Annotated in this window: 57 protein-coding genes, 1 tRNA gene and 1 pseudogene (1 of these 59 only partly in view); 32 read left to right on the plus strand and 27 right to left on the minus strand. The window is 68.7% G+C overall.

Annotated elements, in window-relative coordinates:
* Both K2X73_RS11725 and K2X73_RS11730 read right to left on the minus strand, forming a co-directional pair.
* Nucleotides 1-604, minus strand: partial view of an alpha/beta hydrolase gene (locus tag K2X73_RS11725; protein ID WP_294111089.1) — the 5' portion only. 392 nt of this gene lie to the left of the window's left edge; the window shows 604 of its 996 coding nt (coding positions 1-604); its start codon is at nt 602-604; the stop codon falls past the left edge of the window.
* Between the two features lie 54 nt (nt 605-658).
* Nucleotides 659-1,276, minus strand: coding sequence for a TetR/AcrR family transcriptional regulator (locus K2X73_RS11730; protein ID WP_294111091.1), 618 nt, complete (start codon nt 1,274-1,276; stop codon nt 659-661).
* Nucleotides 1,277-1,356: 80 nt separating this feature from the next.
* Here K2X73_RS11730 and K2X73_RS11735 point away from each other — a divergent pair, with 80 nt between their 5' ends.
* The gene (locus K2X73_RS11735) at nt 1,357-1,791 is read left to right on the plus strand and encodes a PaaI family thioesterase (protein ID WP_294111092.1); all 435 of its coding nucleotides are present in this window, start codon (nt 1,357-1,359) and stop codon (nt 1,789-1,791) included.
* On the plus strand, nt 1,788-2,558 hold the full coding sequence (locus tag K2X73_RS11740) for a crotonase/enoyl-CoA hydratase family protein (protein ID WP_294111094.1): 771 nt from the start codon (nt 1,788-1,790) through the stop codon (nt 2,556-2,558). Before K2X73_RS11735 ends, K2X73_RS11740 begins: the two co-directional genes overlap by 4 nt.
* Nucleotides 2,559-2,578: 20 nt before the next feature.
* Here the strand turns inward: K2X73_RS11740 and accC are convergent, their stop codons facing one another.
* Genes accC through aroQ form a run of 3 tightly spaced genes read right to left on the minus strand, consistent with a single transcriptional unit; the run spans nt 2,579 to nt 4,886 of the window.
* Complete coding sequence (accC, locus tag K2X73_RS11745) at nt 2,579-3,928, minus strand: acetyl-CoA carboxylase biotin carboxylase subunit (protein ID WP_294111096.1); 1,350 nt, start codon at nt 3,926-3,928, stop codon at nt 2,579-2,581.
* Nucleotides 3,928-4,425, minus strand: a complete 498-nt coding sequence (gene accB / locus K2X73_RS11750) for an acetyl-CoA carboxylase biotin carboxyl carrier protein (protein WP_294111098.1) — start codon at nt 4,423-4,425, stop codon at nt 3,928-3,930. The genes accC and accB overlap by 1 nt, the downstream gene beginning before the upstream one ends.
* A 29-nt stretch (nt 4,426-4,454) precedes the next feature.
* Nucleotides 4,455-4,886 carry a type II 3-dehydroquinate dehydratase gene (gene aroQ, locus K2X73_RS11755; RefSeq protein WP_294111099.1) on the minus strand — a complete coding sequence of 144 codons (432 nt, stop codon included), beginning with the start codon at nt 4,884-4,886 and terminating at the stop codon, nt 4,455-4,457.
* Between the two features lie 127 nt (nt 4,887-5,013).
* Here aroQ and K2X73_RS11760 point away from each other — a divergent pair, with 127 nt between their 5' ends.
* The 4 genes from K2X73_RS11760 (at nt 5,014) to K2X73_RS11775 (ending at nt 7,498) form a co-directional block, all read left to right on the plus strand.
* Nucleotides 5,014-5,295 carry a TonB family protein gene (locus tag K2X73_RS11760; protein WP_294111101.1) on the plus strand — a complete coding sequence of 94 codons (282 nt, stop codon included), beginning with the start codon at nt 5,014-5,016 and terminating at the stop codon, nt 5,293-5,295.
* Between the two features lie 110 nt (nt 5,296-5,405).
* Nucleotides 5,406-6,416, plus strand: a complete 1,011-nt coding sequence (gene thiS, locus K2X73_RS11765; protein WP_294111103.1) for a sulfur carrier protein ThiS — start codon at nt 5,406-5,408, stop codon at nt 6,414-6,416.
* Between the two features lie 78 nt (nt 6,417-6,494).
* Nucleotides 6,495-7,277: an alpha/beta hydrolase gene (locus K2X73_RS11770; RefSeq protein WP_294111105.1), complete on the plus strand. Its 783-nt coding sequence runs from the start codon at nt 6,495-6,497 to the stop codon at nt 7,275-7,277.
* Nucleotides 7,278-7,327: 50 nt separating this feature from the next.
* Nucleotides 7,328-7,498: a CsbD family protein gene (locus K2X73_RS11775; protein ID WP_294111106.1), complete on the plus strand. Its 171-nt coding sequence runs from the start codon at nt 7,328-7,330 to the stop codon at nt 7,496-7,498.
* Between the two features lie 84 nt (nt 7,499-7,582).
* On the opposite strand, the gene K2X73_RS11780 is transcribed toward K2X73_RS11775, so the two are convergent.
* Both K2X73_RS11780 and K2X73_RS11785 read right to left on the minus strand, forming a co-directional pair.
* Nucleotides 7,583-8,932, minus strand: a complete 1,350-nt coding sequence (locus K2X73_RS11780; protein WP_294111107.1) for a putative O-glycosylation ligase, exosortase A system-associated — start codon at nt 8,930-8,932, stop codon at nt 7,583-7,585.
* Nucleotides 8,925-9,059, minus strand: a complete 135-nt coding sequence (locus K2X73_RS11785; protein ID WP_294111110.1) for a hypothetical protein — start codon at nt 9,057-9,059, stop codon at nt 8,925-8,927. The genes K2X73_RS11780 and K2X73_RS11785 overlap by 8 nt, the downstream gene beginning before the upstream one ends.
* A gap of 78 nt (nt 9,060-9,137) precedes the next feature.
* Here K2X73_RS11785 and K2X73_RS11790 point away from each other — a divergent pair, with 78 nt between their 5' ends.
* Nucleotides 9,138-10,379, plus strand: a complete 1,242-nt coding sequence (locus tag K2X73_RS11790; RefSeq protein WP_294111112.1) for a TIGR04063 family PEP-CTERM/XrtA system glycosyltransferase — start codon at nt 9,138-9,140, stop codon at nt 10,377-10,379.
* Nucleotides 10,349-11,077, plus strand: a complete 729-nt coding sequence (locus tag K2X73_RS11795; RefSeq protein WP_294111114.1) for a hypothetical protein — start codon at nt 10,349-10,351, stop codon at nt 11,075-11,077. The genes K2X73_RS11790 and K2X73_RS11795 overlap by 31 nt, the downstream gene beginning before the upstream one ends.
* Before the next feature lie 4 nt (nt 11,078-11,081).
* On the opposite strand, the gene K2X73_RS11800 is transcribed toward K2X73_RS11795, so the two are convergent.
* Complete coding sequence (locus tag K2X73_RS11800) at nt 11,082-11,837, minus strand: sulfite exporter TauE/SafE family protein (protein WP_294111115.1); 756 nt, start codon at nt 11,835-11,837, stop codon at nt 11,082-11,084.
* A 143-nt stretch (nt 11,838-11,980) separates the two neighbouring features.
* On the opposite strand from K2X73_RS11800, the gene epsC reads away from it, so the two are divergent.
* Together epsC and K2X73_RS11810 are read left to right on the plus strand one after the other, a co-directional pair.
* Complete coding sequence (gene epsC, locus K2X73_RS11805) at nt 11,981-12,679, plus strand: serine O-acetyltransferase EpsC (protein ID WP_294111117.1); 699 nt, start codon at nt 11,981-11,983, stop codon at nt 12,677-12,679.
* Nucleotides 12,679-13,020 (plus strand): DUF2794 domain-containing protein, encoded by a 342-nt coding sequence (locus K2X73_RS11810; protein ID WP_294111118.1) that lies wholly within the window; start codon nt 12,679-12,681, stop codon nt 13,018-13,020. Before epsC ends, K2X73_RS11810 begins: the two co-directional genes overlap by 1 nt.
* Before the next feature lie 124 nt (nt 13,021-13,144).
* Here K2X73_RS11810 and K2X73_RS11815 read toward each other — a convergent pair whose 3' ends face one another.
* The 10 genes from K2X73_RS11815 to K2X73_RS11860 all read right to left on the minus strand — a co-directional run bounded on the left by K2X73_RS11815 (nt 13,145) and on the right by K2X73_RS11860 (nt 23,191).
* On the minus strand, nt 13,145-14,176 hold the full coding sequence (locus tag K2X73_RS11815) for a hypothetical protein (RefSeq protein ID WP_294111119.1): 1,032 nt from the start codon (nt 14,174-14,176) through the stop codon (nt 13,145-13,147).
* Nucleotides 14,177-14,397: 221 nt separating this feature from the next.
* Nucleotides 14,398-15,297, minus strand: a complete 900-nt coding sequence (locus K2X73_RS11820; RefSeq protein ID WP_294111120.1) for an SDR family NAD(P)-dependent oxidoreductase — start codon at nt 15,295-15,297, stop codon at nt 14,398-14,400.
* 110 nt (nt 15,298-15,407) lie between these two features.
* Entirely contained in the window at nt 15,408-15,857 is a 450-nt protein-coding gene (locus tag K2X73_RS11825) for a hypothetical protein (protein WP_294111121.1), read from the minus strand.
* 88 nt (nt 15,858-15,945) lie between these two features.
* Nucleotides 15,946-16,638 carry a phosphate regulon transcriptional regulator PhoB gene (phoB, locus tag K2X73_RS11830; RefSeq protein ID WP_294111122.1) on the minus strand — a complete coding sequence of 231 codons (693 nt, stop codon included), beginning with the start codon at nt 16,636-16,638 and terminating at the stop codon, nt 15,946-15,948.
* Between the two features lie 12 nt (nt 16,639-16,650).
* A complete protein-coding gene (phoU, locus tag K2X73_RS11835) occupies nt 16,651-17,334 on the minus strand; it encodes a phosphate signaling complex protein PhoU (RefSeq protein ID WP_294111123.1) in 684 nt (227 codons plus the stop codon).
* An 11-nt stretch (nt 17,335-17,345) separates the two neighbouring features.
* Entirely contained in the window at nt 17,346-18,119 is a 774-nt protein-coding gene (gene pstB / locus K2X73_RS11840) for a phosphate ABC transporter ATP-binding protein PstB (RefSeq protein WP_294111124.1), read from the minus strand.
* On the minus strand, nt 18,119-19,333 hold the full coding sequence (pstA, locus tag K2X73_RS11845; RefSeq protein ID WP_294111125.1) for a phosphate ABC transporter permease PstA: 1,215 nt from the start codon (nt 19,331-19,333) through the stop codon (nt 18,119-18,121). The genes pstB and pstA overlap by 1 nt, the downstream gene beginning before the upstream one ends.
* A gap of 34 nt (nt 19,334-19,367) precedes the next feature.
* Nucleotides 19,368-20,744 carry a phosphate ABC transporter permease subunit PstC gene (pstC, locus tag K2X73_RS11850; RefSeq protein WP_294111126.1) on the minus strand — a complete coding sequence of 459 codons (1,377 nt, stop codon included), beginning with the start codon at nt 20,742-20,744 and terminating at the stop codon, nt 19,368-19,370.
* Nucleotides 20,745-20,820: 76 nt separating this feature from the next.
* On the minus strand, nt 20,821-21,870 hold the full coding sequence (locus K2X73_RS11855) for a substrate-binding domain-containing protein (protein WP_294111127.1): 1,050 nt from the start codon (nt 21,868-21,870) through the stop codon (nt 20,821-20,823).
* 37 nt (nt 21,871-21,907) lie between these two features.
* A complete protein-coding gene (locus tag K2X73_RS11860) occupies nt 21,908-23,191 on the minus strand; it encodes an ATP-binding protein (RefSeq protein ID WP_294111128.1) in 1,284 nt (427 codons plus the stop codon).
* Between the two features lie 100 nt (nt 23,192-23,291).
* On the opposite strand from K2X73_RS11860, the gene K2X73_RS11865 reads away from it, so the two are divergent.
* From K2X73_RS11865 to K2X73_RS11890, 6 genes and pseudogenes are all read left to right on the plus strand, one after another.
* Complete coding sequence (locus K2X73_RS11865; RefSeq protein WP_294111130.1) at nt 23,292-23,681, plus strand: hypothetical protein; 390 nt, start codon at nt 23,292-23,294, stop codon at nt 23,679-23,681.
* Nucleotides 23,681-23,944, plus strand: coding sequence for an HPr-rel-A system PqqD family peptide chaperone (locus tag K2X73_RS11870; protein WP_365980628.1), 264 nt, complete (start codon nt 23,681-23,683; stop codon nt 23,942-23,944). The genes K2X73_RS11865 and K2X73_RS11870 overlap by 1 nt, the downstream gene beginning before the upstream one ends.
* A pseudogene (locus K2X73_RS11875) lies at nt 23,941-24,783 on the plus strand (HprK-related kinase A); the annotation flags it as partial. The gene K2X73_RS11870 and the pseudogene K2X73_RS11875, both read left to right, overlap by 4 nt.
* Nucleotides 24,784-24,870: 87 nt before the next feature.
* Nucleotides 24,871-25,902 carry a nucleotidyltransferase family protein gene (locus K2X73_RS11880; RefSeq protein WP_294111192.1) on the plus strand — a complete coding sequence of 344 codons (1,032 nt, stop codon included), beginning with the start codon at nt 24,871-24,873 and terminating at the stop codon, nt 25,900-25,902.
* Between the two features lie 65 nt (nt 25,903-25,967).
* Nucleotides 25,968-27,263, plus strand: coding sequence for an FAD-dependent oxidoreductase (locus tag K2X73_RS11885; protein ID WP_294111132.1), 1,296 nt, complete (start codon nt 25,968-25,970; stop codon nt 27,261-27,263).
* Nucleotides 27,264-27,357: 94 nt separating this feature from the next.
* A tRNA-Pro gene (locus tag K2X73_RS11890) sits at nt 27,358-27,434 on the plus strand.
* 151 nt (nt 27,435-27,585) lie between these two features.
* Here the strand turns inward: K2X73_RS11890 and K2X73_RS11895 are convergent.
* Both K2X73_RS11895 and K2X73_RS11900 read right to left on the minus strand, forming a co-directional pair.
* Nucleotides 27,586-28,311, minus strand: coding sequence for an RNA methyltransferase (locus tag K2X73_RS11895; protein ID WP_294111134.1), 726 nt, complete (start codon nt 28,309-28,311; stop codon nt 27,586-27,588).
* Nucleotides 28,308-29,282, minus strand: coding sequence for an agmatine deiminase family protein (locus K2X73_RS11900; RefSeq protein ID WP_294111135.1), 975 nt, complete (start codon nt 29,280-29,282; stop codon nt 28,308-28,310). The genes K2X73_RS11895 and K2X73_RS11900 overlap by 4 nt, the downstream gene beginning before the upstream one ends.
* 147 nt (nt 29,283-29,429) lie before the next feature.
* Here K2X73_RS11900 and K2X73_RS11905 point away from each other — a divergent pair, with 147 nt between their 5' ends.
* Complete coding sequence (locus tag K2X73_RS11905) at nt 29,430-31,106, plus strand: DUF87 domain-containing protein (protein WP_294111137.1); 1,677 nt, start codon at nt 29,430-29,432, stop codon at nt 31,104-31,106.
* Between the two features lie 7 nt (nt 31,107-31,113).
* On the opposite strand, the gene K2X73_RS11910 is transcribed toward K2X73_RS11905, so the two are convergent.
* Both K2X73_RS11910 and K2X73_RS11915 read right to left on the minus strand, forming a co-directional pair.
* Complete coding sequence (locus K2X73_RS11910) at nt 31,114-32,652, minus strand: hypothetical protein (protein ID WP_294111142.1); 1,539 nt, start codon at nt 32,650-32,652, stop codon at nt 31,114-31,116.
* A 101-nt stretch (nt 32,653-32,753) separates the two neighbouring features.
* Nucleotides 32,754-34,220, minus strand: coding sequence for a M23 family metallopeptidase (locus K2X73_RS11915; protein ID WP_294111143.1), 1,467 nt, complete (start codon nt 34,218-34,220; stop codon nt 32,754-32,756).
* A gap of 284 nt (nt 34,221-34,504) precedes the next feature.
* Between K2X73_RS11915 and K2X73_RS11920 the strand changes: the two genes are divergently transcribed.
* The 7 genes from K2X73_RS11920 (at nt 34,505) to K2X73_RS11950 (ending at nt 40,753) form a co-directional block, all read left to right on the plus strand.
* Nucleotides 34,505-37,000: a helicase-related protein gene (locus tag K2X73_RS11920; RefSeq protein ID WP_294111145.1), complete on the plus strand. Its 2,496-nt coding sequence runs from the start codon at nt 34,505-34,507 to the stop codon at nt 36,998-37,000.
* Nucleotides 36,993-37,283: a S4 domain-containing protein gene (locus tag K2X73_RS11925; protein ID WP_294111147.1), complete on the plus strand. Its 291-nt coding sequence runs from the start codon at nt 36,993-36,995 to the stop codon at nt 37,281-37,283. Before K2X73_RS11920 ends, K2X73_RS11925 begins: the two co-directional genes overlap by 8 nt.
* Nucleotides 37,284-37,319: 36 nt before the next feature.
* Nucleotides 37,320-37,658 (plus strand): ferredoxin FdxA, encoded by a 339-nt coding sequence (fdxA, locus tag K2X73_RS11930; RefSeq protein WP_294111149.1) that lies wholly within the window; start codon nt 37,320-37,322, stop codon nt 37,656-37,658.
* A 332-nt stretch (nt 37,659-37,990) separates the two neighbouring features.
* Nucleotides 37,991-38,527 carry a CarD family transcriptional regulator gene (locus tag K2X73_RS11935; protein WP_294111151.1) on the plus strand — a complete coding sequence of 179 codons (537 nt, stop codon included), beginning with the start codon at nt 37,991-37,993 and terminating at the stop codon, nt 38,525-38,527.
* A 121-nt stretch (nt 38,528-38,648) separates the two neighbouring features.
* Nucleotides 38,649-39,329 carry a head GIN domain-containing protein gene (locus K2X73_RS11940; protein ID WP_294111153.1) on the plus strand — a complete coding sequence of 227 codons (681 nt, stop codon included), beginning with the start codon at nt 38,649-38,651 and terminating at the stop codon, nt 39,327-39,329.
* Nucleotides 39,320-40,027, plus strand: a complete 708-nt coding sequence (locus tag K2X73_RS11945) for a DUF2807 domain-containing protein (protein WP_294111155.1) — start codon at nt 39,320-39,322, stop codon at nt 40,025-40,027. Before K2X73_RS11940 ends, K2X73_RS11945 begins: the two co-directional genes overlap by 10 nt.
* A 39-nt stretch (nt 40,028-40,066) precedes the next feature.
* Nucleotides 40,067-40,753, plus strand: coding sequence for a DUF2807 domain-containing protein (locus K2X73_RS11950; RefSeq protein ID WP_294111158.1), 687 nt, complete (start codon nt 40,067-40,069; stop codon nt 40,751-40,753).
* Nucleotides 40,754-40,763: 10 nt separating this feature from the next.
* Here the strand turns inward: K2X73_RS11950 and K2X73_RS11955 are convergent, their stop codons facing one another.
* The gene (locus tag K2X73_RS11955) at nt 40,764-41,162 is read right to left on the minus strand and encodes a DUF1489 domain-containing protein (RefSeq protein WP_294111160.1); all 399 of its coding nucleotides are present in this window, start codon (nt 41,160-41,162) and stop codon (nt 40,764-40,766) included.
* A gap of 38 nt (nt 41,163-41,200) precedes the next feature.
* Nucleotides 41,201-42,586 carry a magnesium transporter gene (gene mgtE, locus K2X73_RS11960; protein WP_294111161.1) on the minus strand — a complete coding sequence of 462 codons (1,386 nt, stop codon included), beginning with the start codon at nt 42,584-42,586 and terminating at the stop codon, nt 41,201-41,203.
* Nucleotides 42,587-42,700: 114 nt separating this feature from the next.
* On the opposite strand from mgtE, the gene K2X73_RS11965 reads away from it, so the two are divergent.
* A complete protein-coding gene (locus K2X73_RS11965; RefSeq protein ID WP_294111163.1) occupies nt 42,701-43,153 on the plus strand; it encodes a peptidylprolyl isomerase in 453 nt (150 codons plus the stop codon).
* 169 nt (nt 43,154-43,322) lie between these two features.
* Here K2X73_RS11965 and K2X73_RS11970 read toward each other — a convergent pair whose 3' ends face one another.
* Nucleotides 43,323-44,207, minus strand: a complete 885-nt coding sequence (locus K2X73_RS11970; RefSeq protein ID WP_294111166.1) for a LysR substrate-binding domain-containing protein — start codon at nt 44,205-44,207, stop codon at nt 43,323-43,325.
* Nucleotides 44,208-44,511: 304 nt separating this feature from the next.
* Between K2X73_RS11970 and K2X73_RS11975 the strand changes: the two genes are divergently transcribed.
* Nucleotides 44,512-46,797, plus strand: a complete 2,286-nt coding sequence (locus K2X73_RS11975) for a CDC48 family AAA ATPase (RefSeq protein WP_294111168.1) — start codon at nt 44,512-44,514, stop codon at nt 46,795-46,797.
* Nucleotides 46,798-46,889: 92 nt separating this feature from the next.
* Here K2X73_RS11975 and K2X73_RS11980 read toward each other — a convergent pair whose 3' ends face one another.
* Nucleotides 46,890-48,170, minus strand: coding sequence for an MFS transporter (locus K2X73_RS11980; RefSeq protein WP_294111169.1), 1,281 nt, complete (start codon nt 48,168-48,170; stop codon nt 46,890-46,892).
* A complete protein-coding gene (locus K2X73_RS11985; protein ID WP_294111171.1) occupies nt 48,167-48,487 on the minus strand; it encodes an antibiotic biosynthesis monooxygenase in 321 nt (106 codons plus the stop codon). The genes K2X73_RS11980 and K2X73_RS11985 overlap by 4 nt, the downstream gene beginning before the upstream one ends.
* A 98-nt stretch (nt 48,488-48,585) precedes the next feature.
* Here K2X73_RS11985 and rpoZ point away from each other — a divergent pair, with 98 nt between their 5' ends.
* From rpoZ to K2X73_RS12015, 6 genes are all read left to right on the plus strand, one after another.
* Nucleotides 48,586-48,930: a DNA-directed RNA polymerase subunit omega gene (gene rpoZ / locus K2X73_RS11990; protein WP_294111173.1), complete on the plus strand. Its 345-nt coding sequence runs from the start codon at nt 48,586-48,588 to the stop codon at nt 48,928-48,930.
* Nucleotides 48,931-49,140: 210 nt separating this feature from the next.
* On the plus strand, nt 49,141-49,554 hold the full coding sequence (locus K2X73_RS11995; protein ID WP_294111175.1) for a hypothetical protein: 414 nt from the start codon (nt 49,141-49,143) through the stop codon (nt 49,552-49,554).
* On the plus strand, nt 49,551-49,760 hold the full coding sequence (locus K2X73_RS12000; protein WP_294111177.1) for a helix-turn-helix transcriptional regulator: 210 nt from the start codon (nt 49,551-49,553) through the stop codon (nt 49,758-49,760). The genes K2X73_RS11995 and K2X73_RS12000 overlap by 4 nt, the downstream gene beginning before the upstream one ends.
* Nucleotides 49,757-50,650 (plus strand): alpha/beta hydrolase, encoded by an 894-nt coding sequence (locus K2X73_RS12005; RefSeq protein WP_294111178.1) that lies wholly within the window; start codon nt 49,757-49,759, stop codon nt 50,648-50,650. Before K2X73_RS12000 ends, K2X73_RS12005 begins: the two co-directional genes overlap by 4 nt.
* A gap of 33 nt (nt 50,651-50,683) precedes the next feature.
* Complete coding sequence (locus K2X73_RS12010; protein WP_294111180.1) at nt 50,684-51,379, plus strand: alpha/beta hydrolase; 696 nt, start codon at nt 50,684-50,686, stop codon at nt 51,377-51,379.
* Nucleotides 51,376-52,146, plus strand: a complete 771-nt coding sequence (locus tag K2X73_RS12015) for a hypothetical protein (RefSeq protein WP_294111181.1) — start codon at nt 51,376-51,378, stop codon at nt 52,144-52,146. The genes K2X73_RS12010 and K2X73_RS12015 overlap by 4 nt, the downstream gene beginning before the upstream one ends.
* Nucleotides 52,147-52,219 lie beyond the last annotated feature (73 nt).

Genomic DNA, 52,219 nt, shown 5'->3' on the forward strand with positions numbered 1-52,219 from the left:
TGAAACCGCGAGGGGTGATTTCCGCCGCGATCTCGCGCAGCACCGGCGTGCGGGCGACGCGGAAGGCGAACGGAAGCCTGGCGCCCTTGGGCTCGGGCTGGCCTGAGGCGTCGACTAGAACCAGCGCCCGCAATCGCTCAGGATGCCACAGCGCATAATGCCAGGCGACCGAGCCGCCCATCGAATTGCCCGCCAGCACGAACTTGGGGATCTTCAGTTTCAGCCGCAGCCGCTCGACCACATCGGCGAAGGCACGCGGCCCATAAGCATGGCTGGGGCTGGGGCCGGTAAGGCCGTGGCCGGGAAAGTCGAACCGGATCACCCGATAGGCGCCCTGCAACCGCTGCGCCCAGGGTTCCCAGGTGTGCAACGAGGCATTCGAGCCGTGGAGCAGCATCAGCACCGGCGCGTCACGCGGGCCGGTATCGCGCACATGGAGCGTGAGGCCACCGCCCAGATCAACGAATTGCGAAGGCGAGGGCGCATATTTGGCGCGCATTGCCTTGGGATCGGTATCGGGGGTGCGGAACCAGAGGAAGGCAATGAGCAGGCCAACCAAGACCAGCCCCAATCCAATTCCGATGATCCGCCAGAGATTCCGCATGGCGCAACCCTAACGCGGCCGCTTGCCCGAACTCAAGGATTGAGCGGCGAAGCGCTATGGCATGTCGCGATCGCGGGGTGAGGTGGGTGCCGGGGCTTGCGGCCCGGCTGAGAACGGAACGCACGTCATGCTCGCCACCAGCGCGAAGGGGGCGGCGGATTGCTGGATGCGCGCGACGATCCAGGCGCCTTCCAGCGCGATCGCGAGCCGATCGGCGAAGTCCCGCGCCTGATCGGGGCCATGGCCGAAATCTGCAAGATACCGGACGATGATCGCGGCCCAATCCGATAGCGCCGCCTGACCCGCCGCCGTCAGCCGTGCGGACTGCGGCATCGCATCGACCGCGATCGCCGCGATCGGGCAGCCGGCGCTGTAGGCGGACTTTTCAAACAAAGTCGCGAGCGCGGCGGCGAGGTGGTCCACGGCGTCTCGCGCGGAGGATGATCGGGCGAAAGCCTGCTCGATCAGTGCCCCTGTCAGCCGGCGTGACAAGTCGATCGCGGCTTCGCCCAGTTCTTCCTTTCCATCGGGGAAGTGATGGTAGAACGAGCCCTTGGGTGCCTGGCTCACCGCCAGCAGCTCGGTCAAGCCCACGCCATTATAGCCCTTGCTCCGGAACAGCTTCACGGCTGTGCCGATCATCTGGTCGCGAGCGTTGGAACGACGGGGCATGGCGGGACGATAGCGGTTGTATGGCGATTGGTCTAGTGATACGCTGCTATGGCGATCACCATATAACGGAGCCGGATGCGATGAGTGATACTTTGGCCATCGGCCGCGCGATCCTTGATGCGCAGCCCTTCAGCCGCCTGCTGGGCACGGAAATGACGCATTATGCCAATGGCAATGTCGAGCTGCGCCTGCCGATGACCGAGCGGCTACAGCAGCAGCATGGCTTCGCGCATGGCGGGGTGGTTGCCTATCTCGCGGACAATGCGCTGACGTTCGCGGCGGGGCTGGCCATGGGGGGCGGTGTGCTGACCGCGGAAACCAAGGTCAACATGATGCGCCCGGCGATCGGCGAACTGCTGATCGCACGCGCGACTACGCTCAGCTTCGGGCGCACACAGGGCGTCGCGCGCTGCGAAATCTACGCGGTGCGCGACGGGGAGGAAGTGCTGTGTGCCGCCGGCCAGGGCACGGTGCTGCGCGCTCGCCAGCCCTCTGGCGAGGCGTTGACCCAATGAGCACGATTTCGGTCCGTACCCATGCTCGTGTGACGATCGTCACGATCGAGCGGCCCGAGTGTCGCAACGCGGTCGATCTCGCGACCGCGCAAGCCCTGCTCGCCGCGTTCAAGGCGTTCGACGCCGATCCTGAAGCGGATGTTGCCATTTTGGCAGGGGCGGGCGGGGCGTTCTGCGCCGGCGCCGACCTGCGCGCCCTGGCCGAGGGCGAGCGCAAGCCCATCGAGCCGGTCGGCGATTTCGCGCCGATGGGGCCTACCCGACTTCGGCTCGGTAAGCCGGTGATCGCCGCGATCGAGGGGCCGGCGGTCGCGGGCGGGATGGAATTGGCGCTATGGTGTGATCTGCGCATCGCTGGCCGCTCGGCGGTGATGGGTATCTTCAACCGACGATTCGGGGTGCCGCTGGTCGATCTCGGCACGATCCGGCTGCCGCGGATTGTTGGCGAAGGGCGCGCGTTGGAACTGATCCTCACCGGGCGCGCGGTCGCCGCCGACGAAGCGCTGCGCATCGGGCTGGTGAATGAAGTGGTCGATGACGGTGGTGCGCTCGCTCGCGCGACCGCGCTCGCCGCGCAGCTATGCGCCTTTCCGCAGACGGCGCTGCGCAACGATCGCCGATCGCTGATGGAGCAATGGTCGCTTGGCGAGGCCGAGGCGATCGCGCGAGAGATCAAGCTCGGCCGCGCCACGATCGCGAGCGGCGAAACGCTCGCCGGTTCCAAGCGCTTCAGCGATGGCGCTGGACGTCATGGCGCGTTCGGGTAGCGGCGGGAAGGAGTAAGGCTTCACTCCTCGCGCGCGAGCCACGCCTCCAGCCATTTGATCGTATAGTCGCCCTGCTGGAATTGGGGATCGTCGAGCAGCGCCTGATGGAGCGGGATCGTCGTCGTCACGCCCTCCACCACGAATTCCTTCAGCGCCCGCCGCAGCCGCTTGAGCGCGCCCTCGCGGGTGTGACCCCAGACGATCAGCTTGGCGATCATCGAATCGTAATAAGGCGGCACCCGATAGCCGGCGTAGAGCCCTGAATCGACGCGCACATTCATGCCCCCCGGCGCATGATAAGCCTTCACCAGCCCGGGCGAGGGCGCGAAGGTGCGCGGATCCTCGGCGTTGATCCGGCACTCAATGGCGTGGCCGCGAAACTCCACATCCTGCTGGCGCAGCGTCAGTGGATGCCCCTCGGCGATGCGGATTTGCTCGCGCACTAGGTCTAATCCGGTAATCGCCTCGGTGACGGGGTGCTCCACCTGCAGGCGGGTGTTCATCTCGATGAAGTAGAACTCGCCCGCTTCCCATAGGAACTCGATCGTCCCGGCGCCGCGATAGCCCATTTCCGCCATCGCGTTCGCGACGATGCCGCCCATCCGGTCGCGCTCGGCATGGCTCAGCACGGGGGAGGGCGCTTCCTCCAGTACCTTCTGGTGGCGGCGCTGGAGCGAGCAATCGCGCTCGCCCAAGTGAATGGCATTACCCTGGCCGTCGCCGAACACCTGGAATTCGATGTGACGCGGATTGCCCAGGTATTTTTCCATGTAAACGGTCGCGTCGCCGAACGCGGCCTTAGCCTCGTTGCCAGCTTGCGCCATCAGGGTCTCGAGCTGATCCTCGCTCGCGACCACCTTCATCCCGCGGCCGCCGCCCCCCGAGGCGGCCTTGATCAGTACCGGATAGCCGACGCGGGCGGCGATCGCCTTGGCCTCGTCGAGGCTCGCGATCGCCCCGTCCGACCCCGGCACCAGCGGCAGACCGAGCGCGCCGGCGGTTCGCTTGGCCTCCACCTTGTCGCCCATCGTGCGGATATGTTCGGGTTTGGGCCCGACGAAAATAATGTCGTGTGCCTCGACAATCTCGGCGAAGCGCGCATTCTCGCTTAGAAAGCCATAGCCGGGATGGATCGCGTCGGCGCCCGAGATTTCCGCCGCCGAAATAATCGCGGGGATGTTCAGATAGCTTTCGGCGGCGCTCGGCGGCCCAATGCAGATCGCCTGGTCGGCGAGGCGGACATGCATCGCGTCAGCGTCGGCGGTCGAATGCACCGCGACCGTCTCGATCCCCATTTCATGGCAGGCGCGGTGGATGCGCAGCGCGATCTCGCCGCGATTGGCGATCAGAAGCTTCTTGATCTGCGCCATCACTCGATCACGATCAGCGGCTGGTCGAACTCGACCGGACGGCCATTGTCGACCAGCACCGCGGTGACGGTGCCCGCGCGCGGCGCGGCGATCGGGTTCATCACCTTCATCGCCTCGATGATCAGCAGCGTATCGCCCGCCGCGACCTTCTGCCCGGTTGCGACGAACGGCGCCGCGCCCGGTTCGGGCGAGAGATAGACCGTGCCGACCATCGGTGACTTGACCGCGCCCGCCGCCGGCGCCGCAGGATCGGCGAGCAGCGGGGCGGAAGGTGCGGGGGCGGCTGGCGCCGGGGCCATGACCGGCGGCGCGTAGCTCGCCGGCAGCGGGGCGGCGACCGTCACCGCGCGGGCGACGCGCACCCGGCGCTCGCCGTCTTCCACTTCGATCTCGGTCAGCTGGGTTTCGTCAAGCACTGCCGCCAGTTGGCGGACCAGCTCGACATCGATGCGCATCTCGTCGCGCGGGGCGGGCTCGTCTTGGTGGGTTTCGGCCATGGTTAATCCCTGTTGCGCCGGCTTCTGTGTCAGAGCCGGACCGCCGCTTCAAGCGCGAGCAGATAGGAATGCGCACCGAAGCCGGCAATCGTCCCGCGCGCGACCGGGGCGACGTAGCTGGTGTGGCGGAAGGCTTCGCGTGCTTGCGGGTTCGATAAATGCACCTCGATCACCGGGGTTACGACCGCCTTCACCGCGTCGTGCAGCGCGACCGAAGTGTGAGTGAAGCCGCCGGGGTTGAGCAACACCGCCTTTGCCCCCACCGCCTGTGCCTCGTGCAGCCAGTCGATCAGATGCCCTTCATGGTTCGATTGGCGCAGATCGATGCTGACGCCGAGTTCGCGCGCGCGGTCTTCAAGCTGCGCCGCGATCTCGTCGAGCGTCGTACCCCCGTAGATTTGCGGTTCGCGCGTGCCCAAAAGATTGAGGTTGGCCCCGTTGAGCACATAAATCACGCTCATTTCAATGCTCTCCCGGCAAAGCGCTTGTCTAGGCGAAGCGCACGGCGGCGCGAAGCCCGGATTTTCGGCAACGTGCCATTAACGCCTCGCTGTCACAGCGGAGGAAGACACCAACCGGGAGACATTCATGTTCAGCTTCGTCCTCGCGCTTGCCACCGCCGCCCCAGCCGCCCCCGTCGCCGATCAGGCGATCAAGCCCGATCAGGTCGGCGCTACCGTGATCGAACTGTCGATCTCCGCGACCGGCAAGGTCGACAAGTGCAAGGCCGTCGTCTCGAGCGGCGACGCCAAGCTCGACGACAAGGCCTGCAAGCTGTTCCTGGAAACCGAATATCAGCCGAGCAAGGACGCCGCCGGCAAGCCGGTCGCCAGCGTTGAGCGCATCAGCCTCGCCTGGGCGCAAGACTAAGCTTTGCTACGGCCGGCATGCCCCTCCCCAGCGGTGGGAGGGGCATGCCGGCGCGGTAAAACCGCCATTTTGGTTTGAAGCCTGCGGCGGCACGCCCTAGATCGCCCGGCATGGACCAACATGTCGATGGCACGATCAGCCTTACCGTCAATGGCGAGCATCGCCGCGTTCGCGCGGGGCTTAGCCTCGCCGAACTCGCGCAGGAACTGGGCCTCGTGCCCGAAAAGGTCGCGGTCGAGCGCAACCTGGAAGTCGTACCGCGCTCGACTCTGACGGATGTGCGCGTCGCCGATGGCGATGCGATCGAGATCGTCCATTTCGTCGGCGGTGGCGATCATGCCGCGCCGATCGCCGAGGATGGCTGGACCGTAGCCGGCCACCATTTCCGTTCGCGGTTGATCGTCGGGACCGGCAAGTACAAGGATTTCGCCGAGAACGCGGCCGCGGTCGAAGCCTCGGGCGCGGAGATCGTGACCGTCGCGGTGCGGCGGGTGAATGTCAGCGATCCCAAAGCGCCGATGCTCACCGATTTCATCGACCCCAAGAAAATCACCTACCTGCCCAACACCGCCGGCTGCTTCACCGCCGAGGATGCGATCCGCACGCTGCGCCTGGCACGCGAGGCGGGCGGCTGGGAATTGGTGAAGCTGGAAGTGCTGGGTGAGGCGAAGACGCTCTACCCCGACATGGTCGAAACGCTGCGTGCGACCGAGATTCTGGCCAAGGAAGGCTTTAAGCCCATGGTCTATTGCGTCGACGACCCCATCGCCGCCAAGCGGCTGGAGGATGCGGGCGCGGTCGCGATCATGCCCTTGGGTGCGCCGATCGGCTCGGGTCTTGGCATCCAGAACCGGGTGACGATCCGCCTGATCGTCGAAGGCGCGAAGGTGCCGGTGCTGGTCGACGCGGGCGTCGGCACCGCGTCCGACGCGGCGGTCGCGATGGAGCTGGGTTGCGACGGGGTGCTGATGAACACCGCCATCGCCGAGGCGCGCGATCCGGTACGGATGGCGCGGGCGATGCGCCATGCGGTGGAGGCGGGGCGGCTTGCTTATCTTGCGGGGCGCATGGGACAGCGACGCTATGCTGATCCGTCGAGCCCCTTGGCAGGGCTGATCTAGCGACCGCGGCGGCCGCTTTTCGCCGCCGTTTTCGCGCTCTATAGCTGTTCGCCGGGCGGCGTTGACATGGAGCGAAACATGCGTCGATTCGCCGCCTCCCTAGCCTTCACCCTGTTGCTCGCCGGTTGTGACGAGGCACCGACGGCGACACCAAAACCAGCCGCCGCTGAGGAGCCCGCCACCACGCTCGGCCAGCCCAGCGACATCACCTTGAAGGCGGCCGATGGCGCCCGCGTCTTCGCCCGCTACTACCCGGCGGAGCACCCCAAGGCATTGCTGCTGCTGTTTCACCAGGCGGGATCGAGCAAGGACGAATATGCGCCGATCGCCCCCAGCCTCGTCGCCGACGGCTATAGCGCGCTCGCGGTCGATGCCCGCGCGGGGGGCGATCTGTTCGGGCCAAACCAGACGGTGAAGGCTCTGGGCCGCGCCGCCGACTATGTCGCCGCCCGCCAGGACCTGCAGGCGGCGATCGACTGGGCGCAGGACAAGAAATTGCCGATCTTCCTGTGGGGTAGCAGCTATTCCTCCGCGCTCGTCTTCCCGCTGGCGGCGGCGAACAAGGGCAAGATCGCCGGCGTGCTCGCCTTTTCGCCCAACGAGTATCTGGGCGACGGCGATCCGGTGAAGACCGCCGCCGGACAGATCGACGTGCCGGTATTCATCACCGCCGCCAACGACGCCGAGGAGCTGGACGGCGCGCAGGCGATCGCATCGCGGATGGCCGCCGATCATACGACTTTCTACAAGCCGGAGGCGGGCGTCCACGGCGCCTCGACACTGCGCGAGGACCGCAACCCCAAAGGCTGGCGCGCGAATTTTAGCGCCGTCGAGGCGTGGCTGAAGAAGGCGGTTTCATAACGGAACCGCCGGCGCGCTCGCCCGTTCGCCCGATGGAAAGGAGACGTTCCATGGGTGAATTGGGCGACAAGATCAAAGGCAATATCAACGAGGCCATCGGCAAGGCGAAGCAGATGAGCAACGATCCTGAAACCAAGGCCGATGGCGCCGCTCAGGAAGCCAAGGGCAAGGGTGAGCAGGTGAAGGGCAAGGTGAAGGGTCTGCTCGGCGACGATATCTGAGTCGACCTCTGATTCCGACACTTTATCACGCCGTCATCCCGGCCTCGGCGCCGGGGTGACGGTTTTTATGTGATACGCAGCTGGTCAGGCCGCAATGGCGGCTTTGGCTCGGAATGGTTGCCAGGCCGCCTCTTCACGCTTGCGCGCGAGATAGGTGTCGAGCCCGATCTGCGCCCCGATCAGCATATAAACGAAGGGTTGGAAGGCGATCCCGACGAACGCACCGCCGAGCAGATAGATCAGGTGCGCCATCTGGAGCCCGCTCGCAAGCTGGCCCGCCCACAGCGTTTCCTCCGCGCCGCGCAGATAGCGCCAGCGCAGCACTTCCATCCGCACCACGCCGATCAGGTTGAGCAACAGCCACAGCGCCAGCCCGGGATAACCCTGCTCGCCGAGCATCTCGAAATAACTGCTGTGATAGGCGCGGGACTTGTCGACCTCCAGCGCGCGCTTGATCACCTGGTTGTTCTTGTCCCCCTCCACGACGATGATGTCGTAGCGGACATGGTTGCCGCGATACGCCTCGAACCCGCCGCCGAACGGATGGGACTTTGCGTAGTCGATCGTCCATTGCCAAACCGCGACCCGCGTGGAGGCCGAGCTGTCGCCCTTATAGGTGCGGATCGTGTCCATCCGCGCGAGGAAGCTCGGCGGCAGGAATGGATAGGCGACGACCGGCGCGGCCGCCATCAAGGCGAGATACAGGAACCGACGCTTGGCATCGCGTAGCATCAGCAGCGCGAGCAGCCCGATGCACAGCAAGCCGGTGCGCGCCGAAGTGCCGACCGGGATCAGCAGGCAGGCGAACACCAGCGCGTAGCAGAAGATCTTCACCCGCCAGTCGGGCTTGAAGATCGTGCCGTGGCGCGCGAACCACAGGATCAGCGGGATGATGCAGATCGCGACGGTCGAGATGATCGAGCCTTCGTAGAGCCCCGAATTGTTCGAGACCATCAGGTTCAGCTCGCCATAGCCGCCCCCCGAGGCCAGTGTCTTGATCCCGCCGACGATGACGATCGAGCTCGCCGACAGGATCATGAACAGCAGCAGCGCCTCGATCCGGAGCTTGGTGCGCAAGGTGAGCGGCAGGAAGATCGCGAAGGCGAGCGCTTTCCACACCCATTCCCATTTGCCGACAGCATCGACCGGGAAATCGGCGGTAAGCGTCGTCGCGCCGCAATAGATGAGCAGCAGCAGGATCAGCCCCTGGCGCGGCGCGAGGCGCACGTCGCGCTTGTCATCGAACAACAGCCAGCTGCCCACCGCTAGGGCGACCGCGATCAGCGAGATGGGCACCGAATTGAGGAGCAAATAAGTCAGCCGCTGCGGCGAGACGATGTCGATATAGACATAGGTGAGCACGAACAGGAACGGGCGGCGAAAGCCGAGCCCGAACAGCGCGCCCAGAAAGGCGATGAAGGCAAGATCACGCACCGGGATCGCCCCGCTGCTTGCGATCGCGTGGCGAGCGCTCCCGGTCCAGATCGCGGCGGCGGAGCAGCAGGATCGCGGCGAGCACCATCAGCCCGTGCGACAGGCCAAGCGCGAAATTGTCGATCATCTGCCGCTCCCTTCGCGGGAAAGGTGTAAGGCGCGCGCGTTATCGCCGCGTTAAACACGCGCGTGTCAGGACGGCGCCATGCGTATCCTGCACCTGCTCGATCACGGATTGCCGCTGCACAGCGGCTATACCTTCCGTACCCGCGCGATCCTGAAGGCGATGCAGGCGCGCGGCTGGACGGTGGCGGCGGTGACGAGCGCGCGCCAGGGCGAGAGCGCGGCGCCGTTCGAGACGATCGACGGCATCGATTTCTACCGCACCACGCCGCCGCCGCGCCGCCCGAGCCCGCTCGGCGAATGGCAGGAAGTCGCGGCACTCGCCGGCCGCGGGGCAGAGGCGATCGAGGCGTTCCGGCCGGACATTCTCCACGCCCATTCGCCGGTGCTTACCGCGCTTGCCGGCTTGCGCCTGCGCCGCCGGTTCGGGCTGCCGCTCGTCTATGAAATTCGCGCCTTTTGGGAGGATGCGCGCGTCGGCAACGGCCAGGGGCGCGAGGGATCGCTCCACTATCGCCTGACCCGCGCGCTTGAAAGCCATGCGGTCCGCCGCGCCGATGCGGTCGCCGTGATCTGCGAAGGCCTACGCGGCGACCTGATCGCGCGGGGCGTGACGCCGGAGAAAATCATCGTTTCGCCCAACGGGGTCGATCTGTCGCTGTTCGGCGCGCCGCCCCCGCCCGATACGGCGCTCGCCGCCGAGCTTGACCTGGTCGGCGCCGAGACGATCGGCTTTATCGGCAGCTTCTATGATTATGAAGGGCTCGACGATCTGATCGCGGCGATGCCCGCGCTGGTCGCTCGGCGGCCTCAGGCGCGGTTGCTGCTGGTGGGCGGTGGGCCGATGGAGGAGGCGCTTCGGGCGCAGGCAGCGGCATCGGCGGCGGCGCACGCGATCCGCTTCGTCGGTCGAGTGCCGCACAGCGCGGTCGAGCGTTACTATGCGCTGATCGACGTGCTCGCCTATCCGCGCAAGAAGATGCGCCTCACCGATCTCGTCACCCCGTTGAAGCCGCTGGAGGCGATGGCGCAGCGGCGCCTCGTCGCCGCGTCCGACGTTGGCGGCCATCGGGAGCTGATTGCCGATGGCGTGACGGGCACGCTGTTTCCGCCCGACGATCCGGCGGCGATGGCGACGGCGCTCGCGGATCTGCTCGCTGATCGCGCCAATTGGCCGGGACGACGCGACGCTGGGCGCGATTTCGTTGAAAATGAGCGTAATTGGGCGGTAAATGTCGGGCGTTACGCGCCAATTTACCAAAAGCTAAGCGATCGGCGCGATAGGATGGGCGCATGGAAGGGTTTCTCCGCCGCCAACGCCTGAGTTTCGCGCTCGCCCCCGCCGCGGGCCTGGCGCTTGGCGTGCTGACGGCCGCGACGTTCCTGCTGCTGCCGCTCGATCGACTTGAAGGGCTGGTGCTCACAAGCGGTATCCCGGCGGTGATCGCCGCCGCCGAGCCTCCACTGGGCTTCACCGCCCGGCTCGCCATCGCCTTGTTCTCGGGCGTGTTCCTGGGCGGCGTCCTGTGGTTCGCGTTGTTCCTGGCGTTTGGCGGGCGCACGCTCGCCTTTGGTCCGGAGGACGAACTGGTCGATCCCACCATCCCGGTGCTGCGCCGCGCCGACGCCCATCCCGACGCTCCCCCGCGCGCGCCGTTGCTTGCAACGCGGGAGCTGGGCACGCCATTCCTCGAAGTCCGGGCCAAGGCCGCCGAGGTCGCGCAGCCGCCGGTCGAACGGCCGCTGCCCGCCGACCTCGATGTCCCGCTATCGGCTTATGATCCGGGCGCGTTCGCCAGCGTGCAGCCGTTCGGCCCGGGCGAGCGAATCGCGACGTTCGATCTTCCGGTCCCGACCCCGAGCGTGCCCGCGCTGGCGCGCGATCCCGCGCCGCGCGATACCGAAGCGACGATCAGCGCATTGCTGGAACGACTCGAACGCGGCGTGGTCGACCGCCAGCAGCGCGCCGACCGCTTCGACGCGACGCTCACCACGCTACGCAAGCTCGCCCCGCGCGGCTGAGCCGCTACCAGCTCCGCCAGATCGTGTAAGCGCTCGTCGCCGTTAGCAGCAGGCCGACGAGCGCCATCAGCGGCCGTGCCGGCACCCGCTTGGCGAGCACGCCCCCCAGCGGCGCGGCGAGCAGCCCGCCGATCAGCACCCCGATCGCCGCCAGCGTGAACGCGGCCGGCCCCATCGTCACCAGAAAGGTCGCCGAGACAGTCGCCGTCAGGAAGAATTCGGCGGTGTTGACGGTGCCGATCGTCCGCCGTGGGTCCGCGCCTTGCAGCAGTAGGTTGGAGGTCACCACCGGCCCCCAGCCGCCGCCACCCGCCGCATCGAGGAACCCGCCGACCAGACCCAGCGGCGCGATTACGCGTGGCGCGCGCGGCTCGGGCGTGCCTTGCCAGGCGCGGAACAGCAGATACAGCCCGATCGCCGCGAGATAGGCCATCACGAACGGCCGTGCGACCGAGGCGTCGATGCTCACCAGCAGACCCGCGCCCAGCACCCCGCCCAGGATTCCGGGCAGCACCAGCCGGCGCAGCAGCCGCCAGTCGACATTGCGGTGGGCGATATGGCTCGCGCCCGAGGCGGCGGTGGTGAACGCCTCCACCGCATGGATGCTGGCCGAAGCGGCGGCGGGAGACACACCAAGTAGGCTTACCATCAGGGTAGAGTTGATCAGCCCGAACGCCATGCCGAGCGCGCCATCCACCAGCTGCGCCAGAAACCCCACGGCGACGAACGGCAGCACCTGATCCCACGCAAACCCTGCCATCGCCGCATCCTGCCCGCGCCCGCCGCCACGTTAAGGCACGAAAGCTTGGGAGACGGCAAGCCATGCTTGGGCGCGGGCTGGCTTATGGAAGTCGCGCGCCCAATCGCCTAGATAAGCGGCCAGAGCGTTGAAAGGGGTAGTGCATGTTCCGGCGGCTGATCGCCTATCTCGACTCGATCAAGGCGCGCGATCCGGCGCCGCGATCGCGTTGGGAGATTTTATTGTATCCCGGCGTCCACGCGCTTGGCTGGCACCGGCTCGCGCATGCCCTGTTCCGTGCGCGGCTATTCTTCCTTGCCCGCGCGGTGAACCACCTCTCGCGCTTCCTGACGACGATCGACATCCACCCGGGCGCCACGATCGGGCGGAACTTCTTCATCGACCACGGCTTCACCGTGATCGGCGAAACCGCCGAAATCGGGGATAATGTGACGATCTATCAGTGCGTGACCTTGGGCGGCACCAGCCCCGACGACGGCGTGGCAGGCAAGCGCCACCCTACCTTGTCGGACGGGGTGATCATTGGTTCGGGCGCGCAGGTGCTCGGCCCGATCGTGGTCGGTCCCGGCGCGCGGGTCGGTGCCAATGTGGTGGTGACCAAGGACGTACCCGCTGGCGCGGTGATGGTCGGCATCCCCGCGCGGCCAACGATGATCGAGGGCGGCAAGAGCGAGAAGCGCTTCGTCCCCTATGGTACGCCGTGCAGCGACATGTTCGATCCCGAGACCCAGAAGGTGGAGCTGCTGCGCTGCGAGCTGGAGCAGCTGAAGGCGCAGGTCGCGCAATTGCTCGCCGATCAATCGGGCGGTGACGGTTCCAAGGCGCTCAGCGATCGCCATTGATGGGGAGCGTCACGCCCTTTCCGGTGCCGGCGCGCGGCGGCCAGATCGGCTTCGAGCGCGCCGAGCTGATGCGCATCCTCGATCTTTATGGCCGGATGGTCGCCGCCGGCCAGTGGCGCGATTACGCGATCGAGCTGGGACGCGAGGCGGCGGTGTTCGCCGCCTTCCGTCGCGCCGCCGAACGTCCCGAGTTTCGCATCGAAAAGCGCCCCGCCTTGCGCCAGCGCCAGGGGCAATGGGCGCTGATCGGCGAGGGCGGCGCGGTCCTGAAACGCGGGCATGAACTCGGCCCGGTCCTCGCCCCGGTCGAGCGGCGGCTGCTCAAGCTGGTGGCGGAGTAGGGAGCGATATCGGCGCTACGTTGAGCCGCTCTGTGTCAGGGTAGGGGACGGATTACCCGAGACGCGTTCGTTATCGACCCCGCCGCCCAACCTCCTCCCCTGATGGAGAGGAGGAGGAGGTCGCTCACGCCGGCACCACCACCTGCACCGGTGGCAGCCGCCGCTCGAGCCCGCCGAGCAGCGCCACCACCCGCGCGCGCATCGTGTGCCAGAACACCGAGAGCAGCAGCAGCGCGCTGCCAATCACCAGCGCGGTGAGCGCGGCGGAAAGCTCGATCGCGCCCGCCTGGCGGAACAAAGCCGTCATCGCGTAGAGCACATAGACCAGGCTCGACACCAGCAGCGCGCGCCGATCGACCGCGAGCGCGACGAAGGCGAACAGCAGGTATAGCCCCAGTACCAGCAGCGCCTGGCCCATGCCGATTTCCTGGCCGAACACGCCCAGCAGCTGGAACACCGGATGCGCGATCAGCGGTGCGGCGGCAAGGTGCAGCCAGAAGGCGACATCGGCGCGGCGCGTGCGGCGCTCGCGGTCCGACATATCCCACCACATCGCCAGCGCGAAGGTCGCGAGCCCGCCAGACAGCGCGACCGGGTAGAGCAGCCGCTCGGCGTTCGGCATCAGCCAGCCCGCCAGTCCGAGTGCCGCGCCCACGCAGGCGATGGTGCCCGCCGCGACCGTGATCGGCACGCGGAAGCGTCGCCAGTGCAGCCCGGCCGCACCCCCGGCGAGCAGGGCAATGCCCATGCCGACGAGCGCGGCGGTGCTCTGCGGCCAATCAGGCTCGATCCGGGCGATGACCCCGATCGGCACCGCCGCTACACCGCCGACGAAGGCGAGCAGCAGCAGGATGCTCGGCAGCGCCATGCGCCGGCGGCGGGTGAAGAACTCGGCCGCGCCCCAGCTCGCCGCCGCGACGCCCGCCCCACCGAGCCAGGGCGCCGCCTGCCAGCCGATCTGGGCGATCGCGCCGATCGCGAGCGCCAGCGCGACGCTCACGAAGATATCGTTGAAGCCGGTGAGCAGCCGGAACTGCTCTTCATCGACCGCGGGGGCGGCGCGCTGGGCCGCGATATAGTTGCGTAGCGCCGCGGCGGCGTCGGGGCTGATCACCCCCGCGCCTACCGCGGCTTCGATTTCGCCCTCGCTGTACATCGGCCTGCTCCCACTGTGTTGGGCAGGTATAGCACGACTGTGTTAGCGAAACAATACGCGGGGGTCAGAGGCCGTTTGGAAATGCGCTAGAGGCGCATTTCGCGGTTCCGGCCCGCACCCCCACCCGGCCACCCATAGAATACTACCGTTGGGTGGCCGGGTGGGGGTGCGGGCCGGAACCGCCGTGAAAAAGGCGCAGCGCGCCTTTTTCAAACGGACTCTCAGCCCCCCTGGAGGTGCTTCAGAATGATCATCGACTGCTCGGCACCCGAATTGGGGACGATCTCGCCCGTTCGGTCGGTGATCGCCGCCCAATTGGCGGCGACACCCTCCGGCGACAGGTCATCGCCGGTCAGCAGCTTGCCCTGGGTGAGGGTGACGTAGGACGCCTGGAACACCCCCGCGCCCGCGCCGACGATCGCATTGGCGGGCGCATCCTCGCTCACCAGATAGAGCGCGGCCGGCACCACCTTTTCGGGGGCGAAGGCGGCGAAAGCCTCGGCGGGGAACAGGTCCTCGGTCATCCGCGTGCCCGCGACCGGAGCGATCGTGTTGACGCGGACATTATACTTCGCGCCCTCCAGATAAAGCGTCTTGGTGAGTCCCGCGAGGCCGAGCTTGGCGGCGCCGTAATTGGCCTGGCCGAAATTGCCGAACAGCCCGGTCGAGCTCGCGGTCATCAGGATGCGGCCATAGGCCTGGTCGCGCATCGTATCCCACACCGCCTTGGTGCAATTGGCCGAGCCGTTGAGATGCACGTCGATCACGAAGCGGAAATCGGCGGGCTCCATCTTGGTGAAGCTCTTGTCGCGCAGCACGCCCGCATTGTTGATCAGGATATGGACGCCGCCCCAGCGCTCCTTGGCCTTGGCGACCATCTCGACCATCTGGTCATAGTCGGTCACCGAGCCACCGTTCGACATCGCCTCGCCGCCGAGCGCCTCGATTTCCTCGACCACTTTCAACGCGGCGTCCGAATGGCCGGTGCCGTCGCGCGCGCCGCCGAGGTCGTTGACCACCACCTTCGCGCCGCGCCGGGCAAGTTCGAGCGCATAAGCGCGCCCGAGCCCGCCGCCGGCGCCGGTGACGATGGCGACGCGGTTGTCGAAACGAATGGTCATGGCGATCCTCCAAGAATTGGCTGGCGCCGTTCCTAGAGGATCATCACGGGAGAGCAAGGGGAGGGGCGGCGCGGGGTCCAACGCGGCTCATGCCCTGCCCAGGCCACGCGCTATCGCCGTTTGCGGCGGCGCTCGCCGGTCGCGGCGCTGCCGGGTTCGCGGCACTTGTCATATTGGCCCTTCTTGCACACCGGATAGCTGTCGAGCGGGGCAGGGGCGGGGAAGGCCTGCGCCGGCGGCGGTGCCGGCACGAACTGAATCTGTGCGCCCGGTTGCGGCGTTCCCTGCAAGGCCGGCTGGGACGGCGCGAGGCCGCCCCCGAGCTGCGCGGCGGCGTTGTTGCCCTGCGCGGCACGGGCGCGGCGCGCGCGCGGACCGTTCGAGGGCGCGCTGGAAGTGGACAAAGTGGTCGGTTCGGTCGTCTGGCTCGACTGGCCGGTCTGGTCAGCCTGACCCGCGCCCATCTGCCCTTGTTGCTCGGGCGGCGGGGTCTGCTGGCCGGCGGTCTGGGCCAGCGCGGGGGTGGCGATCAGCGCGATCGCGGCGGCGATGATCTTCATGGGGCAAGCCTCCTATAGCCCACGCGCCCCAGCGGCGCGCTCGCGCGCAACAACGCCCGCGCGCTGCGCCGGGTCCGTCGCCCTGGCCTCAGGTCCCCGCGTCCAGCGCATAGCCCGCCGAGCGGACGGTGCGGATGATGTCGGGGCGGTCGCCCACGTTGATCGCCTTGCGCAGGCGGCGAATATGCACGTCGACGGTGCGGCTCTCGATGTCGCTATCGTGCCCCCACACCGCGTCGAGCAGGCGCTCGCGGCTGAACACCCAGCCCGGATGTTCCAGGAAGTGCTTGAGAAGGCGGAACTCCGTGGGGCCGAGGGGGATCACCTCGCCACCCCGGCGCACCTTATGGCCGACCGTGTCCATCTCGATATCGGCATAAGTGAGCTGCTCGCCGGCGAGCGCGGGGCGTACGCGCCGCAGAACCGCGCCGACCCGCGCAACCAGCTCGCGCGGGGAGAAAGGCTTGGTGACGTAATCGTCCGCCCCGGTCTCGAGACCGCGCACCCGGTCTTCCTCTTCGCCCCGCGCGGTGAGCATGATGATCGGGACATTGGCCGTCTCGGGCATTCGCCGCAGCCGACGGCAGACTTCGATGCCCGACAGCCCTTCCACCATCCAGTCGAGCAAAACGATGTCGGGGGTCGCTTCCTTCGCTAGCAGCAGCGCCTCCTCGCCATCGGGGGTCTGCTTTACGTCGAAATCCTCGCGCTTGAAGTGCCAGACGAGCAGTTCGGCAAGCGAGGCATCGTCCTCCACCAGTAACATTTTCGCGCGTGCCATCCTAGCCTCCCGTCAGACGATCGGTGCGGTGCCGCGCTCGCGCTCGCCCATGTGGACGCCGGTCGCGGCGTAATAAACCATTTCGGCCACGTTGGTGGCATGGTCGCCAACGCGTTCCAGATTCTTGGCGACGAACAGCAGATGCGCGACCTGGCCGATGCTGGCCGGGTTTTCCATCATGTAGGTGACGAGCACCCGGAACAGGCTGTTGTAGAAATCGTCGAGCGCCCGGTCGCTTTCGCTCACCCGAATCGCCGCGTCGGGATCGCGCGCCGCGAAGGCGTCGAGCACGTCATGCACCATCTGGCTCGCCATGTGCGCCATCGCCGGGAGCACCGACAAAGGCTCGATATCGCCATGATCCTCGATCGCGGCGACCCGACGGGCGATGTTCTTGGCATAATCGCCGATCCGCTCGACCACGCTCGCGATCTTAAGCGCGGCGACCACCTCGCGCAGATCGTCGGCGAGCGGGGCGCGCAGCGCGATGATCTGCACCGCCAGCCGTTCGACTTCCTGCTCGAACGCGTCGATCCGCTTGTCGCCAGCGACGATCGCGGCCGCGCCCTCCAGATCGTGGCGCTGCAGCGCCTGCATCGAGCCGATAATGGCCTGTTCGGCGAGGCCCCCCATCTGCGCGATCAGGCCGCGCAGCCGGGTGATGTCGTCGTCGAACGCCTTGACGGTATGCTCCACCGAAACTCCCCTCAGCCGTAGCGGCCGGTGATATAGTCCTTGGTCCGTTCCTGGCGCGGGTTGGTGAAGATGTCGCTGGTCGCGCCATATTCGATCAACTGCCCCAGGTGAAAAAACGCGGTGCGCTGCGAAACGCGCGCCGCCTGCTGCATGTTGTGCGTGACGATCACGACCGCATAGCGGCCCTTGAACTCATGGATCAGTTCTTCGATCTTCGCGGTCGCGATCGGATCGAGCGCCGAGCAGGGCTCGTCCATCAGGATGACTTCGGGGTCGACCGCGATCGCGCGGGCGATGCACAACCGCTGCTGCTGGCCGCCGGAAAGGGTGGTACCGCTGTCCGAGAGCCGGTCCTTTACCTCGTCCCAAAGCCCGGCGCGGCGCAGCGATTGCTCGACGATCGCGTCCATTTGCCCGCGCCCGGCGGCGAGGCCGTGGATGCGCGGGCCATAGGCCACGTTCTCATAGATACTCTTGGGGAAGGGGTTGGGCTTCTGGAACACCATGCCGACACGCGCGCGCAACTGCACCACGTCCATTTCGGGCGCGTAGATATTCTCGCCGTCGAGCTGGATGTCGCCTGCCACCCGCGCGCTGGGAATGGTGTCGTTCATCCGGTTGAGCGTGCGCAGGAAGGTCGATTTGCCGCAGCCCGAAGGCCCGATCAGCGCGGTGACATGATCGAGCTCGACGTCGATCGAGACGTCGTTGATCGCTTGCTTGTCGCCATAATGGACGTTGACGTAGCGCGCCGTCATCTTCGCGCGGCGGGGGGAGGGGGTCATCACCAGCGGGTCTCGAACTTGTTGCGCAGATAAACGGCGACGCTGTTCATCGCGAGGAGGAAAACCAGGAGCACGATGATCGCCGCGCTCGTCTTCTCGATGAAGGCGCGGTCGATCTCATCGGACCAGAGGAAAATCTGCACGGGCAGCACCGTGGCGGGATCGGTGAGCTTGTCGGGTGGGGTGGCGATGAAGGCGCGCATCCCGATCATCAGCAGCGGCGCGGTCTCGCCGAGGGCGCGGGCCATGCCGATGATCGTGCCGGTGAGGATGCCGGGCAGCGCGAGCGGCAAGACATGGTGGAACACCACCTGGATCGGGCTCGCGCCGACGCCCAGCGCCGCATCCCGGATCGAGGGCGGCACGCCGCGGATCGCGTTGCGGCCGGCGATCACGATCACCGGCATCGTCATCAGGGCGAGCGTCATCCCGCCGACGATCGAGGCTGAGCGCGGCAGATCGAACAGGTTGAGGAACACCGCCAGCCCCAACAGCCCGAAGATGATCGAGGGCACCGCCGCCAGATTGTTGATCGACACCTCGATGAAGTCGGTCAGCGCGTTGCGGGGGGCGTATTCCTCCAGATACAAGGCGGCGAGCACGCCCACCGGGAAGGCGAGCAGCAGCGTTACCGCCATCGTGAAGAGCGAGCCCTTCAGCGCACCCCAGATGCCGGCCTGCACCGGATCGGTCGAATCCGAGCCGAACAGGAAGGGCAGGCTCACCCCTGTCTCGACCCGGCCTCTGGCGCGGAGTCGGTCGATCAGCGCGCGGTCCGCGGGGGCGCCGCGGCCCTTCGCGGCCTGGTCAAAGGCGGCGGCGGCGGGAATCGCGATCATCACCCGGCGCGAAAGCAGGCCCGGATCGCGCTTCAGCGCGTCGCGCAGCACGGTCCAGCCGCTGTCGGCGATCATCGCCGCGCCGCGCTCGCCATAGGCCTCGGTGGCCGCGCGTGTGGCAAGCTCGGGCAGTCCCGCGCCCGCCAAAGCCAGTTCCGCGCCCGGTCCGCGCAGCCTCGCGCCATCGAGGGGCAACGCCGCGCGCGCAAAATCCACTGGAATGACGAGTCGCGTTTGCACGAAGCCCTGCGCGCCGTTCATCACCATGTTGGCGAGCAGGAACGCCAGAAACCCGGCCGAGGCGACCACCGCGAACAGCCCGAGCAGGCGGAAGCGCCGCTCGGCGGCGTAGCGCCGCTTCACCCGTCGGGCCATCGCCGGCGCGCGCCAATCGGTGCGGGGGGCGGGGCTATTCATAGGCTTCCCGGTAGCGCTTCACGACCGTGAGCGCGACGATGTTGAGCAGCAGGGTGATCACGAACAGCGTGAGGCCCAGCGCGAAGGCGGCGAGCGTCTTGGGGCTGTCGAATTCGGCCTCGCCGGTCAGCAGGTCGACGATCTGCTTGGTGACGGTGGTCGCGCTCTGGAACGGGTTGAGGCTGATCGTCGCCGCGCCCGAGGCGGCCATCACCACGATCATCGTTTCGCCGATCGCCCGGCTCACCGCGAGCAGCACCCCGCCGACCACGCCGGGCAACGCGGCGGGGATCAGCACCCGGCTGATCGTTTCCGAAACCGTCGCGCCCATCGCCAGCGATCCGTCGCGCATGGATTGCGGGACCGCGGCGATCGAATCATCGGCCATCGAGGAGACGAAGGGAATGATCATCACCCCCATCACCACGCCGGCCGCGAGCGCGCTTTCCGAACTGGCGAAGCGAAAGCCGAGCGCGACCGCCAGATCGCGCACCGCCGGCGCCACGGTCAAGGCGGCGAAATAACCATAGACCACGGTCGGCACGCCGGCGAGGATCTCCAGGATCGGCTTCATCCAGCGTCGCACCGCCGGCTCCGCATATTGCGAGAGATAGACGGCGCTCATCAGCCCCAGCGGGATCGCGACCACCATCGCGATCACCGCGCCGATGAAGAAGGTGCCCCAGAACAGCGGCACCGCCCCCAGCGCCGCGCCGGGATGGGCGGGATCGATCACCTGCGGCGCCCAGTGGGTGCCGAACAGGAAGTCGGTCGCTGGCACCATCTGGAAGAAGCGCGCCGATTCGAACAGCAGCGAGCCGACGATGCCGAGCGTCGTCAGCACCGCGATCAGCGAGGCGGCGAGCAGGATCGCCATCACCACCCGCTCGATCCGGGTGCGCGCGCTGAAGTCTGGCTTCACCCGCAGATAAGCGAAGGCGCCGGTCGCGAGCGTCAGCAGCAGCGCGAGCGCGGTCGCCATCCAGTCATAGCGCGCCTGCACCGCGGCATAAGCGGGGGCGAGCCGCAGCGCGAGCGGGTTCGCCCCGGCGATCGCCTGACCCTGGGCGATGGCGCGTGCCTGGCCGAGCACCGCGCCGCGTTCGAACCCCGGCGGCGGCAGATCATGCGCGAGCGGCGAGGCGATCACCATGTCGGTCACCAGCCCGGGCGTCACGCTCGACCAGACGATCAGGAACAGCAGGGCCGGCAGCAGCGTCCACAGCGCCACATAGGTCGCGTGATGCGACGGCAGCGAGCTGAAGCGCCGGCTCGATCCCCGCCGGAACGCGACCGCGCGCACGCGCGCGGTGAGCGCGCCGATCAGCGCGAGGCCGGTCACCAGGAACAGAAGGGCGAAAGTCGACAAGGGCAATCCGTATCAGCAAATAAGCGGCGGGAGAGCAGGCCGCCGCCCGCTCTCCCGCGTCCTTCTTCAAGGCGGTTCAGTTCAGAGTCGAGCCATCGAGCGTGGTGCCATCCTCGATGATCTTCTTCGACGCCGCGCGCGCCGCGGCCGACCCCGCGATCAGGCCACGGCGCGTGAGCGGCCCGTTCGGATTCCACAGCGTCGCGTAAAGCTCGACGAATTTGCGCAGCCCCGGCACCGCGTCGAGATGCGCCTTCTTCACATAGATGAACAAGGGGCGCGATCCCGGATAATGGCCGTTGGCGATGGTTTCGTATGTGGGGGAGACCCCGCCCACCGGCACCCCGACCAAGGTGGTGGGGTTCTGTTCGAGATAGCTATAGCCGAACACCCCCACCGCATCGGGGTTGGACTTCAGCTTCTGCACGATCAGATTGTCATTCTCGCCGGCATCGACCCAGGGGCCGTCGCTGCGGATTTCGTGGCACAGCTTCTTGAACTTGTCCGGCTCCTTTTCGCGCATCTTGAGCGAATCGGGGAAGATCGCCAGGCAGCCGCGCTCCATCAGGATTTCGGCGAAGGCATCGCGCGTACCGCTGGTCGAAGGCGGGCCATAGACCTGGATGGGAATCGCCGGCAGCGCCGGGTTCACTTCGTTCCACGACTTGGCGGTATTCGTCTTGCCCATCGGGTTGGCGGCGAGCGCCAGATAGATGTCGGACGGGTTCAGTCGCAGCTTGGGGCCGTTGGTCGATTCGGCGAGCGAGATGCCGTCGAGGCCGATCTGCACCTCGATCACCCGATCGACGCCATTGTCGGTGCAGTTTTTATACTCGCTCGCAGTCAGCCGGCGCGAAGCGTCGAGAATGTCGGGATGCGCCGCGCCCACGCCCGCGCAGAACAGCTTGGCGCCCGCGCCCGTGCCGCCCTGTTCGACCACCGGCGCCTTGAAAGCGGTGTTCTGGGTGCGGAACTGTTCGGCGACCAGAGTGGAAAAGGGATAGACGGTGGATGAGCCGACGATGCGAATCTGATCGCGCGACCCCGCGCCGCCGCTCGCCGCCTGATCGTTGCACCCCGCCAGCACCGCCAGCCCCAGGGTGATGAACCCGAGCTTCAGCCGCATGACCGTTCTCCCATCCGGAACCCCGCTCGCGGCGCTATCACCCCGAAGCACGCGCCTTTGTGACGTTTATGTTTCCTTTTGATGACGTGGCTTCCGGGGTGGAGAGATTGGCGATCGGCGGCAGCGCGATGCTTGCCGTGGTGCCCTTGCCGACGACGCTGTGCAGATCGAGCCGCCCGCGGTGGCGCTCGACGATGTGCTTGACTATCGACAGGCCGAGCCCGGTGCCGCCCAGGCCCCGGCTGCGCCCGGCGCCGACGCGGTAGAAACGCTCGGTCAGCCGCGGCAGATGTTCGGGCGGGATGCCTTCGCCTTCGTCCGCCACCGTGATCCGCACCATGCCGGTGGTATCGCGCCACAGCCGGGTGACGACCGGGGTGCCGGCGCGGCCATATTTCATCGCGTTGCCCACCAGATTGTGGAGCAACTGGCTCAGCTGCGCGCGATCCCCCGCGACCGGGGGCACGCCCGCGTCGATCTCGCCGATCAGATTTTCGGTGCGCGGGTCGCGCCCATCGGCGAGTTCGGCGTGAACCTCCTCGACCAGCAGCGCGAGATCGACCGGGGTGGCGGGCAGGCGGTATTTGTCCGCTTCGATCCGCGACAGCGAGATCAGATCCTCGACCAGCCGCTGCATCCGCCGCGCCTCGCCCAGCAGCACGTTCAGGAAGCGCGCGCGCACCTGCGGATCGGCGCCCGCCTTGTCATCCGACAGCGTCTCGACGAACCCCAGGATCGAGGCGAGCGGGGTGCGCAGCTCGTGGCTCGCATTGGCGACGAAATCGACGCGCATCCGCTCGGCCGCGTCGCGCGCGGTCTGGTCGATCAGATGCACCACCCGCCGCCCGTCGCTGAGCGCGGTGAGCCGCATCTCCCAGCGCTGGTCGATCGTGCCGAGCCCGACCAGGCTGACCGGATCGGGGGCGCCGCGTTCGGGGAGCGCCGCCGCGGTCAGCGCCTCGGCGGCGGCGGGGTGGCGGATGGCGAGCCGCGCGTCCTGACCGATGATGTGCCCGCCGAGCAGCGCGCGCGCGCCGCTGTTCGCCTGCGCGACACGGCCTTCCTCGATCAGCAGGATCGGCTCGCCGATCGCCTCGAGCAGCTCGCGGACATCGGGTGGTGGCGCGAGCGGTTCGGGGGCGGGGGCCGGGGGAGGTGCGTCCGATTCGCCGGTGCCCGCCGCGGTCAGCACCGCGGCGACGGTGCCGACGAGCATCACCGTCACCCCTTCCACACCGCCGCCGAACATCGTGCCGGCGACGATCGCGACCACCGCCACGCCGAGCGCGACCAGGGTGCGAAGGGTGAAGGGATGCGGCATGGGCGAACAGTCTAGCCTAAATCGGGACGGTGCAAGCCTCGCCCGTGGCTTGCGAAGGTTTCACGATTGTGAAAGGGCTTGTCGCCGACAAGGGTGGGCGATGCAGGACGACGAACAGCCGGGCAAGACCACGCGGCGCGCGCTGATGCTGGGCGCGGTGAGCGCGTCCGCCATCGTCTCGATCCGCCCCGCGCTCGCGCAGACCGCCGCCTCGGTGCTCACCTGCGAGATTCCGGTGCCCGATCCGGCACGCGCCGGCCAGTATATCGCCGCCGATGGCCAGCTGGTGCCGGCGGGCACCGCGGGCGCCTTTCCCGGCGCGGGCACGCCGTTCAAGGGCGAGGATGTGAAGAAGGCGCTCGCCGGCCAAGCCAATCTGCCGGGCACCGATTACGAGCGCAGCCAGGCCTATCTGCAATATATCCGCCGCCTGCAGCAGGGGACGAGCGGCTTCACCTGCTTCGCCTCGCTGCAGATGCCGCGCGGCTGATGTACCGCGCGGCGGCGCCCGCGGCGCTGCGGACGGTGGCGCTCGACGGGTTGGCGCTCGTCTATCACCGCGCCTCGGGCATCACCCATCTGCTGAGCGCCCCCGCGCCCGAAATCCTGGAGACGCTCGCCGAGCCGATGGACCTGGCGACGCTCCACGCGCGGCTGGGCGAACGGTTCGAGCTGGCGGGCGGGGTGGAGGCGCTTGAGGCGCGGCTCGCCGAGCTGGTCGCGGCGGGGCTGGTCGAGGTGATCGCCGGGTGAGGCACGCGGTCACGCTGCGCGTCGGGCCGGTGCGGTTCCGGGTCGGCGCCGATTGGGCCGCGCCGATCGCGACGCTGCGGGGGCTCTATCGCGATTACCCCGCGCCCGAGGACGGTTTCGCCGATTACAGCGTGCGGCTGGCGGCGCCGCGCCCGTGGCGGCGCTGGTTGCGCCCGGCGGTGACGATCGGCGGCGACTATTGGCTCGCCGATGCCGCGCCGCTGCCGCTCGCCCAGGCGCTGCTGGCGGCGGAGATGGGGATGAACCTGCAGCTCGCGCTCGGCGAGCGGCGCTATCTGCTGCTCCACGCCGGCGTCGTCGAGCGCGACGGGCGCGCGCTGATCCTGACGGGCGAGTCGGGCGCGGGCAAATCGACGCTCGCCGCTTTGCTGTCGCTGGGCGGCTGGCGGCTGCTGGGGGACGAGTTCGCGCTGCTGGGCCTGGACGACGGGCTGCTCTGGCCCTTCCCGCGCCCGGTGAGCCTGAAGAACGCGGCGATCGACCTGCTCGCCGCCGAGGTTCCGGCCGCGCGCTGGGGGCCGCTGCTGACCGGCACCCCCAAGGGCACGATCCGCCACTTGCTGCCCGACGCGGCGGCGCTCGCGGCGATGGACGTACCCGCGCGCCCGGCGGCGATCCTGTTCCCGCGCTTCGGCGCCGCCGCCGCCCGCCGCCCGGTGCCGGCGAGCGAGGCGTTCGTGCGGCTGACGCAAGCCTCGACCAACTATGTCGCGCTCGGCGAGCGCGGCTTCGCGGCGCTGACCGGGTTGGTGCAAGGCGTGCCGGCGATCGCGATCGACTATCCCGACACCGCGACCGCGATCGCCCAGGTGACGGCGCTGGCGGAAGCGCTGCCGTTGAACCAAGCCACCGTCCCCGGCGAAGGCCGGGGTCCAGCATCCCGGCCCGCGCCCGCCGGTAGCGCGATGACGAAACCGCCCGCGACTGGGCCCCGGCCTTCGCCGGGGAAGAGTGGGGGTGGGGCAATCGCTCCCGACGCCCGCCTGCTCGTCCAGGCCCTGCGCGACCCCGGCGGCACCGCCACCCTCACCGGCGCCGACTGGACCGCGCTGCTCGCCACCGCCCGCGCCGAGCAGCTGATCGGCACGCTCGCTCACCGCCTCCATGGCCTCGATCTGCCGCCGCGCGTCGCGACCCTGCTCGCCGCCGCGCGTGCCTCGGGCGAGGAGCAGCGCCGCGCCGCGCTGTGGGAGGCGGAGATGGCGCGCCGCGCGCTCGCCCCGCTTGGGGTGCCGGTGGTGCTGTTGAAGGGCACCGCGTTCGTCGCCGCCGGGCTCGCCGCCGGGGTGGGGCGCTCGATCGGCGATCTCGACATCCTCGTGCCCCGCGCCGCGCTCGACCGGGTGGAAGCGGCTTTGCTCGGCGCGGGGTGGGAATGGGTGAAGCCCGATCCCTATGACGATGCCTATTACCGCACCCACATGCACGAGCTGCCGCCGCTGATCCACCAGACCCGCGACCGGATGATCGACGTTCACCACACCATCCTGCCGCTCACCGCGCGGCCGACCCCCGATGCCGACGCCCTGATCGCCGACAGCGTGCCGCTCGCCAACGGGCTCCGCGTGCTCGCCCCCAACGACATGATCTGCCACGCCGCCGCGCATCTGCTCGCCGATGGCGACCTGGCGGGCGGCCTGCGCAACCTGTGGGACATCCACTGCCTGCTCGCCGAGTTCGGCGGCGACGGGCTCGCCGAGCGCGCCGCGCATCATCAGCTGAGCCTGCCGGTCGCGCGCGCGCTGCGGCTGGCGCGCGCGCTGTTCGGCGAAGAACAGGGCGGTGGCTCGCTGTTCAGCGCACGCCTCACCGCGCGCGATGGCTGGGGACGGCCGACCCGCCCGCTGCTGCGCTTGGGCTTCTATATCCGCTCGCACCTGCTGCGGATGCCACCGCTGATGCTCGCCCGGCACCTGCTGGTGAAGGCGCGGCGCTAGAACAAGCCCTGGGAGCCATTGCGCCCGCCGCCCGGGGCGCTACGCTCCGTCCAAGGGAGAGACCTATGCGCCACATCGCCATCATCGGCTCGGGGCCGGCCGGCTATTACACCGCCGAGGCCTGCCAGAAGCAGTTTGGCGAGGGCGTGCGGGTGGACGTGATCGATCAGCTTCCGGTACCCTATGGGCTGATCCGCTCGGGCGTCGCCCCCGATCACCAATCGATCAAGGGCGTCGCCCGCCGCTATGAGGCGGTGGCGCTGAGCGACACGGTGCGCTTCGTCGGCAATGTCCGGCTGGGGCGCGACGTGAGCCTGGCTGAACTCCTCACGCTCTACGACGCGGTGGTGCTGGCGACCGGGGCGCCGGCCGACCGCGCGCTCGGCGTGCCCGGTGACGATCTGCCGGGGGTGTTCGGCTCGGCGGCGTTCGTCGGCTGGTATAATGGCCATCCCGATTTCGAAGCGCTCGATCCACCGCTCGCCGGGGGCGAGGTGGTGGTGATCGGCATGGGCAATGTCGCGCTCGACGTGTCCCGCATCCTCGCCAAGACGCCGGAGGAGCTGGCGGGGTCCGACATCGCCAGCCATGCGCTCGCCGCGCTTGAACGTGCCGGCACGCGTCGCATCACGATCCTCGGGCGGCGCGGGCCGCACCAGATCGCGATGACGCCCAAGGAACTCGCCGAGCTGGGCGAACTCGCCCGCGCGGTGCCCCGCGTCGATCCCGCCGATCTGCCGCCGTGCGAGGCCGACGCCGCGCTCGAACCCGGGCAGCGCAAATCGGTCGCGCTGCTGCGCGGCTTCGCCGAGGGGCGCGCGGCCAAGCCGATCGAGATCGCCTTCGATTTCTTCGCCGCCCCGCGCGCGATCGAGGGCGCGGGCCGGGTCGAGCGGGTGATCGTGGAGCGTACCCGGCTGGAGGGCGCGGCGGTGGTCGGCACCGGCGAGACCTATGCCATCCCCGCGAGCCTGGTGGTCGCCGCGATCGGCTATCGCACCCCGGCGATCGAGGGCGTGCCCTATGACGCGCGCGCCGGGCGCTTCGCCAATCACGACGGGCGGGTGGCGCCGGGTCTCTACGCGGTCGGCTGGGCGCGGCGCGGGCCGACGGGGACGATCGGCACCAACCGTCCCGATGGTTTCCTGATCGCCGATCACATCGCCGCCGATGTGGCCGACGACAGCGGCAAGCCGGGCCGCCCCGGGCTCGACGCGCTGCTTTCGGCGCGCGGCGTGGACGTGGTGACGTTCCGCGACTGGAAGCGGATCGAGGCCGCCGAAATCGCCCGCGCCCGCGCCGGCGCCCCGCGCGAGAAGTTCACCAGCATCGCCGCTTTGCTCGCCGCGCTGGCCGACTGATTGTCGCTTGCACGGGCGCGCGGTGCTGGCTATAGGCCCGCCTCCAAGCTCAAGCCGGACCGCTTCCCGAAGCGCAACGTGGTCCGGACTCCGTCGGGGAGTAGCTCAGCCTGGTAGAGCACTGTCTTCGGGAGGCAGGGGCCGGAGGTTCGAATCCTCTCTCCCCGACCATTTTTTCAACGACCTAGCCGCGAAACGCACAGGGGCTAGCGCTCCATATCGAACCTCGGTCACTCGCTCGGCGGGGCACCGTGGTCGCGGCACCGGTCGCGGTCCATGAGCAAGGCGCGGGCAGCCCAGAACAACCCGCGAGCCCGCGCGCCTACCGCTCGCGCGGGCGCTCCAGCGCGGAGAGGACGCCGCGCAGCGTGCGCACTTCCTGGCTCGACCAGCCGGGCTTGGTGAGCAACGTGCGCAGCGTCCGCTTAGTCGTCGCGACCCGGTCGGGCGGGTAATAGAAGCCGGCGCGCTCCAGCATCGTGTCGAGCTGGCCGATCATCCCTTCCAGCTCCTCATGCGGGGCAGGCGGGGCGAGGTCGGTCTCGGTCGGGATGGCAAGGCTTGCCCCCTTCGACCATTCATAGGCGACCAAAATCACCGCCTGCGCCAGGTTGAGCGAGCCGAATTCGGGGTTGATCGGCGCGGTGATGATCGTGCGGGCGAGCGCGACGTCGTCGGTCTCAAGCCCCGATCGCTCGGCGCCGAACAGCACCGCCGCCCGGCCCGGCGCGCCCCACATCTCGCGCGCCGCCGCTTCTGGCGTCAGCACCGGCTTGGTCACGCCGCGCTTGCGCACCGTCGTCGCATAGACATGCGCGCAATCGGCGACCGCCTCGGCGACCGTGTCGAACACCCGCGCGCGTTCGAGCACCACGTCCGCGCCCGAGGCGGCGGGGCCGGCGGCGGGGTTGGGCCAGCCGTCGCGCGGCGCGACGAGCCGCAGATCGGTGAGCGCGAAGTTGAGCATCGCGCGCGCCGCCTTGCCGATATTCTCGCCCAGCTGCGGGCGGACGAGCACGATCGCGGGCGGGGGCGCGGGCGGCGTCATGCCGGGATTTGCTGGCTGATGCAGTGGAAGCTGCCGCCGCCGGTCAGGATATGGTCGGCGCGCAGGCCCACCACCTTGCGGTCCGGGAACAGCGCCTGGAACGCCGCCACCGCCGCCGCGTCGTTCGGCGCGCCATATTGCGGCACCACTACCGCCGCGTTGCCGATATAGAAGTTCATATAGCTCGCTGGCACGATCTCCTCATCGTGCAGGATGCGTCCGGGCGAGGGGACGCGGACGACCTCGAGCGTCGGGTCGGCACGGCGCGCGGCCTCGGCGGCGGCCTGATAGACGCGCCAGTTCGGGTCGTTATCGGTCCCCTCGGGAATGGCGAGCCGGCCGGGGGCGACGAAGCGCGCCAGATTGTCGACATGGCCATCGGTATGATCGTTGAGCAGCCCGTCGCCCAGCCAGATCACCTGGGTGAAGCCCAGATCCTCGTACAGCCGCGCCTCGATCGCGGTGCGGCCGGCGCCTGGATTGCGATTGGGGTTGAGCAGGCACTGCTCGGTGGTGACGACCCGGCCGGTGCCGTCGCCATCAATCGCGCCGCCTTCCAAAATCCAGTCGGCGGGCAGCGCCTCGATCCCGGCATCCATCGCCAGCCGCGCGCCGATATCGTCGTCGCCGGGCAGATCATATTTGCCGCCCCAGCCGTTGAAGCCGAAGCGCCGCGCCTCGCGCCGGCTGAGCAGGATCGGCCCGGTATCGCGCAGCCAGATATCGCCAAAGGGCTGTTGCACGATCTTGGCGAACGGGCAGGCGGCGCGCGCGGCGGCGACGGCCTCGGCATCGGCGGCGACGAGCAGCACGCGCTCGCCGCGCCCCTCGGCATCGACCGCGGCGGCGAAGGCCGCGACTTCGGCGCGGGCGGGGGCGAGATCGTCCTCCCACAATTCGGGATGGCTCGGAAAGCCGATCCACACGGCTTCGTGAGCGCTCCATTCGGCAGGTGGCACGCGCGGTTCCATCGTCACTCCCAAGAAAGGCCGGCGTCCCGCGCTTAAAGCGAATGGCGCACCTGCTCAACCGGCGAGCGCACCGCGACCCAACGCATCCTTAACCATTCGCGCCTAGCCCGTGGGGCACCAACATCATCATCAGAAGCGGGGCGGGCGATGGACGGCAGTTTCAGGGTTGGAGCCCATAGCGGCAGCACCGCCGCCGCCAACAACAGCGAATTGTCCACGCTGCGCGGCATCGGCATCGTCAGCGAGGTGGCGGGCGCGGCCAGCCAGATCCTGCTCGACGCGCGCGCGATGGACGCGCTTGCCGCGTCCGCCGATCCGCTCGTCGCTCAGGCCGGCCAGGCCGGCAGCCAGGTGAAGATGCGCATGGCCGGGCTGTGGCTGATCGCCAATGTCCGCACGCTGCGCCTGGCCGAGGGGCACGGCGACCGCGTCTTCGCCGCGATCGACTTTCTGGGCGAGGGCGAGGAGGACAAGGTGACCGGCCGGATCACCCGCTTCCGGCGGGGCGTGACGCGCTATCCGGTGCCCGGCACGCCGGTTTTCCCGATCTCCAGCGCCGATGCGCGCCAGATCTATTCGGCGGCCGATCGCCCGCATATCGACATCGGCACCGTCTATCCCACGAAGGACACGCGCGCGGCGCTTTATGTCGACGCACTGCTCGGCAAGCATTTCGCGCTGCTGGGATCGACCGGCACCGGCAAATCGACCTCGGCCGCGCTGCTCCTTCACCGCATCTGCGAGATGGCGCCCCAGGGCCATATCGTGATGATCGACCCGCACGGCGAATACAGCGCGGCGTTCCGCGGCACGGGCGCGCTCTACGACGCCAGCAATCTGCAGATGCCCTATTGGCTGATGAATTTCGAGGAGCATTGCGAGGTGCTGCTCACCGCCACCGGGCATGATCGGCACATCGACGCCGACATTCTGGCGAAATGCCTCCACGCCGCGCGCGCCAAGAGCCGGATGGGGCAGGAGATGCAGCGCATCACCGTCGATGCGCCGGTGCCCTATCTGCTGAGCGATCTCGCCGCGATCCTGAGTGCGGAAATGGGCAAGCTCGATCGCGCCGGCGATGTCGCGCCCTATCTGCGGCTCAAGACCAAGCTGGAGGAGTTGAAGGCCGATCCGCGCTATGCCTTCATGTTTTCCGGGATGCTCGTCGCCGACACGATGGCGGCGTTCATCGAGCGCGTGTTCCGCCTGCCGGGCCAGGGCAAGCCAATCTCGATCATCGACGTGTCCGGCGTGCCGAGCGAGATCACGTCGGTGGTGGTCGCGGTGCTGGCGCGGATGGTGTTCGATTTCGCGATCTGGTCGCGCGGCGAGCCGCAGCGCCCGATCCTGCTGGTGTGCGAGGAAGCCCATCGCTACATCCCGAGCGGCGCGGCGGCGGAGGAGCATTCGGTCGGCCGCATCCTGTCGCGCATCGCCAAGGAAGGCCGCAAATACGGCGTCTCGCTGGGGCTGATCACCCAGCGCCCGTCGGATCTGGCCGAGGGCGTGCTGTCGCAGTGCGGCACGATCATCTCGATGCGCCTGAACAACGATCGCGACCAGGCGTTCGTCCGGGCGGCGATGCCCGAGGGCGCGCGTGGTTTCCTCGATTCGATCCCCGCCTTGCGCAACCGCGAGTGCATCATCTGCGGCGAGGGCGTCGCGGTGCCGATCCGCGTCGCGTTCGACGATCTGGAGGAAGCGAAGCGTCCGGCCTCCGAAGACCCGGTGTTCACCGATCTGTGGCGCGAAGTGGGCGGCGAGGACGCGATCATCGCCCGCACCCTGAAGCGCTGGCGCGACCAGCGCCGCGAGCGGGGGTGACCCCCGCTTATTCCCGCGCGGCCTTGCCGTCCTTCTTGGCATCGTCGCTCAACAGGCCGACACGGTCCTGCAAGGCCTTCGCGTCGGCGCCGTCGTCGATCATCGCAAGCAGCACCGACGCTGGATTGTCGCGCGGCGCATGCGGATCGAACGCCAGCGGCGCGAGCGCGCGGCGCGCATCGGGCAAATTGCCTTCGCGGATCATCTCTTCGGCTAGTTTCAGCAGGATCGCGCGGGCTTGCGGCACCAGCTTCGATGCGCGGCGCAGCCCGGCGATCGCGGCGGGTGTCGGCGTTTCGCCGGCGGCGCGATAGCTGTCGAAGCGTAGCACCATCGGCCAAGCATAGCCCGAATCGATCACGCTCGCGCGGTCGATCAACGCGCGGGCGGCGGAGAATTTGGCCATGTCCTTGTCCGCCGCCGCGTCGGCGAGCAGAAGCTGGGCTTTCACCAGCACCGCGTCCATCTGATCCTTGTCCAGCGCGAGCGCGCGATCGGCGGCGGCAAGGGCGGCATCGCGCTGCTTGGCCGCCAGCGCGGCCGAAGCATAGGTCGCCTGGGCGAACGCATTTGCGGGAAAGCGCGCCGCCGCTTTGCTGGCATCGCTCGCGATATCGGCGAGGTTTTGGCCGCGCCCGGCCACCAGCCGCGTATAAGCGGGCATCGCGGCCGCTTCCGCCGGATCGAGCACGCGCACCACCACCGGCGCAGGGGTGAGCGCCGATGCGGCGAGCGGCAAATAGCGAAACTTGCCCGAGCGGTAGCGATCCAACTCGTTATCCAGTTGGTTGAGATCGCCAAAGGCTTGTTCGCCCGCCTTTAGGCTCGGTACCCCTTGGTTCACCAGGCGCATATAGGCGTCGAACTGCCCGTCGCGCTTGTCGCCCAGGATTAGATAATGCGTGAGCAGCCAACCGCGCGCGTAGAGCTGAAACACACCGCGTTCTGCCGGCTTCTGGGCCGATACTTCGAGCAGCTTGCGCACCGGGTAATTGGAGTAGAGCACCTCTTTCGCCCGCACATTATTCGCCCAGGCGAGATCGACGCTGCCATCGGCGTTGACGCGGGCATTGCCGAACAATTCGGCCAGACCCTCGCTCACCCAGGCCGGGTAAATGCCGCCGGTCGTGCCGAGGATCAGATGATGGACATATTCATGATAAAGTACATAGCGGGCGTCGAACCCGTTCACCGCGCCGGTCACCAGCTGGGGCACGACCGCGATCGAAGCGCGCGGCGACGCTCGGTAGAAGCCGCCGACGCCGCCGGCATTCGGGCCAAAAAGATCCTGCACCGCTCCGTCGCCGCGCACTAGGAAGATGCGCACCCGGTTGCGGGCGCTGAACTCCACGTCATTCGCACCGGTCGCCTTGCGCACCGCCGAATCGAAGCGGGCGAGTTCTTCGGCGAATTGCTGAATCTGAGCGCGCGGGGCGTCGCCGATCACGACGAAATGCTTGCTGCTCGCTTCGATCCATTCTGCTTTCAGCGGCGGCGCGGACAATGCCAAGCCGATCGATAGTAGAATTTTGACGATGAACCGCATCGGCGCCCCCTGGAGCTTTCGCGGGTAATGATGCTCGATCGCAGCAACAAGACAAGCGATGTGCAGGATCGTCCGGGAACGGTCCGCTCGCGTCCCGCAGATTAGGCCCCCGTCTTCACCGCAAGCAATTGCGCCACCTTCGCCTTGAAGCGGCGCAGCGCCTCGCCCGACAGGCGTTGCAGCTCGCTATAGCTCACCGAGCGCGGGTTGACCGCGACGCCGCCGCGCCAGAGTTCGTAATGAAGGTGTGGGCCGGTCGAGAGCCCGGTCGAGCCGACATAGCCGATCACCTGGCCCTGGCTCACCCGCGTGCCGGGGTTGACCGCGATCCGGCTCATATGGCCATAGCCGCTCGCATAGCCGCCGCCATGGACGAGCTTCACGAAATTGCCATAGCCGCCGCTGCGCCCGGCGAAGGCGACCACCCCGTCCATCGCCGCGCGGATCGGCGCGCCATAGGGGGCGCCGATGTCGAGCCCCTTGTGCATCTTCATGATGCCGAGGATCGGGTGGAAGCGCACGCCGTAGTTGGAGGTGAGGCGGCCATCGACCGGCATCGCCATCTGGCCGCGACGCTCGCCGGTGCCCGTCGCGTCATACCAGCTCGCGCGGCCATCCTCGTCCCAGCGGACGAGCTGCACCTTGCGCCCGTCGCGCTCGAGCCCGGCATAGAGTAACTGGCCGAGCTGCACCTCGCCGGTCGCGGCGCGGGCGCGCTCGATGATGATGTCGAACACATTGTCCGAGCGCACATCGCTGCCGATCGACAGCCTGGTGGCGAGCGCGCGGAGATAAGTCTCGACCGCCTTGGCCGGCGCCCCGGCGGCGCGCGCCGAGCGATAGAGGCTCTGGCCCACGATCCCGCGCAGGCGCAGCGGGGTGTTGTCGATCGCGATCGGCTGCGGCGTGACGACCAGCGCCCCGCCGACGCGGCTGACCGCGACGTTCAGATCGAAGCGCGCGCGGAACGTCATCGCGTCGAGCGGACGCGGCACCTGCTTGTTGGGTCGGCGGCCCAGCGTGAGGTCGAGCTGGGTGCCGGGCTTCAGGCTCGAAAGCGGCACCGCGCGGGCGATGAGCGCGGTGACGTTCACCGCTTCCGCCCCGCCCACGCCGGCGCGTTGCAGCACGCGGGCGAAATCGTCGCCGGCGCCGAAGGTCGCGGTGCGTTCCTCGATCGGGCGCTCGGGGGTCTCGGCGAGCGGGCGGACGAGATCGTTCGCCGCCATCCGCCGGCCGCTGGTCGCGCCCCAGGCGAGCGGGGCGATGGCCTGGCTGCGCGCCTCCTCCCAGTCGCTGCCGGCGAGCGGCGCGGGGGCGAGGCCGGGCATCGGCTCGAACCGCGGCATCAGGGTGTAAAGTCCGCCGATCAGCGCGGTGCAGGTGATGAGCCCGCGCCACCAATCACGCGTGCCGATGCGGCTGCCGAGATCGGGTGTCCAGTCGACATCGTGGAGCGCCGCGCGCAGTCGCTCGATCGGGGCCGGCGCCGCGACGGGCGCGCGCGCGAACGACAATGCCGCGGCGCCGCCGGCTGCCTGCAAGTCATGATCGCTGCGCAGGAACAAAATTCGCCCCCGATTGTCGGCGCTGCCATGCGCCTGCTCCCGGAGCGGACGGTATTGGAGGCCAAAGACTAAAGTCAAATTAACCGGACGAAGCGAGCGACTCGGCTGCGACGAGTGGTGGCGTGGAGAGGACGAAGCGCGTCAAGTGCCGCGTCGATGCTCGGGAAATCGCGCTTTTCAGCACCTTAAGGAGTCTTACGGGGCAGGTTCGCGAACTTATCCCCGAACTTTTCGCCTCGAGCCCCGTTGCCATCGCGGGGCGCCGGGGCGACATTAGGGGCATCATGCGTGCTTCCTCGCCGGTGACCGCCGTTCTGGGGCCGACCAACACCGGCAAGACCCATCTCGCCATCGAACGCCTGACCGGCCATTCGAGCGGGATGATCGGCTTCCCGCTGCGGCTGCTCGCGCGCGAGGTCTATGATCGCGTCGTGAAAGTGAAGGGCGCGAAGGAAGTCGCGCTGATCACCGGCGAGGAGCGCATCTGCCCGCCGGGCGCGCGCTGGTTCCTGTGTACCGCGGAATCTATGCCCCTCGACCGCGAGCTGGCGTTCGTCGCACTCGACGAGGCGCAACTGGGCGCGGACGCCGAGCGCGGCCATGTCTTCACCGATCGCCTGCTGCGCGCGCGGGGGCGGGAAGAGACGATGCTGCTCGGCTCGGAAAGCCTGCGCCCGATGGTCAAGGCTTTGCTGCCCAAGGCGGAGATCATCGGCCGACCGCGTTTTTCGACGCTCAGCTATGCCGGCGCGCGCAAGCTGTCGCGGCTGCCCAAGCGATCGGTGGTCGTCGCCTTCTCCGCCGAGGAGGTTTACGCCGTCGCCGAGATGCTGCGGCGGCTGCGCGGCGGGGCGGCGGTGGTGATGGGCGCGCTCTCGCCGCGCACGCGCAACGCCCAGGTCGCGATGTTCCAGGCGGGCGAGGTCGATTATCTGGTCGCGACCGATGCGATCGGCATGGGCCTCAACATGGATGTCGCCCATGTCGCCTTCGCCAGCTTGCGCAAGTTCGATGGCCGGCGCCAGCGTCGGCTGACCGTGGCGGAGATGGCGCAGATCGCCGGTCGCGCCGGGCGCCACCAGCGCGACGGCACGTTCGGCGCGCTGCACGAAGAAGGCCCGGGGGCGTTCAGGCCCGAGGAAGTGCTCGCGATCGAGCAGCACCGCTTCGCGCCGCTGGAGACACTTTACTGGCGCGAGGGCGACCCGAGCCTTGCCAGCATCGACGCGCTGATCGCCGATCTGGAGGCGCGCCCCGCCGATCCGGTGCTGCGCGCGGCGCCCGAGGCGATCGATCTCGCGGTGCTCAAGCGCTTGGCCGAAGAGGATTGGGTGCGCCAGCGCGCGCGGGGGCCGGCGATGGTAGCCCGGCTGTGGGCGGCGTGCGGGGTGCCCGATTTCAGGAAGCTCGGCGTCGAGCCGCATGGCCGCTTCGTCGCGCGGCTGTTCCAGCATCTGTCCGAGGGGCAGGGGCATATCCCGGCCGATTGGTTCGCGGGCGAGGTCGCGCGGCTCGACAATGTCGCTGGCGATGTCGAGACGATCGCCGGTCGGATCGCGGCGGCGCGCAGCTGGGCCTATATCGCCCACCGCGCCGATTGGCTCGCCGACCCCGCGCACTGGGCCGAGCGCACCCGCGCGCTGGAGGAGCGGCTGTCCGACGCGCTGCACGACCGCCTGCGCCAGCGCTTCGTCGACAAGCGCACGACGCTGCTGCTGCGCCAGATCGGCGCGGATGCGAATGCCTTGCCGGTGGTGATCGGGGAGCAGGGCGAAGTGCTGGTCGAGGAGCATGAGCTCGGCCGGCTGGAGGGGTTCCGCTTCACCGTCGCCGCCGATGCGCGCGCGGCGGACAAGCGCCTGCTGCTCGCCGCCGCCGAAAAACGCCTGGGGGCCGAGCGCGCGCGGCGCGGCGCGGCGCTCGCCGAGGCGGGGGATGACGCGGTCACGCTGCTCGCCGAGCCCGGCGCATCGCCCCGGCTGGGCTGGCAGGGGATCGAGGTGGCGCGGCTGCGCCCCGGCCCGGCGCTCACCCGGCCGCGCGTCGATCTCGACCGTGCGCTCGATTGCCTTGACCGGCCGTTGCGCGACCGGGTGCGCGCGCGGCTGGAGGAATGGCTCACGGCGCAACTCGCGCGCCACGCGCCGCCGCTCGCCGGGATCGCCGCGATCGCGCGCGATCCCGCCGCGCCCGCGCCGCTCCGGGTGGTGGCGGCGGCGCTCGATGGGGGCGCCGGCATCGCCGCGCGCGCGCCACTCGCCGAAAGCGTCGATGCGCTGAGCCCCGAGGATCGCAAGCGGCTGCGCGATGCGGGGGTGACGATCGGCGCGCTAGACTTGTTCGCGGGCGCGCTGCTCCGCCCCGGCCCGGCGCGCTGGCGTGCTGCGCTGATCGCCGCGCGCCACGACGCGCCGGTCGCCGAGACGCCGCCCTTGTCGGCGAGTGTCCTCCCGCGCGGCCAGCCGGTCGGCTCGCCGTGGCGCGATATCGGTGGCCAGTCGGTGCGGATTGATTTGGTCGAGCGCATCGCCCGCGCGGCGCATGACGCGCGGCGGGGGCGCACACCTTTCGCGCCCGATCCCGCGCTCGCCACGTCGATCGGACTCAAGCCCGAAACCCTCGCCAAGCTGATGGCGCAGCTGGGCTTCAGCCCCGCGCCGCCCGACGAAGGGCAGCCACGCTGGCGCTGGCGTGGCCGGGCGCCTCGGGTCAAGGCACCTCCCGCCGTGCCGAGCGGCGCATTTGCCGGGCTCGCCGAGCTGGTCGCGCGCCGTGGCTGAGGCGAGCCTCAGGATCGACAAGTTCCTGTGGTTCGCCCGCCTCGCCAAGACGCGCGACGCGGCGCAAGCGGCGGCGGAGGCAGGGCAGATCCGGCTCGACGGGCGCCGGGTCGATCGTGCCCATGCACCCGTGCGGGTCGGCTCGGTGATCGCGCTGGTCCGTGGCGGCGCGGTGCGCGTGTTGCGGGTGGAGGCGCTTCCCACCCGGCGCGGCCCGCCCGCCGAGGCGGCCGCGCTCTACACCGATCTCGCCGGGATTGACGCCGCCCCGGGGCCGCAATAGCAGGCATCGAATTGCTTTTTTCGGGGGGAGCCACCCATGACCTATGTCGTCACCGATGCCTGCATCCGCTGTAAGTTCATGGACTGTGTGGAAGTGTGCCCGGTCGATTGCTTCTATGAAGGCGAGAATATGCTCGTCATCAATCCGAACGAGTGCATTGATTGCGGCGTGTGCGAGCCCGAATGCCCCGCCGAGGCGATCCTGCCCGACACCGAGAGCGGCCTCGAAAAATGGCTGGAACTCAACAACACCTATTCGGCGCAGTGGCCGAACATCACCCGCAAGCGCGAAGCCCCGGCCGACGCCGACGAGCATAAGGGCGAAAGCGGCAAGTTCGACAAATATTTCTCGGCAGAGCCCGGCCAGGGCGACTGAGCGCCCTTGAGAATGGAGCAGGAGGCCTCGGCGCGAGCTGGGGCCTTTTTGCGATCCAGGCATGCTGGCGAAGCCCATCCACCGTTGGTCGCGCGCACGGCGTCGCCCGGGAAACAACGTCGCGTTTTGAGCAATGTTGTGCCAAAATAAGCGTCACAACACTGGTAATTTTATTACGAGCGTGTTAAATGGGACTCGGACGGACCGGCGTTGCGATGCGCCGGCCGCGCGGAGACACGAAGCCACTTAACCCCCGAGCAGCGGTGCCCCGTTTTCGAACAGGAGCGCGCTTATCCCCGTCGGGGGCTCAGACCACGGAAAGGCTCTCAAGAATGGCTGCCAAGGCGCTGTCCTTTGATGTCGGTGATTATGTCGTATACCCCAAGCATGGCGTTGGTCGCGTAATCGAGTTGCAGCGGCAGGAAATCGCCGGGATGCAACTGGAACTCTATGTGCTGCGCTTCGAAAAAGAGCGCATGACGTTGCGTGTGCCGACGAACAAGGCCGAAAGCGTCGGGATGCGCAAATTGTCCAGCGACAAGACGCTGAAGGAAGCGCTCGACACGCTCACTGGCAAGCCGAAAATCAAGCGCACGATGTGGTCGCGCCGCGCCCAGGAATATGAGGCGAAGATCAACTCGGGAGACTTGGTCTCGATCGCCGAGGTGGTGCGCGATCTGTTCCGCGCCGACGATCAGCCCGAGCAGAGCTATTCCGAACGGCAGATTTTCGAAGCCGCGACCAGCCGCCTCGCGCGCGAACTGGCGGCGATGGAGCAGGTGGACGAGCGCACCGCGCAGGCGAAGATCCTCGAAATCCTGCGCAAGGCCGCGGCGGTGCACAACAAGGACAAGGAAGCCGTCGCCTAACCGCGACTCGGCTTGATCCGGCGATAACGGCGGTGCCAGGCTTGGCGCCGCCGTTTTTGCGCTTGGCGCCGGGGCGACGTGTGTGTTAGCTAATCAATACACGATCTTTCGGGAGAAACCGATGCGACTCGCCTTGTTCGCCCCCCTCGCGCTGCTGGCCGCGACTCCGGCGCTCGCCCAGACCAGCCGCGACTATCCGGTCGACGGGTTCCGCGCGGTCGAGTTGCGCGGGCCGCAGCGGGTGACCGTGCGCGTCGGCGGCGCCTTCGCGGTGCGGGCGAGCGGCACGGCGGCCGCGCTCGCCGATCTCGACATTCGGCGCGATGGCGACCGGCTGGTGATTCGCCGTACCCGCCAGGGCTGGGTGGACAAGCGCGACATCGCCCAGGTCGAGGTGACGCTCCCGGCGATCGAGCGTGCGAGCGTCAGCGGTTCGGGCGACATGACGGTCGACCGGGTGACCACCCCGCGCTTCGCCGCCGCCGTCGCCGGCTCGGGCGATCTGCGCATTGGCAGCCTCGCCACCCGCGACGCCGCGCTCTCGGTGAGTGGTTCGGGCGATCTGTGGGTCAGCGGTCGTGCCGACGCGGCGCAATTGAGCGTTACCGGATCGGGTGACTTGCACGGCGAACAGCTGACGCTCGCCCGCGCTCAGGCCTCGGTAACCGGCTCGGGCGATGTTCGCGCGCAGGTGCAGGGCAATGCGCAGGTCTCGCTGATCGGTTCGGGCGACATCGATCTCGGCGCGGGCGCGCGGTGCACCATCAGCAAGATGGGTAGCGGTTCGGTGCGATGCGGTTGATCGCGGGCGCGGCGCTCGCGCTGGCGCTTGGCGGCTGTGGGTCGTCGGTGGATCGCAATTTCGCGGTGAGCGGGTTCGACAGGGTACGCGTTATCGGCGGCGACCGGGTTGACGTGACGACAAGCGACTCCTTCGCCGTCGTCGCCCGTGGCCAGCGCGACGTGCTCGACCAGATCGAGGTGCGGCGCGACGGCGGCACCTTGGTGATCCAGCGCCGGCGCGCGCCGCAGATGCATTGGAGCGGCTGGGGGTGGTGGCGCGCCTTCACCAGCGATCGGGCGCGGATCAAGGTAGCGCTGCCGCATCTCGCGGGCATCGCGACGCTCGGCGCGCCGCGCGTCGACGTTGACAAGGTAAGCGGCGATGCGTTCGAGGCGAAGATGGAAGGCGCCGGCCGGATCGATATCGACACGCTGGCGGTGCAGCGCGCGCGGTTCGACCTGGCGGGCGCGGGCGAGGTGCGTGCCGAGGGCCATGTCGCGCAGCTTGTCGGCCGACTGAAGGGCGCCGGCGAGTTGCAGATGAAGCGGTTGCACGCCGATGCGGCCGATATCGAGGTCGCCGGTGCCGGCCGGGTACGGGCGGCGGTCGATGGGCCGGCGCGGGTGGCGACGCTGGGCGCGGGCAGGGTCGATCTGGGCTCGAAGGCGCGCTGCACCATCACACGCGAGGGGATTGGCAAGGTGCGCTGCGGCTGAGGCGCTTGCGCCGAGCGGCGAGGCCAGCGACAAGGCCCTATGCGCGCTCTGCTTCTCGCCCTGCTCCTCCCGCTCGCGCCCGCCCAGGCCGCCGAGCGCAGCTTCAGCGTCACCAGTTTCGAGCGGCTCCGGCTGGAAGGCCCGTTCGAGCTGCGGGTGAGCGTTGGCGGCCCGCCCAGCGCGCGCGCCGAAGCTGATCCCGCCACGCTCGAACGGCTGGTGTTGCAGCAGGACGGCACCACGCTGACGGTGCGGCTCGGCACCACGGGCTCGGCCGAGCGCTTCACCGCGCCGCGCCAGCCCCCTGTGATCACGCTGACGACCCCGGTACTACGGACGGCGACGGTGCTCGCCGGCGGGCGGCTCCGCGTCGGCGGGATGCGTGGTCAACGCCTCGATCTGGCGGTGAACGGCGCGGGGGCGCTGATCGCCGAGGGGGTGAGCACCGACATGCTCAACGCGGTACTGATCGGCAATGGCACGCTGACGGTGGCCGGCGACGGCGCGCGAACGACTCTGCTGGTCAACGGCAGCGGCACGCTCGACGCGGCGGCGCTGCGGGTCAGCGACCTGACCGTGCGGCTCGATGGCAATGGCGAGGTCCGCGCCGCCGCCCGCTATACCGCGCGGATCGCCTCGGGCGGGCTGGGGCGGGTGAGTGTCAGCGGCAACCCCGCCTGTAAGGTAAGCCCGCCCGATAGCGCGCTGGTCCGCTGCGGGCGTTAAGCTCCGGACCCTAAAGCAGCGCCAGCGACGCCAGTTCGCGCGCGAGCGCTGGTGGCAGGATCCCCTGCGCCGCGCCTTGCGCCAAATCGGCGGGGGCGTCGGCCGCCTCCAGATAGCGCCAGCCCTGATGCGCGCGCTTGGGCGCCGGGTGGACGATCCGCGTCTCGGCTCCAAGCAGGATCGCGACCCGGCCGCCCTCGGCCTCGCCAAAGCCCAGGATCGGGGTGCGCGCGACGAGCTGGTGCTTCATGATCCAAAAGAGCGAGCCCTTGCCGGCGATTTCGGCGTGGCGCTTGGGCAGATTGCGCGTGGTGAGCGCGATGCCGCCGCTTGCCGCGCGCTCGGCGAGCCGTTCCAGCAGATAGTCAAGGCTCGGCGCGCCGAACGCGACTTTGGTCAAATGGAGCATAGCGGGGATTTAGGCGCGCGCGGTGCCCGGTTGAAGCCTCAGCCGACCAGCCCCGTCACCGTCGCCAGGCCCAGAAAAGCGAAGAAGCCCATCGAATCGGTCGTCATCGTCACGAAGATCGACGAGGCGACCGCCGGGTCCGCCCCGGCGCGTTCCAGGGTGAGCGGCACCGCCACGCCCGCCAGCCCGGCGACGACGATGTTGGTGAGCATCGCCGCCGCGATCACCGCGCCCAGTTGCGGGTTTTGGAACACCAGCGCGACGCCGATGCCGATCACCACCCCCACCGTGCCGCCGTTCAGCACCGCGACGCGCAGCTCGCGCAGGATAGAGCGCATGGTGTTCGATTGCGTCAGCTGGTTGGTGGCGAGCGCGCGCACCGTGACGGCCATCGTCTGGGTGCCGGCATTGCCACCGACGCCCGCGACGATCGGCATCAGTGTCGCGAGCGCCACGAACCTGGCGATCGTCCCCTCGAACACCGCGATGATCGAGGAGGCGACCAAGGCGGTCAGCAGGTTCGACAGCAGCCAGCGCACGCGGGCACGGTAGCTGTCGAGCACCGGCTCGTTGATGTCGCCGTCACCGGCGCCCGAAAGCCGCAGAATGTCTTCGCCGGCTTCCTGGCTGATGATGTGGACGATGTCGTCCACCGTGATCATCCCGACAAGCCGGCCATTGCCATCGACCACCGCGGCCGAGATCAGCGCGTATTTCTGGAAGCGCAATGCGACTTCCTCCTGGTCCATATCGACCGGGATCAGCGTCTGTTCGCGCTGCATCACGTCGCCGATGCTCACCTGGCGCGGGGTGCGCATGATCCAGCTAAGGTGGCAGGCGCCGATCGGCTTGTGTGCCGGATCGACGACATAGACTTCCCAGAAATCGGTCGTCAGCGCGTCGTCCTGACGCAGATAGTCGAGCACGTCGCCCACCGTCCAGTGTTCGGGGACGGCGATCAACTCGCGCTGCATCAGGCGGCCGGCGGATTCCTCGGGGTAGCTGAGCGCTTCCTCGATCGCGGCGCGGTCGTCGGGATCGAGCGCGCGGAGCACGGCGCGCTGTTCGCTTTCCTCCAGATCCTGGATGATCGCCACCGCGTCGTCGGTGTCGAGCTCGGCGGCGATGTCGGCGACTTCCTTCGGATCGAGCGCGTCGATCAGCGCCTCGCGCACCCAGTCGTTCATCTCGGCGAGCACGTCGCCGTCGAGCAGGTCCTTGGCCGCGCTCGCCAGCTGCGCGCGCTCATCGGCGGGGAGCAGCTCGAACAGGTCGGCGAGATCGGCGGGGTGGAGCGGTTCGACCAGCGCGCGCGCGCCCTCGGCATCGCCGCCTTCGAGCGCGCCCAGCACCTCGCGGACGAATTCGGGCCGCAGCCGGTCGTCGGCGTCGAGTTGGGTCTCCTCGCGCTCGGCCTCGCTCATCGCCTGTCCCCTTGGCTGCCCCCCGCCTGTTACCCGCGCCGGCTCAAGATGCCAATGATTTGCGCGGGCGCGAGCGGGCGGCTAGGGCGGGGCCACTTCAGCGAAAGGACCGCCATGACCGAGTTTTCCACGCTCACCCTCACGCTCGAAACGGGCGATGTGGTGATCAAGCTGCGCCCCGATCTCGCGCCCAACCACGTCACGCAGATCGGCGAGCTGGCCAATGAGGGGTTTTATGACGGCGTGGTGTTCCACCGCGTGATCGACGGCTTCATGGCGCAGGGCGGCGATCCCAGCGGGCGCGGCATTGGTGGCTCGAAGCGCCCCAATCTGAAGGCAGAGTTCAACGACGCGCCGCATGTCCGCGGCACCTGCTCGATGGCGCGCACGCAAGACCCGAACAGCGCCAACAGCCAGTTCTTCATCTGCTTCGACGATGCGCGCTTCCTCGATCGCCAGTACACGGTGTGGGGCGAGGTGACCGAGGGCATGGAGCATGTCGATGCGCTTCCCAAGGGCGAACCGCCGCGGAATCCGGGCAAGATCGTGCGGGCGCGGGCAGAATAGCGCGCGTTTCGGTTCACGCGGAGGCTCTTGGTTCGCGCCGAAGCCGGGGAGGCGGCATCGGGCGCGCGGCCCCTCCACCGACCCGGATTTAGAGCGCATGGTCTCCGCGTGAACCGCAATTCCTCTGCCTGAGCCGCGCCCCGGCATCTTCGCGCGCGCCGAGCCGACCTCAGCCCACCTCCAGCGCTTCCAGCAGCCAGTCGTGGAACAGCTTCACCGGGCGCTGGATCAGCGCGCGCGGGCGGCACACGAACCAATAGCTATAGGGGCTGTCGACCTCGATATCGAACAGCCGCACCAGTCGGTCGTCATGCGCGTCTTCCAAATGGCTTTCGTGCATGAACGCGACGCCCAGCCCGCGCGCGACCGCCTCCAGGATCAAAGCGCCCGAATCGAACAGGTCGATCGCCGCCGGCTCGAGCGCGCCGAGCCCCGCCGCCTGCCGCCAATGCGCGAAGGTTTCGGGCATGTCGCGGTGGACGAGCGCGGTCAGCCGGCTGAGCTGCGCCGGCTCCGTCACCGGCTCGGGGCCGTCCAGCAACGCGCGGTGGCCGATCACCAGGATCTTGTTGCGATCGAGCCGGCGGGCATAGAGCGCGGGCTCGATCTCGCGCGCGAGCACGATCGCCGCGTCCAGCCCTTCGCCCAGCCGGCTGATGCCGTGGCTGCCGGTGTCGATGTCGAGGTGCAGCTCGGGGTGGCGCGCGCGCAGCGCCGGCAGATGCGGGAACAGCCGCTGCGAGGCGTAGAGCGGCAGTACCCCCAGCCGCAGCCGCAGCACTTCGGTGCCGCTCGTCATCGCCTCGACCGCGTCGGAAAGGATGTCGAGCGCGGGAGCGATGTGCGCGATCAGCCGCTCGCCATCGGCATTCAGTTGCATCGCCTGGTGGCGGCGATCGAACAGTGGGCGACCGATGAAGCGCTCCAATGCCTGCACCCGCCGGCTGAGCGCGGGGGCGGAGAGAGCGAGTTCCTGCGCGGCGGCCTTGACCGAGCCTAGCCGCGCGACCTGCACCACGGCCTCGATCGCGGTCAGCGGGGGCAATCGCCGCACCAGTTCCTCTCCCTGCCTGTCGGCACCTTGTTGCGTCGCCGCATGAATGTGCCCGAGCGAGCCGTGAATGCAAGTCACGCGTGCGCCGCCGAGGAGAACGATTGCATGAATTGCACGCCTACTTGGTTATTTCGCACTTGCACAAAAATTGCCGCAGCCGCACATAGGGCAGGCCTTTCAGGCATCCTCTCCTAAAAACTTTCATGAGCCGGCCAGCCTTGGCCGGCTCTTTTTTTGCCCCTCTCCCCGAATCGGAACTGCTTTCCTATGTCGCGCGCTGATCGCGCACCTTGAGGAGAGCCGAATGGCCGATGCCGAACAGCCCAGCCGCAAATTGCAGGTCGCCAATGCCCGGCCCGAGGATAGCGGGCGTGGGCTGGCGCATGTGCCGCGCGCGCTGATGGCGGCGCTGGCGATTGGCGAGGGCGACGTGATCGAGATCGTCGGCAAGCGCACCACGCCCGCGCGCGTCGTCGCGCCTTATCCGGAAGATGAGGGGCTGGAGATTATCCGCATCGATGGCTTGCAGCGCGCCAATGCCGGGGTCGGCTCCGGCGAGTTCGTCGCCGTGCGCAAGGCCGAATCGAAGCCCGCGACGCGCGTCGTCTTCGCACCCGCGCAAGAGAATTTGCGGCTACAGGGTTCGGCCCAGGCGCTGAAGCGCACGTTCTTCGGCCGGCCGCTCTGCCAGGGCGATGTCGTCGCGACCGCCGGGCAGCAGCGCGTCGCCAATATCCCGCCGGAGGTGCAGCAGTTCCTGCGCGCGCCGGCCTATGCGCTCCAGGAAGTCCGCCTCGCGGTCGTCGCCTCCACGCCCAAGGGCGTGGTCCATATCGACGAGAATACCGAGGTCGAGCTGCGCGCCGAGTATCAGGAGCCGGTCGACGCCCGCCGCGCGGATGTGACCTATGATGACATTGGCGGCATGGCGAGCACGATCGACCAGTTGCGCGAAATGGTCGAGCTGCCGCTGCGTTACCCCGAGCTGTTCCAGCGGCTGGGGGTCGATCCGCCCAAGGGCGTGCTGCTCCACGGCCCGCCGGGCACCGGCAAGACACGGCTCGCGCGCGCGGTCGCCAATGAGAGCGACGCCAATTTCTTCCTCATCAACGGCCCCGAGATCATGGGATCGGGCTATGGCGAGAGCGAGAAGCGGCTGCGCGACGTGTTCGAGCAGGCGACCAAGAACGCGCCGGCGATCGTCTTTATCGACGAGATCGATTCGATCGCCCCCAAGCGCGGCCAGGTGACGGGCGAGGCCGAAAAGCGCCTCGTCGCGCAGTTGCTGACGCTGATGGATGGGCTCGAGGCGCGCGCGAATCTCGTGGTGATCGCCGCGACCAATCGCCCCGAGGCGATCGACGAGGCGCTCCGCCGCCCCGGCCGGTTCGATCGCGAAATCGTGGTCGGCGTGCCCGACGAGCGCGGGCGGCGCGAGATTCTCGGCATCCACACCCGCGGGATGCCGCTCGCCGAGGCGGTCGATCTCGAGGAATTGGCGCGCACCACTTATGGCTTTGTCGGCGCCGATCTCGCCGCGCTCACCCGCGAGGCGGCGATCGAGGCGGTGCGTCGGATCATGCCCCGGCTCAACCTGGGCGAAACGACGATCCCGCCCGAGGTGCTCGATACCCTTGCGGTGACGCGCGACGATTTCCTGGGAGCGCTCAAGCGCGTCCAGCCGAGCGCGATGCGCGAGGTGATGGTGCAGGCGCCGCAGGTCCGCTGGGACGATGTCGGCGGACAGGATGAGGCGCGCGAACGACTGCGCGAAGGCGTGGAGCTGCCGCTGAAAGACCCGGATGCGTTTCGCCGCCTGGGGATTCGCCCCGCCAAGGGCTTTCTGCTCTATGGCCCGCCCGGCACCGGCAAGACTTTGCTCGCCAAGGCGGTCGCGCGCGAGGCGCAGGCCAATTTCATCGCCACCAAATCGAGCGACCTGCTGAGCAAATGGTATGGCGAAAGCGAGCAGCAGATTGCCCGCCTGTTCGCCCGCGCGCGCCAGGTGGCGCCATGCGTGATCTTCATCGACGAGCTCGACAGTCTGGTGCCCGCGCGCGGTGGTGGGCTTGGCGAGCCGCAGGTGACCGAGCGGGTGGTGAACACCATCCTCGCCGAGATGGACGGGCTGGAGGAGCTGCAATCGGTGGTCGTGATTGGCGCCACCAACCGGCCGAACCTGATCGACCCCGCGCTGCTCCGCCCCGGACGATTCGACGAGCTGATCTATGTCTCGGTGCCCGACGAGGCCGGGCGGCGGCGCATCCTGCGCATCCAGACGGCGAAGATGCCGCTCGCCGAGGATGTCGATCTCGATACGATCGCGCGGCGGACCGATCGCTATTCTGGCGCCGATCTGGAGGATCTGGTGCGGCGCGCGGGCCTCACCGCGCTGCGCCAGTCGCTCACCACGCCGCGGGTGACGATGGCACATTTCGAGGCGGCGCTCGCCGAGTCGCGGGCTTCGGTGACGCCCGAGATGGAGGCCGATTACGCCCAGATCGCTGCCCGGCTGAAGCAGGATGCCGCCGCGCTACAACCGATCGGCTTCATATCACCGGGTCAATTGCGGCCACGCTCGGGCGAATAGGGCCGGATGCCGCCCGGAGATCGGACCCACCCCGACCCCTACCTTCCAGGGAGGGGTCGGGGTGGGTAGAGGCTCCGGGCTCCACCCGCCCGTCAGCTTGCCCCCGCCTTCAGCACCCGCAGCGCATAGCCGATCGTCACGATCAGCGCGGCGGCGGCGAGCAGATAGGGCAGGGGGTGGACGAACTCGTATAACCCCACCCCGATCGAGGGACCGAGCACGAAGCTCGCCCCATTGATCGACGTCACCTTGCCCGCGACCGAGCCCTGTCCGCCCGGCCCCACCGCGAGCGAGGCGCCGGCGGTGAAGCCTGGCCGGGCGAAGCCGAACCCCGCCGCTGCCAGCGCATAAGCGAGCGCGATCCCGTAGAGCGAGGTCGCAAGGCCTGTCAGCGCGCAGCCGAGCGCCGCGGTCGCGCAGCCGGTCAGCACCAGCCGGCGCGGGGTGAGATTGAGCAGCGGGATCACGCCCCATTGCACCAGCAGCGCCGCGCCCGCGCCCATGATGAGGACGAGGCCGGTCGGCTGAAGCGCATCGGCGGGGGCAAGGTTCAGCCGGTCGATCACCAGGAAGCCGATCGCCTGCCCCGTCATCGCCTGGGCATGGCCCGCGATCAGGCCGATCAGCAGCCAGCCGCGCACGCGCGGATCGAGATAGCCGATCTGTTCGATGCGGGGGGCGGTGGCGGCGGTGACGCTCGCGCCGGTCGATTGCCCGCCGATCGAGGGGTAAGCGGTCGCTGCGCCCTGCGTCACCATGCCGTGGTCGGCGGGCAGTAGCCGCGCGACGATGATCAGCATGACGAGGCCGAGCAGCGCCCCGACCAGCGCCGGCCCGGCAAGCCCGATCGTCACCCCGGCAATGCTGCCGAGCACCAGATAGGGCGCGACCGCCGGGCCGATGATCGTCCCCAGCCCGAACGCCGAGCCGAGCAGCGTCAGCGCCCGGGTCCGCTCCTCGCGCGTTGTGTTGCCCGCGACCAGCGCCTGCACGGCGGGCGGCGCCGCGCTCCCCAGCCCGCCATAGATCATGCGTCCGGCGATGAAGAGGAAGAAGGTCGTGGCCCCGCCGATCCAGCCGTTGATCCCGGCGGCGAGGAACAGCCCGCAGAGCCCGAGCGAGGCGACCAGCCCGCTCAACCCCAGCAGCACCATGGCCCGCCGCCCTTGCCGGTCCGAACGGTTCGCCCAATAAGGCGCCGCCACCACCCACAGCAACGCCGAGACCGAAAAGGCCGCCGCGACCCAGGCGTCGCGCACATGCAGTTCGCGCCCGATCGCGGGCAGCACCGATTGCAGCGCGGTGTTGCCGGCGGCGATGGTGAACATCACCATGAACAGCAACACGAAACGGCGATCGGGCGCGGCGTTCATCCCCGCGTCCAGCTATAGTTGCGGAAGATGTCGGCGACCGAGAGGTCATAATCCTCGTACCAGCGCGCCCGCCCCGCTTCGCGGATCGCGCGGTGTTCGGGATGGTCGCGCCACGCCTTGGCGCTCGCGTCGTCGGCCCAGTAGCTGACGGTGATGCCAAGGCCATCGGGGCCGCGCGCGCTCTCGATGCCGCGATAGCCGGGCTGGGCGGCGGCGAGCGCGTCCATCGCCTGCGCGGCTTCGGCATAGCCGGCCGCGTCGTGCTCGGTCCGCCGCGAGACGAAGATGACGGCAATCTGTCCGACGCGGGGGCCCATGGTTGCGGCTTTAGGCCCGCTCGCGCGGGGCGCCAAGATTGACTCTTCAGCCGCCGCCGCCTAAACGCGCGCACTTTCCCAAAGCATAGGTGTCCGAAATGGCGCGCGTTACCGTCGAAGATTGCGTCGACAAGGTTTCCAACCGGTTCGATCTGGTGCTGCTCGCGGCGCAGCGGGCGCGTCAGATTTCGGGCGGTGCCGACCTGACGATCGACCGCGACCGCGATAAAAACCCGGTGGTCGCGCTGCGCGAGATCGCCGAGGAAACCGTTCGCCCCGATCATCTGCAGGAAGCGCTGGTGCAGAGCCTGCAGCGGGTGCAGGTGGATGATGACGACGCGCCCGATGAACTCGCCTCGCTCTCGGCTTCGGCGGAGGCGCTGCGCCTCACCGCCGCCGCGCCGCCGCGCAACCAGAATCTGGGCGGCGATTACGAAGGCTGAGCACAAGCCCCGGGATTAGCGCCGCTGATCCCGGCGCCCGCAAAGGGCGCGGGCGCGTGCCGACTGGTCGTGCCGTTAGCTCCAACCGACGCCGTGGCTTCGCCGCGGCGTTTTTTGTTGCCTGGCATCATCGTGTGGAAAGGTTACTTGACTCCGTTGCGCGCACTTGAGTAAAGCTTCCTTGTCTTAATCACAAGGACGCTTGTCATCATGTTCGATCCCAGCGGGGCGGTACGCCGCTATACCCGGCGGCTCGCGCTGACCATGATCGTGTACGCGGCGCTTACGGTCGCGGTGCCGGTCTTGATCCGCGCGACCGATGTACGTGGCCCGCTTCTGTGGATCCTCGCATTGCTGCCGGCGCTCCCGCTCTCGGCGGTGTTCTGGCTGATCGGGCGGTATCTGGTCGAGCTGACCGATGAATATCGACGTTTGCTCGAGGTGCGGAAAGCGCTGGTCGCGACGGGGTTCGCGATGGCGGCGGCGAGCGCGTGGGGGTTCCTGGAGGTTTACGCCCATGCGCCGCATGTGCCGCTATTCACCGTGCCGATCCTTTGGTTCGCCGGACTTGGCCTTGGCTCGCTGGTCAACTTCGTGCTCGAACGGGGTGGGGAAGCCGCGTGAAGAACCGGCTGCGCGTGTTGCGCGCCGAACGCGGCTGGAGCCAGGGCGATCTCGCCGATCGGCTCCAGGTATCGCGCCAGAGCGTCAACGCGATCGAGACCGGCCGCTACGATCCCTCGCTACCGCTCGCCTTCCGCATCGCCGAACTGTTCCAACTGACAATCGAAGACGTTTTCATCAGCCCCAGCCGGGAGAATGACGCATGATCCGCCTTGCCCTGTTGCTGTCGCTCGCGTTGCCCGCGCCGCTCGCCGCCCAAACCCCGCCGGCGCAGATCACCCCCAGCGCCGCCGAACAGCGCTTTACCGTCACGGTCGAAGGTGCGGGGCCGGACGTGATCCTGATCCCCGGCCTTGGCAGCCCGCGCGCGGTGTGGGACGGCACGCGCGCCGCGCTCAAGGGGCGCTACCGGCTTCACCTCATCGAGCTGAAGGGCTTTGGCGGCGGCGATCCGGGGCCGAACCTCAGCGGGCCGATCCTGCCGGCGCTTGTCGAGCAGCTGAACGCCTATATCGTCGCGAACAGGCTGAAGGCGCCGGCAGTGGTCGGCCACTCGCTCGGCGGGCTCACCGCGCTGCTGCTCGCCAAGGCGCATCCCGAAAGCGTGGGCAAGGTGATGGTGGTCGATGCGCTGCCGTGGATCGGCACGATCTTCGCCCCGCCGGGGGCGACGCTCGCGCAGGTCGAACCCTTCGTCGCGCAGCAGCGTGCGGCGTTCGCCGCCCGGTACGGCCAGCCCGCGGACAAGGCGGCGAGCGCGGCCAACGCGGCGCGGCTCGCGCTTACCCCGGCGGCGCAGGCACAGGTCGCCGCCTGGAGCGACGCCGCCGATCCGCGCGTCGTCGGGCAAGCGCTCTATGAGGATTTCATGACCGATCTGCGCGGCGATCTGGGCGCGATCAAGACGCCGATCACGATCGTCTATCCCTACTCGCCGGCGGTCCCGCGCGAGCGCGCCGACGCGCTCTACCGAGGCGAATATGCGAAGGCGCCCAAGATAAGCTTCGTCGCGGTGGAGGGCGCTTATCATTTCGTGATGCTTGATCAGCCAGAGGTGTTCGCGAAGGCGCTCGTCGACTTCCTCGCCGCCCCCTAGCGGGCGGGCGGAGCGGCGGCTACGCCCGTTCGCATGACCGACCTCGCCCATCACCACACCCCCGGCCGCGGGCCGACGCTGATCTTCCTGCCCGGCTATGCGAGCGACATGCAGGGCACCAAGGCGCTCGCGCTGGAAGCCTGGGCGCGCGGGCAGGGGCGGGCGTTCCTGCGCTTCGATTATCGTGGCTGCGGCCAAACCCCCGGCGCGTTCGAGGACTTCACCCTCGCCGATTGGCGCGATGATGTGCTGGCGATGATCGACATAGTCCAAGGGCCGGTGGTACTGGTCGGCTCGTCGATGGGCGGTTGGCTGATGCTGCTCGCGGCGAAGGCGCGGCCGGAACGGATCGCTGGGCTGGTCGGCATCGCCGCCGCGCCCGATTTCACGGATTGGGGCTTCACCACCGAGGAGAAGCTCGCGCTGCTCAACGAAGGCCGGCTGGAGCGGCCCTCGCCCTATGGCCCGGCGCCCACCGTCTATACCCGCGCCTTCTGGATGGCGGGTGAGGCGAACCGGGTGATGCACGGCGCCATTCCGATCGACGCGCCGGTGCGGCTGCTCCACGGCATGGCTGACGCGGACGTGCCCTATATGCGCTCGATCCATCTCGCGCAGCAGCTGCGTTCAGCCGATGTGCAGCTGTCGCTCGTCAAGGATGGCGACCACCGGCTGTCGCGCGAGGGCGATCTCGCGCGGCTGATCGGCGCGATCGAGGATATTGCGTGATCCTGTTCCTGCTCGCTCAAGCCGCCGCGCCGGCGCTCGCCCCGCCCGCCGATCCGGGGCTTGCCGCGCGCTACGAGAAATGCCTCGATCTCGCGACCGACGCGCCCGATCAGGCGATCGCGGAGGCGGGGGCGTGGAGCAATGGCGGCTATTTCGCGCGGCAATGCCGGGGCATGGCCTATGCCAATCTCGAGCGCTGGGCGGCGGCGGCGAGCGAGTTCACCGCCGCCGCGCAGGAGGCGGAGGTGGCGCGCGACGCCCGTGCCGCGCGTTACTGGGCGCAGGCGGGCAACGCCTGGATCGCCGGGAGCGAACCCGCCAAGGCGCGCGCCGCGCTCGATGCGGCGCTCGCGAGCGGCGCGCTTGACGGCTTGTCGCTGGGGGAGGCGCGGTTCGATCGGGCGCGGGCGCTGGTGCTGCTTGGTGACCAGAAGGCCGCGCGGCTCGACATCGATGCCGCGCTCAAGACCGCGAGCGCGGACCCGCTGCTGTGGCTCGCCTCGGCGACGCTCGCGCGGCGCACGGGCGATCTGGTGCGCGCGAAGGCCGATGCGATCGAGGCTTACAAGCGATCGAGCGATGATCCGGCGGTGCTGCTGGAAATCGGCAACATCGCCTATGCCGCCGGCGACCGCGCGGGCGCGGCGAGCGCTTGGCGCGAGACGATCAGTCGCCGCCCGGGCAGCGATCAGGCCCGGCTCGCCGAGGAACGGTTGCAGGCGCTGGGAGAGGCGGGGGACAAGCCCAAGCCGCCGGAAGAGCGCTAGGTCCGGGACCCATAAACAGGGTTTCTATGGCGGCGGGAATGTGATTCAGCCTCCCGATTGATCGGGAGTGAGC

Origin of the sequence: Sphingomonas sp. (genome assembly GCF_019746665.1) — a bacterium.
Lineage (GTDB): Bacteria > Pseudomonadota > Alphaproteobacteria > Sphingomonadales > Sphingomonadaceae > Sphingomonas.

Bases quoted from the DNA above. Each gene is read 5' to 3' on its own strand.
- K2X73_RS11730 (WP_294111091.1), bottom strand. From the start codon at position 1,276: ATGCCCCGTCGTTCCAACGCTCGCGACCAGATGATCGGCACAGCCGTG.
- K2X73_RS11735 (WP_294111092.1), top strand. From the start codon at position 1,357: ATGAGTGATACTTTGGCCATCGGCCGCGCGATCCTTGATGCGCAGCCC.
- K2X73_RS11740 (WP_294111094.1), top strand. From the start codon at position 1,788: ATGAGCACGATTTCGGTCCGTACCCATGCTCGTGTGACGATCGTCACG.
- accC (WP_294111096.1), bottom strand. From the start codon at position 3,928: ATGGCGCAGATCAAGAAGCTTCTGATCGCCAATCGCGGCGAGATCGCG.
- accB (WP_294111098.1), bottom strand. From the start codon at position 4,425: ATGGCCGAAACCCACCAAGACGAGCCCGCCCCGCGCGACGAGATGCGC.
- aroQ (WP_294111099.1), bottom strand. From the start codon at position 4,886: ATGAGCGTGATTTATGTGCTCAACGGGGCCAACCTCAATCTTTTGGGC.
- K2X73_RS11760 (WP_294111101.1), top strand. From the start codon at position 5,014: ATGTTCAGCTTCGTCCTCGCGCTTGCCACCGCCGCCCCAGCCGCCCCC.
- thiS (WP_294111103.1), top strand. From the start codon at position 5,406: ATGGACCAACATGTCGATGGCACGATCAGCCTTACCGTCAATGGCGAG.
- K2X73_RS11770 (WP_294111105.1), top strand. From the start codon at position 6,495: ATGCGTCGATTCGCCGCCTCCCTAGCCTTCACCCTGTTGCTCGCCGGT.
- K2X73_RS11775 (WP_294111106.1), top strand. From the start codon at position 7,328: ATGGGTGAATTGGGCGACAAGATCAAAGGCAATATCAACGAGGCCATC.
- K2X73_RS11785 (WP_294111110.1), bottom strand. From the start codon at position 9,059: ATGATCGACAATTTCGCGCTTGGCCTGTCGCACGGGCTGATGGTGCTC.
- K2X73_RS11790 (WP_294111112.1), top strand. From the start codon at position 9,138: ATGCGTATCCTGCACCTGCTCGATCACGGATTGCCGCTGCACAGCGGC.
- K2X73_RS11795 (WP_294111114.1), top strand. From the start codon at position 10,349: ATGGAAGGGTTTCTCCGCCGCCAACGCCTGAGTTTCGCGCTCGCCCCC.
- K2X73_RS11800 (WP_294111115.1), bottom strand. From the start codon at position 11,837: ATGGCAGGGTTTGCGTGGGATCAGGTGCTGCCGTTCGTCGCCGTGGGG.
- epsC (WP_294111117.1), top strand. From the start codon at position 11,981: ATGTTCCGGCGGCTGATCGCCTATCTCGACTCGATCAAGGCGCGCGAT.
- K2X73_RS11810 (WP_294111118.1), top strand. From the start codon at position 12,679: ATGGGGAGCGTCACGCCCTTTCCGGTGCCGGCGCGCGGCGGCCAGATC.
- K2X73_RS11815 (WP_294111119.1), bottom strand. From the start codon at position 14,176: ATGTACAGCGAGGGCGAAATCGAAGCCGCGGTAGGCGCGGGGGTGATC.
- K2X73_RS11820 (WP_294111120.1), bottom strand. From the start codon at position 15,297: ATGACCATTCGTTTCGACAACCGCGTCGCCATCGTCACCGGCGCCGGC.
- K2X73_RS11825 (WP_294111121.1), bottom strand. From the start codon at position 15,857: ATGAAGATCATCGCCGCCGCGATCGCGCTGATCGCCACCCCCGCGCTG.
- phoB (WP_294111122.1), bottom strand. From the start codon at position 16,638: ATGGCACGCGCGAAAATGTTACTGGTGGAGGACGATGCCTCGCTTGCC.
- pstB (WP_294111124.1), bottom strand. From the start codon at position 18,119: ATGACCCCCTCCCCCCGCCGCGCGAAGATGACGGCGCGCTACGTCAAC.
- pstA (WP_294111125.1), bottom strand. From the start codon at position 19,333: ATGGCCCGACGGGTGAAGCGGCGCTACGCCGCCGAGCGGCGCTTCCGC.
- K2X73_RS11855 (WP_294111127.1), bottom strand. From the start codon at position 21,870: ATGCGGCTGAAGCTCGGGTTCATCACCCTGGGGCTGGCGGTGCTGGCG.
- K2X73_RS11860 (WP_294111128.1), bottom strand. From the start codon at position 23,191: ATGCCGCATCCCTTCACCCTTCGCACCCTGGTCGCGCTCGGCGTGGCG.
- K2X73_RS11865 (WP_294111130.1), top strand. From the start codon at position 23,292: ATGCAGGACGACGAACAGCCGGGCAAGACCACGCGGCGCGCGCTGATG.
- K2X73_RS11870 (WP_365980628.1), top strand. From the start codon at position 23,681: ATGTACCGCGCGGCGGCGCCCGCGGCGCTGCGGACGGTGGCGCTCGAC.
- K2X73_RS11880 (WP_294111192.1), top strand. From the start codon at position 24,871: ATGACGAAACCGCCCGCGACTGGGCCCCGGCCTTCGCCGGGGAAGAGT.
- K2X73_RS11885 (WP_294111132.1), top strand. From the start codon at position 25,968: ATGCGCCACATCGCCATCATCGGCTCGGGGCCGGCCGGCTATTACACC.
- K2X73_RS11895 (WP_294111134.1), bottom strand. From the start codon at position 28,311: ATGACGCCGCCCGCGCCCCCGCCCGCGATCGTGCTCGTCCGCCCGCAG.
- K2X73_RS11900 (WP_294111135.1), bottom strand. From the start codon at position 29,282: ATGGAACCGCGCGTGCCACCTGCCGAATGGAGCGCTCACGAAGCCGTG.
- K2X73_RS11905 (WP_294111137.1), top strand. From the start codon at position 29,430: ATGGACGGCAGTTTCAGGGTTGGAGCCCATAGCGGCAGCACCGCCGCC.
- K2X73_RS11910 (WP_294111142.1), bottom strand. From the start codon at position 32,652: ATGCGGTTCATCGTCAAAATTCTACTATCGATCGGCTTGGCATTGTCC.
- K2X73_RS11920 (WP_294111145.1), top strand. From the start codon at position 34,505: ATGCGTGCTTCCTCGCCGGTGACCGCCGTTCTGGGGCCGACCAACACC.
- fdxA (WP_294111149.1), top strand. From the start codon at position 37,320: ATGACCTATGTCGTCACCGATGCCTGCATCCGCTGTAAGTTCATGGAC.
- K2X73_RS11935 (WP_294111151.1), top strand. From the start codon at position 37,991: ATGGCTGCCAAGGCGCTGTCCTTTGATGTCGGTGATTATGTCGTATAC.
- K2X73_RS11940 (WP_294111153.1), top strand. From the start codon at position 38,649: ATGCGACTCGCCTTGTTCGCCCCCCTCGCGCTGCTGGCCGCGACTCCG.
- K2X73_RS11945 (WP_294111155.1), top strand. From the start codon at position 39,320: ATGCGGTTGATCGCGGGCGCGGCGCTCGCGCTGGCGCTTGGCGGCTGT.
- K2X73_RS11950 (WP_294111158.1), top strand. From the start codon at position 40,067: ATGCGCGCTCTGCTTCTCGCCCTGCTCCTCCCGCTCGCGCCCGCCCAG.
- K2X73_RS11955 (WP_294111160.1), bottom strand. From the start codon at position 41,162: ATGCTCCATTTGACCAAAGTCGCGTTCGGCGCGCCGAGCCTTGACTAT.
- mgtE (WP_294111161.1), bottom strand. From the start codon at position 42,586: ATGAGCGAGGCCGAGCGCGAGGAGACCCAACTCGACGCCGACGACCGG.
- K2X73_RS11965 (WP_294111163.1), top strand. From the start codon at position 42,701: ATGACCGAGTTTTCCACGCTCACCCTCACGCTCGAAACGGGCGATGTG.
- K2X73_RS11975 (WP_294111168.1), top strand. From the start codon at position 44,512: ATGGCCGATGCCGAACAGCCCAGCCGCAAATTGCAGGTCGCCAATGCC.
- K2X73_RS11980 (WP_294111169.1), bottom strand. From the start codon at position 48,170: ATGAACGCCGCGCCCGATCGCCGTTTCGTGTTGCTGTTCATGGTGATG.
- K2X73_RS11985 (WP_294111171.1), bottom strand. From the start codon at position 48,487: ATGGGCCCCCGCGTCGGACAGATTGCCGTCATCTTCGTCTCGCGGCGG.
- rpoZ (WP_294111173.1), top strand. From the start codon at position 48,586: ATGGCGCGCGTTACCGTCGAAGATTGCGTCGACAAGGTTTCCAACCGG.
- K2X73_RS11995 (WP_294111175.1), top strand. From the start codon at position 49,141: ATGTTCGATCCCAGCGGGGCGGTACGCCGCTATACCCGGCGGCTCGCG.
- K2X73_RS12005 (WP_294111178.1), top strand. From the start codon at position 49,757: ATGATCCGCCTTGCCCTGTTGCTGTCGCTCGCGTTGCCCGCGCCGCTC.
- K2X73_RS12010 (WP_294111180.1), top strand. From the start codon at position 50,684: ATGACCGACCTCGCCCATCACCACACCCCCGGCCGCGGGCCGACGCTG.